The sequence below is a fragment of the Mycoplana sp. BE70 genome (assembly GCF_031455855.1).
Taxonomy (GTDB): Bacteria; Pseudomonadota; Alphaproteobacteria; order Rhizobiales; family Rhizobiaceae; genus Mycoplana.
This window is the reverse complement of record NZ_JAVDTM010000007.1, coordinates 225766-283113: the sequence shown is the minus strand read 5'-3', so window position 1 is coordinate 283113 and position 57348 is coordinate 225766. Positions and strand designations below refer to the sequence as shown.

Genomic DNA, 57348 nt, shown 5'->3' with positions numbered 1-57348 from the left:
GGGTTGCCGGGATCCAGGCTGATATGGCCGATACCCGCGGCATTCGCTTCGAAGGCAGGAAGCAGCGGCGTAGCAGTCGAAAAGCTGGGCGGAGCGCCGAAGGGCGGCTCGCCCGTGAAGGCAAAACCGGCCTTGACCTGCGGCAGGCGGCGGCCGTCGTTAGAGATGGCGAAGCCCAGCACGATTGGGCGCCCCTCGAAGGACTGGGCGAAGGTCGCGTCGTTGTCCGGCAACCGGTTGAGCAGGTCCTCGGAAACGCCGCCCACTTCGGCAACCACAGTGCGGGGCGACAACCGGTCGGGTTCGGAGAAAAGGATATCGAACGCAATCGCCGCGGCCCCCATGGCGGACAGCCGGTCCACCAGCAGAGCCAGGCGATCCCGCGGCCACGGCCATTGGCCAAAGGCCTTCAGCGATGCCTCGTCGATGTCGACGACGCGCACGGGCATGTCTTCGAAGGGTCGCGGTTCAAGGCGCTGATATTCATCGAAGACGGATTCGCGGGCAAGCCGATAGAACGATGGATCGGCGGCGCGCAACAGCGTCAGCGCTGCCACGATCACAAGCCCGACAAGGATGCCGACCTGTTGCGCGCGTGTCATGTGAACCGAACCGGCTCCCTCCCCTTCGCGACCGGAGTATGGCGCAAGCCGCAATCCGAAGCATCACCATTCACTCGGCAAGGCGCGCGAGGCGCCAATGTCTTCCGAACGGCTGGCGCAGGCAGGCGTGGCCACTTCTAGAAATACTACGCTTTCGGTTTCCGTGGCAGCAGTCCAAGAGGTGGTGGCGCCGATGCATTTTGTCGAGCCTGCTGTCGGAAGCGGTAAAGCTGTGCCGTCCTTGAAGGGTTTAAACCGGAAGGGAGACGAAGGATGCCGATGATCACGCCTTTTCTCTGGTTCGATGACCAGCTCGAGGACGCGATGGACTTCTACGCGTCCATTTTTGAAGATGCCGCAATCAATACGGTCAAGCGTGGTCCGGACGGAAAGGTCTTCAGTGCCTCGTTCCGTCTTGCCGGTCAGGATTTCATCGGTCTCAATGGTGGACCGCACTTCACCTTCAACGAAGCCGTATCCTTCCTCGTTCTGTGCGAGGACCAGGCCGAGGTTGATCATCACTGGGACAGGCTTCTGCAGGGCGGGCGGCCGATGCAATGCGGTTGGCTCGCCGATCGCTACGGGCTCGTCTGGCAGGTGGTGCCGAAGGCGCTATTGCGCCTGCTCGACAACCCCGAAAGTGCCGGACGCGTGCATCAGACCATGATGGGCATGGTCAAGCTCGACGTCGCCGAACTGGAGCGGGCAGCTGCCGCCTGACCCGCCATGCCCGCCTACCAGGCGCTGCAGTTGCGCAGTTGCGACGAGTAGCGCGACGCCATCTTCGAGGCGCGGGCGGCACCCGTCTTTGCCGGACCGCTCCAGTTGCCGCGCGCATAACCGGCATGACCGTCATGATAGGCGACATAGAGGCGGTAGGCATCGTTGAGGGCGATCCCGTTCTTCAGATGGCTCTGGTGGTGGTACCAGCCGACAAAGCGGACGGCATCGCCGAAGTCGGAGCGCTTGGCCATCCAGCGACCGGTTGACTTCTTGTAGCGGTCCCAGGTGCCGTCGAGCGCCTGCGAGTATCCGTAGGCCGACGAGGCGCGTTTCCAGGGGATGAAGCCGAAGAGCTTCGTGCGCGGCGGCTTGGCGTTGTGGCGGAAACCGGATTCCGCATACACGGTCGCCATTAGCACGGAGACGGGAACGCCGTACTCGCGCTCGACGCGCCGCGCATCGCGCTCCCAGTTCTCAAACAGCCCGTCGCGCTGCTCGAACACGGCACAGGCATTGTCGGTATTGCGCGGGACAGTCCCGCAGGCAGCAAGCATCATCGTGAGGACGACGACAAAAACGCAACGCATCGATCGATCTCTCATTTCGGAGAGATTGATAAATCGTAAAGCTTAAAGTTTCGTTTTTCGACGAATGCCGAGGAAGTCGACCCTGTTGGATGGGCTCGATATCTCCGTCATGCCGGACTCGATCCGGCATCCAGCGCGCTCAAGTCCTTGCTCATTCGCGTCGAGCGGCGCGGCTGGATCCGGGATCACGTCCGGAAAGACGCCAGAAGGGGGACTTGCCGTCAGGGCGACCTTTCCAGTCGCTCAGTCCTGCGGCCGGTTGGCGCGGAACTTGTCCTTCAGCTTCTCGATCTCTTCCGGCGTCCAGGCGTCCTCCAGCCCCAGCACGGCGATCCAGCCGTCGATGTAGTGCTCGCCCGCATAGACATGGCCGTAGCCCATCGGCGTCGTCGTCGCCATCGCCATGTCGAGGCCGAGTTGCAGAAAGGTGACGACCGGATACCAGCCGAATTCCGGCGAGACGTCCGGCCCGCGCGGACCGACCATCCACGCCGGGGGCCGACGATAGGCGCCTTCATCGAAGAAAGTCACCGGGTCGCTCGCGTATTGCAGGTAGACGATGCGCATCGGCCCCCAGGGCGCGGTCGCTTGCGACAACGCATTCTGCTGGCTGGTGAAGCGGACGTAGGAGCCATCGCCGAAGCGCGGCAACCAGGCGGGGGTTCCTTCATTTCGCCCCGCGGTGAACTTGTTCCAGATGCGGCTTTGGTACGGAGGACCGACCCAGAGCGCACCCTGGTAGGGATCGCCGATCACCTCGAATAATTCGGTCGACTGTTCGGAGCTGAGCGCGCCGAGACTGAGGCCGTAAAGGTAGAGCTTCGGCCGCTCGTTCCGGGGCAACTTTGTCCAGTAGTCGTAGACGGCGCGGAACAGGGCGCGGGCGGCATCCGAGCCGTAGTTCGGTTCGACCAGCAGCGACAGCCAGCTGGAGAGGTAGGAATACTGGATCGCTACGCTGGCGATGTCGCCATCGGTCAGGTATTCGACGGAATTGACGCCCTCCGGATCGACCCAGCCCGTGCCGGTCGGCATGATGACGAGGAGGGTCTTGCGCGTGAAACCGCCGGTGCGGATCAGTTCCTTCAGGGCGAGGTCGGCGCGTTCTGCCGCGGTCTGGCCGGCGCCCAGTCCGACATAGACCCGTACCGGATCCTTCGCTTCCCGGCCGCTGAAGGCCGCGATCGCGTCCCTCTGGGGGCCGCTTGCAACGAACTCCCGGCCGCGCCGACCGAGATTTTCCCAGGAAACGAGTGACGCCGCGCTGCCGGTACGGTTGGGATCGCTCGGCTGGGGCGTGTCCGGCTCGATCAGTTGGTCAAGCGCGCGCAGCGAGGAGTCGGCCGTGTGCAATGCCCATCGGAAAAGGACCCCCTCCACCGCGGACCAGAACAGCACAATCGCCACCACGCCGCCGATCACGTTGGCAATGCGTCGTGTGGCGAAGCGCTGCGACTGCCGGGCGACGAGCCTCCTGGCAAAGCCAAAGAGACGAGCCAGCACAATCACACCGATGAACGTTGGAAGTGCGATCAGGCCGACCTTTGTCGGATGACCGGTCTCCAGCGGTGGCAGCTCCATCAGCGTACGGATAGAGTTCTGCCACTCGGCGGCCCGCCACAAGGCGACGACGACCATGACCGCGCAAACCACGGCTGCGGCGAGCTTCAAGCCGCGCCAGAAACGGCCGGCAGGAGGAGGCAATTCCAGGTAGACCCAGAGGTGCCACAAGAACACGCCGATCCCGTAGCCGACCGCGAAACAGACGCCGGACAGCACACCCTGGGCGATGTAGGTTCGCGGAACCAGGCTCGGTGTCAGCGAAGCGGAGAAAAACACCGCGCCGAGCAACAGTCCGATGGTGGAAAGCGACACCCAGAACTTCAAGAACCGATGCGGCATGACGGGAACCTGTGCTAGCGAATGTCGATATGCGAAACCAAAGACATAACGCGCGTTGAGCGAGTTTCAAAGACTGTGACGCTCTTTGGTGGCAATACCAGCCGCAACATGCATGTCGGTCCGGCGCGAGGCATCGCCGGTTGCATGCCGGAAAGCCACCGACGTGGCACGATGACGCCATTTCGCCGGTCAGGCAACCGCCCCTGGGGTGGCGGCCGGGTGACAATTGACTGCCGTCGGCGTTGGCGACTTTGCCGCGCAGGGCCGTCATCCTGTATGGCGCCGAACTTCACGAGATATTTTGTTGCGGAAGCACGGTAGTTTTCCTAGTTAAAGTGCCCAATTGAGTGCCCTCGCGATCGAAACGGTCGCAAGAGCGCTTGCGGCTTCCGATTTGCACATCTTTGTGCTGTTCGGCGGCTCGTCGTCCGGATCCACCTGGATCCATTGAAGGGAGAGAACCATGATACTGAAGACGCTCACCGGCGCGACCTTTGCAGCCTCGTTGCTGCTCTCGACGGCCGCCTATGCCGACATCACCATCGGCCTGATCGCACCGTTGACCGGCCCAGTCGCGGCCTATGGCGACCAGGTAAGGCAGGGCGCCGAAGCCGCCGTTGCCGAGATCAACAAGAATGGCGGCATTCTCGGCGAGCAGGTGGTCCTGAAGCTGGCGGATGATGCGGGCGAGCCGAAGCAGGGCGTCTCCGCGGCCAACCAGCTCGTCGGCGAAGGCATCCGTTTCGTAGTCGGACCGGTCACCTCCGGCGTCGCGATTCCGGCATCCGACGTGCTGGCCGAGAACGGCGTCCTGATGGTCACCCCGACGGCGACCGCACCGGACCTTACCGCCCGTGGCCTGACGAACGTATTTCGCACCTGCGGCCGCGACGACCAGCAGGCCGGTGTCGCAGCCGACTACGTTCTCAAGACGATGAAGGACAAGAAGATCGCCATCGTCCACGACAAGGGCGCCTACGGCAAGGGCCTGGCGGACGCGTTCAAGGCCGGCATCAACGCCGGTGGCGTGAACGAGATCCTCTACGAAAGCGTGACCCCGGGCGAGAAGGACCTCAGCGCGCTGATCACTCGCCTGAAGTCTGAGGGTGCGGAAGTCGTCTATTTCGGCGGCTATCATCCCGAGGCTGGCCTGCTTGCCCGTCAGTTGCACGACATGTCGGTCAATGCCGTCATCATCGGTGGCGACGGCCTGTCCAACAGCGAGCTCTGGGCGATCGCCAACGACGCGGCCAAGGGTACGACCTTCACCAACGCCATCGACGCGTTGAAGAACCCGGATTCGGCCAAGGCGGTCGAAGTGCTCAAGGCTGCCAGCATTCCGCCGGAAGCCTTTACGCTGAACGCCTATGCTGCGGTCGAAGTTCTCAAGGCCGGCATCGAGAAGGCCGGCAGCGCCGAGGATACGGCCGCTGTCGCAACGGCGCTGAAGTCAGGTGAACCGATCGCAACGGCGATCGGCAAGCTGACCTATGGCGAAACCGGCGACCTGTCCTCGCCGAGCTTCTCGCTGTTCAAGTGGGAAGACGGCAAGATCGTCGCCGCCGAGTAAGCCGGACACTGCTACCAGCACGCGACGCCGGTAACCCGGCGTCGCGCATGGGCGGAGGCAACCGACGCCTGCCGCCCCTTTATTCCTTGGTTAAGCAATCAGCCCTAAATTCAGGATTTTAGACCACCGTCGGAGCATGACGCACCGATCGCCTCCCCCTGACATCCTGACTTCGGCATCGGCCTGTCGGCCAGGCCCTCGTTTTCGGCGACTTGCAATGAAGAATCTTCGCATATCCACCCAGCTCTTCCTGCTGATCGGCGGGCTGCTGGTTGCCTTCTCCATCGCTACTTTCTTCCAGATCTATGCAACGACGCAGATGATCTATCAGCAGCGCTACGAAATGCTGCGCACCGAAGTCCAGACAGCAACCTCCCTGCTCAAGATCTACCATGACAAGGAACTGTCGGGTGAACTGAGCCGCGAGGAGGCGCAGAAGCAGGCGCTGACCCAAATCGGCGCCCTTGCCTTCGAGCCGGACGGATACTTCTTCGCGTATGACCAGGACCTCAACATGCTGGTCCACGCCGATCCAAAACTCGTCGGTGTGTCGGTCAAGGGCAAGTTGGACAGCTATGGTCAGCCCTACCACGACGAACTGGTGAAACTGGCTCGCGCCGGTGGCGGTCAAACCGACTTCTACGGTCCAAGGCCCGGCAAAGAAGGTGATAATTTCCGCAAGACCGCTTACGCGTTAGAATTCAAGCCCTGGGGTCTGGTTGTCGCGACCGGTCTCTACATGGACGATCTTGACACCACCGTAATCCGCACGATCCTCGAAGCGATCGTGGTTGGCGCGATCGGCACGATCGCTGCCCTGGTACTGGCCTACTTCATCGTCCGCGGTATTTCCCGTCCTCTCTCGGCCGTTCACACGACGTTGGAAGCAGTGGCAGACGAAGACGTGGCAATCGCAATCCCCCACACGGACCTCGGCAGCGAAGTCGGGCTGATGGCCAGGGCGACGAAGTCGCTCCAGGAGAAGATCCGTGAGCGTCACGCGTTGGTGGCACGCCAGGCGGAGCAGCAGCGCGAACTCGATGGCGAGCGGCAGCAGAACGCTGCACGCCAGCAAGCCGAGACGGACGAGCAGACATATGTGGTTTCCACCATCGGCACCGCGCTCCAGCGGCTGGCCGAAGGCGACCTCACCGTTCGCTGCGGGGAACTGGGGCCGAAATACGCGGCTCTTCGTGAAAACTTCGACGAGGCCATCGCCCGCCTCGAGCAGGCCGTCGGCCGCGTGAGCCTGAAGAGCAACGACATCGGCGTCAGCAAGGAGGAGATCCATCGGGCCTCCAACGCGTTGGCTCAGCGAACCGAGCGCCAGGCCGCCAGCCTCGAGGAGACATCCGCAGCGCTCGATGAACTGACAGTTGCCGTGCGCCAGACCGCCGAGGGTGCGCGCGAAGCCGCAAGCCAGGTCGGCGCGGTCAGCACCGAGGCGCGCGAGAGCGATGCGGTCGTCACTCGGGCAATCGAGGCAATGAGCAGCATCGAGCAGTCATCGGCGGAAATCTCCAAGATCATTGGGGTGATCGACGAAATCGCCTTCCAGACCAATCTCCTCGCTCTGAACGCAGGCGTCGAGGCCGCACGGGCTGGCGAAAGCGGCAAGGGTTTTGCGGTGGTCGCACAGGAAGTCCGTGAGTTGGCCCAGCGATCGGCCGCCGCCGCAAAGGAGATCAAGGACCAGATCGCCCGTTCGTCCTCCCAGGTCGATCAGGGCGTGCAACTCGTCGGCAAAGCGGGCGATGCGCTCAAGCGCATCTCTCAGCAGATCGCCAGCGCCAACGAGATTGTCTCCAAGATCTCGCACAGCGCCCAGGAGCAGGACACGACACTTCGTTCCATCTCCTCGACGCTGAACCAGCTGGACGACGCGACCCAGCAGAACGCCGCGATGGCCGAGCAGACCACCGCTTCGGCGGAGGTTCTCGCCAACAACACGGCCGACCTGCTGAACCTGATCCGCGGCTTCAGGACCGGGCAAACGGGCGACGGCAGCCAAGCGCAACCTTTGCGGATGGCGAGCTGACCAGCACTTCCAAAGTGGAAAATACGAGACCGCCGGCAACGTCCGGCGGTCTTTTTTTTTATAGGCGGGCAGCCACGCGTCAAAGCCCCCAAATTTCCTTATCCGAGGCTCGCGATGAGTTCGCGATAGGCCTTCTCCGGGAACGCTTTCAGCGTCTTCGTGCGCACGTTGCCGCCTTGGCCCAGCGTCAGGCAGAACCGGGCAGCGATCGCATCGTCCGGCGCCTCACAGACAGCGACCATGTCGTAGTCGCCCATGCAGAGATAGAATTCCTTGAACGAGCCGCCCATGTCGCCGAGCGCCTTCTTGGCGGCATCGAGCCGCTTCGGCGATTCACGCACGTTCTTGATGCCCTGCTCCGTCCAATTGATGAGAACGATGTACATGGTCATGGCACACCTCCCCTTCGCGCCTCCGTGAGGCGCTGCGGCAATGCCTCAGCCCGTCTCGAGAATATACGCCTGTCGAGGATCAACGGCGACAAGGAAGTTGTATTTGCCGTCGAGGCGGACGCTCGGCTGCGCTTGATCTACAGCGACGGAAAGCCCCGCTTTTTCCATTCGCGTTTCGGAATTTCGTCGCCAACGGCGAAGGCGAAGGAGATAACGCGTGTCGCATCCGCATCGACCTCGCAACGAAATCTCAGGTCGAACCAGCGGCTTTTGGCGTAAAAGGCGGCACGACGCACCTCGAGAACGGTCCCCTTCGACAGGCGATAGGATGGAAGCAGCTGTGGTTGATAGGGTGGTGAGGCATGCCTGAGCTGCGCGTAAAGCTCGGTACTGCACAACTGTTCCACGCGCAGGTCCCGCGGCAGATCGCCCATCGCCGTCTGCGCCATCGGATCATCGGTGACGGACGGCGAGAACAACCGCGTCGCCTCGGTCATCTGCTCCGGCGCCTCCGGTTGCCCGGCGGTATCGGCCGTATCGGCCTTCGAAGCGTCTTCTGGCATTGTCGCCTTGACGCCGAGGTCCGGCTCAGCCTCTTCCGGTGCAGCCGGAAAGCCGTCCGCGGCATCACTCTCGGGCAAGTTCAGGTCCTGTGCCGGCGCTGCTGCGGAGATCTCTGGTTCCGGTTCCTGTTCCGCGGGGACAGGCTTTGGCTCCTCGACGGGCTTCTCGACCGGCTTATTGACCGAGGGTGCGTCCGGCTGCACGCCCTTCCTCCTCATCAGATCGGTCATCTCGGCCGGCGACGGCCCCGCGTCTTTTTCACCGAACTCCAGCACAGGCCGCAGGACTGGAATGGGCACCCCGTCAGCCGGCAGCTCGGCGGCCTGTGCTTCTTGCGGCTCGGGCGGCGGCGGCGGCTCCGGAGGCGCTGCCGACTTTTCCTCTTCTATCGGCTTTTCCTCGGGCGGCGGCTCCTCCGCGGCCTTCTCCTCGGGCGGTGGTACGAGTTCGACGCTGACGCTTTCCTCGGCCGGTGGTGTCATGTCCGGCAGGGGAAATCGGACGAAAAGGATCGCGGCGATCAGCAGGTGGAGCGCGATCGAGGCGATCGCGCCCCGGCCGAGGCGCTGCCGTAACCTTTCTGCCATCCACCGCATCATTGAGAGCAATTGCCGTAAGCCGTCTTCATCGTCCGAAATCAAGCGAGCCAGTTTTGGCTGACCGGGCCAGGTTTTCAATAGCGCCCAATGCCGTGGGCTGTCGAGGAAAGCCGTCGGTTGTAAGATGATTTCGATGGTGCACCAGAAACAAGGTAAAGATGCGCCGGCGGGCAGATCGTCCGCCGGCGCAGCCGCAGCGCGGCACCGTTGCGGCAAGCGGCTGGCGAGCCGCCCTGCCGAATCTGTGTCCTGCGGTCAGGCCTTCCGCACCGGCGGTATCGCCCATGAACCATCGAGAATCGAAGGCGGGCTGTCGTCTGGCCAGTAAAGCCGCATCATCAGGAGGAACTTGTCCTTCGGTGCCGGCAGCCAGTTCGATTCCTTGTCCGCTCCCGGCGACTCGTGCTGGATGTAGATGTCGGTAGAGCCATCGGGGTTGGACTTGAGGTCCTGACGCGCGCTGATCGAATAGCGATTGATCGGGTTATCGACGAAGAAGTATTTGTCGTTGTACATCGTGAGCGACCAGAACCCGCGCACCGGCGGCATCTGCCCCTTAGGGAAAGTCAGGACGTATTTGTTCGCGCCATCATAAGCGCGCCCCAAAAGGCCCTCCTTCATCTTAAGCGAGGTTGGATAGACCGCATCCTGAGGTCGGTTGGCGCCGAGGCCGATGGCGGTGATCAAAGCCCGCTGCAGGTAGTCGGTTCCATATACACCTGTCTTGGTCGTGTAGCCCCAGCCATTGATATCCTTGACGTCGCCATCGCTGAACTTGAAATGCAGCATGGTACGGCCAAAGGCAATCTCGGGAATGCGCTTGGCAAAGCGGCTATCAAGCTTGCTCTTGTCGAAATCCTTGCCGGGGACGATGCCGATCTGGGCCAGTTTCTCGACCATTTCGGTATCGGCTGCGGTCGGCGGGTTGGTCTTCAACAACTCGGCAAGCAGCGTAAAATATTCCACCGCATCCATGCGGTTGACCTGCTCCCGAACGGCCGTCTTCATATCAATGCTCGGATCGACCTTGCCGGGCGGCGGTGTCCATTCCTTACCGTAGGCACTAAGCGGCACCAGCTTGCACTCGTCCTGCACCGCATGCACCGCCTTGTAGTCCTCCGGTGTGCCGGTGCAGTAGATGCGGCCGAGGATCCAGACGAGGCTCGTCGGCGACTTGTATTCGGTAACGCCATCCGGAACCTTGCCCTCCCAGCCAGGGCCGGTGATCGCATAGGTCTGCGCCCCTCCCCCGGTCGTCCGTTTCCCCGGCACCTGGAAAACGGTCGTCCATCCGTCGAGCATCGGAAACAGGAAGTAACGATCCTTCATCTCCGGAATCGACAGGATCCACGGCTCCTTGCCGACATCGACGAAGGCCGTCGTATAGAGCGTGTCGGCGTTCGGCGCCGTGACGTCGGTGAAGGAGGCGTTGGGATATTCCCTCAGCTTGATGAGATGTCCCATCGGCGCCTTGGTGCCCTCGGGCTTTTCAACGTTGGTTACGACCCGCCGCGTCATTTCCATTGTGACAAGCGGGTAGCCGTAAATATAGGCCTCGACAGCAGTCCAGAAGTCGCTTGTCCCGTCGAAGGGGTCGGCGATTGGGAGATCCATTGCCCGCGCGGGTGACAATGCGCTTGCCGCAAGCAAACCAAGTCCACCGATCGACAACGCACGACGAGAAACATCCATGGTAACCTCCAGGTTGGCGGCCAACCCCTTCGATCCGGATTGGCTTGAAGAGCTGTTGAATTGAAGGATGCGAGATGCGAGATGCGAAATGCTAGACGCTGTCAGCGCCACTGAGGACGCTTAGTTTTCCTATATCCGGCTGGCGGCATTAAGGCCGGTGAGCAGGTAAAGAGAGTGCTCTCTGTTGCGCCCGCAGATGCTACCACAGGCGGTGCCGCGCGCTAACCATAGCAGAATACGGGTGGCACACAACGCTGCATGCTCTCAAATTCGGCAGGCGCAGAAGTGCGTCTTGGACGCGAGCGCCGGCGGCGTAATGGCAGCGGTGCCAGCTCCAGCGGGGCTGGCAAAAGCAGAAAAGCCGGACGCAAGGTTCCGGCTTTTGCAATGTGCGATATCTGTCGCTGCGCTTCGATCAGCTGTCGAGGAAGCTTCTGAGCTTGCGCGAGCGGCTCGGATGCTTGAGCTTGCGCAGCGCCTTCGCCTCGATCTGGCGAATGCGTTCGCGGGTGACCGAGAACTGCTGGCCAACCTCTTCGAGCGTGTGGTCGGTGTTCATGCCGATGCCGAAGCGCATGCGCAGCACGCGCTCCTCGCGCGGCGTCAGCGAGGCCAACACGCGGGTCGTCGTTTCGCGCAGGTTCGCCTGGATGGCGGCATCGATCGGCAGAAGCGCGTTCTTGTCCTCGATGAAATCGCCGAGGTGTGAATCTTCTTCGTCACCGACCGGCGTTTCCAGCGAGATCGGCTCCTTGGCGATCTTCAGGACCTTGCGGACCTTTTCGAGCGGCATGGCGAGCTTTTCGGCCAGTTCCTCCGGCGTCGGCTCGCGGCCGATCTCGTGCAGCATCTGCCGCGAGGTGCGGACGATCTTGTTGATCGTCTCGATCATGTGCACCGGAATGCGGATTGTGCGGGCCTGGTCGGCGATCGAACGGGTGATCGCCTGCCGGATCCACCAGGTCGCGTAGGTCGAGAACTTGTAGCCGCGGCGGTACTCGAACTTGTCGACGGCCTTCATCAGGCCGATGTTGCCTTCCTGGATCAGGTCGAGGAACTGCAGGCCGCGATTGGTGTACTTCTTGGCGATCGAGATGACGAGACGGAGGTTGGCTTCCACCATCTCCTTCTTGGCGATGCGCGCCTCGCGCTCGCCCTTCTGCACCATCGAAACGATGCGGCGGAATTCGGCGATCGAGATGCCGGTTTCGGTCGCGAGATTCTGGATCTCCTGGCGAATGTCACGGATCGTCGCGTTCTCGGCCTTGGCGAACTCCTTCCAGCCCTTGGCGGCAAGGTTGCCGATCGACTTCATCCAGTTCGGATCGAGTTCGGCGCCGGAATACTGCTCCAGGAACGAGTCGCGCTTGACGCCATAGCTTTCGGCGAGGCGCAACAGGCGGCCCTCGTTCTGCATCAGCCGCTTGGAGATGTCGTAGAGCTGCTCGACGAGGCTGTCGACGCGGTTCTGGTTCAGCGACAGCGACTTCACCGCCGTGATCAGCTCGTCCTTCAGCTCCTTGTAGCGGCGCTCCTGCGCCGGCGACAGCGTGCCGGTGGCGGCAAGGCGGGCTTCCACCTGCTGGTCCTGCAGCTTGCGCAGCTTCTTGTAGGTCTCGGCAATCGTGTCGAGCGTCTCCATCACCTGCGGACGGAGCTCGGCTTCCATGGCGGCGAGCGAGAGGTTCGATTCATCGTCGTCCTCTTCCTCTTCCTCCGGCGCCGGCATGTCACCGCCGACATTGGTGATGTCGTCGTCGCTGGACGCGCGGCTCTTCTTCGCCTTTTCCTTCTCTTCCGCCGCCTTGCGGTCGGCCTCGATCTTTTCCGGGCTCTGGAACTGCGGCGCAGCCTTGGCCTCCGGTCCGGAATAGGTCGTTTCGAGATCGATGATCTCGCGCAGCAGCGTCTGGCCCTCGTTCAGCTCGTCGCGCCAGATGATCAGCGCCTGGAAGGTCAGCGGGCTCTCGCAGAGACCGGCGATCATCGTCTCGCGGCCGGCCTCGATGCGCTTGGCGATGGCGATTTCGCCCTCGCGCGACAGCAACTCCACCGAGCCCATTTCGCGCAGGTACATGCGAACCGGATCGTCCGTGCGGTCGGTCGGCTCCTTCTTCTTGGTGGTCGCAAGCGCGGTGCCGCCCGAAGACGTGATTTCGCCGCCCTCGCTCTCGCTGTCGTCGTCGCTGTCGTCGTCGCCGCCTTGAGCTTCCTCGGCGTCCTCGTCCTCGATGACGTTGATGCCCATTTCGGACAGCATCGCCATGGTGTCCTCGATCTGCTCGGAGGTGACCTCTTCCGACGGCATCACCGAGTTCAGTTCGTCCATGGTGACGTAGCCGCGCTTCTTGGCGGCCTTGATCATCTTCTTGACGGCATCATCGGAAAGATCCAGAAGCGGGCCGTCCGGAGCACCTTCGCGTTCGGTTTCGGCTTCTTCGTTTTCTTTGACCTTGGTTGCCATCTATTCTTCGCTTTCCTGGAGTATCTGGTTCGTACCGTTGGGAACTGCGCAGGCGCCAGCCCACATGCCGGCGCCGTGCCAACCAGTTTCACTGACCTAACGGAATGAAACTTAAATCCTGATTAACCACGCCTTGCCTTCGAAGGTCGCGGACATGCTGCCTCGGCAACACGATTGACATGAACTCCCGATCCGCCGTACCCATCTCACCTGTGCCAGAAATGGTGATTCCCAGAATTTTCGGTTCCGTCAAGCTCTTCCGCCAAAAAACCCTGAAAACCCTTTGATTCGGGTCTTCAAGGCCAAAGGCGTCGGTTGCGATTGCTGCACAACATGTAGGGATGGTCGCGGAAAAGACAAGGGCCCGCGCTCGACCGCTCCCGAGATCAGCGATTCGCACGCCCTCATAACGTCAGAACGACCGCCCGTCGACCTTGGTGATCGATAGTGCATCGAGGTCGATTGCCGGGATGCAGCGCAGGTTGACCGCCGCCATCTCGTTGCCCTTTCCATCCGTTCCCTCGCCATAGGGCGCGATGCCGCACACTGCACAGAAATGGTGACGGATGACATGTCGGTTGAACTGGTAGGTCGACACATTCGCCTCAGGAACAGTCAGCACCAGCTTGTCCCGCGGCACGAAGGCGAGAAGGCCGCCCCGCCGGCGGCACATTGAGCAGTTGCAGTCCATCGCCGTGTCGAATTCGCCTTCGACCTCGAAAGCGACGTTGCCGCAGTGGCAGCTTCCTTCATACTTCATTTGCGTCATCTCCCTTTCTAGTGCCAATCCATCACCACCTTACCGGAGTTTCCGGAGCGCATCGCCTCGAAGCCGTCGCGGAATTCATCGATGCCGATGCGATGGGTGATGATCGGCGAGAGGTCCAGCCCGCCCTGAACGAAGGCAATCATCTTGTACCAGGTCTCGAACATCTCGCGGCCGTAGATGCCCTTCAGCGTCAGCATCTTGAAGATCACCTTGTTCCAGTCGATCCCGAAACCGTCCGGCGCGATGCCGAGGATGGCGATCTTGCCGCCGTTGTTCATCGCATCGATCATCGAGCGGAAGGCGGGCGGCGCGCCCGACATTTCCAGCCCGACGTCAAAACCCTCGGTCATGCCGATCTTGGCCATCACTTCATTCAGGTCTTCCTTCGAGGCATCGACGACATAATCGATGCCGACCTTGCGGGCGAGCTCGAGCCGCACCGGGTTGATGTCGGTGATGACGACCTTGCGCGCTCCGGAGCGCTTGGCGACCATTGCCCCCATGATGCCGATCGGCCCGGCGCCGGTGACGAGCACGTCCTCGCCGACGAGATCAAAGGAGAGTGCGGTGTGGACGGCATTGCCGAACGGATCGAAGATCGCCGCCACCTCGTCCGGAACGTCGTCAGGGATCGGCACGACGTTGTGCTCGGGGATACAGACGAATTCGGCGAAGGAGCCGGGCCGGTTGACGCCGACGCCTTTAGTGTAGTGGCAGAGGTGACCGCGCCCGGCGCGGCAATTGCGACACTTGCCGCAGACGATGTGGCCCTCGCCGGAGACCCGCTCGCCGACCTGATACTTGGTGACAGCCGAACCGATCTCGGCAATCTCGCCGACGAACTCGTGGCCGACGACCATCGGCACCGGAATGGTCTTCTGCGCCCAGTGGTCCCAGTTCCAGATGTGCACGTCGGTGCCGCAGATGGCGGACTTCTTCACGCGGATCAGCACGTCATTCGGGCCGGGTTCCGGCACCGGCACATTCTCCATCCACAGACCGACCTCGGGTTTCGATTTGACCAGCGCACGCATCATGTTCGACATGACGAAATCTCCGCAAAGGATTCAGAAGACTCTTCAAATGACGCCGAGTTCACGTCCGACTTCAGCGAAGACGGATATCGCTTTCCGAACGTCAGCCTCGCTGTGTGCCGCCGACATCTGGGTGCGGATGCGGGCCTGGCCCTTCGGCACGACGGGGAAGGAAAAGCCGATCACGTAGACGCCCTTCTCCAGCATTTTTGCCGCCATCTCCTGCGCCAGCGCCGCATCGCCCAGCATCACCGGAATGATCGGATGCCCCTCGCCGGCCAGCGTGAAGCCGAGCTTCGTCATCTCGGCACGGAAGAGATCGGCGTTCGCATAGAGGCGGGCACGCAGGGCATTGCCGTTTTCGATCAGGTCGAAAACTTTAAGCGAGGCGGCGGCGATGACCGGCGCCAGCGTGTTGGAAAACAGGTAGGGGCGCGAGCGCTGGCGCAGCCACTCGACCACTTCGGCTTTTGCGGACGTGTAGCCGCCAGAGGCGCCGCCGAGCGCCTTACCGAGCGTGCCGGTGATGATGTCGATGCGGCCCTCGACGCCGCAATGCTCGGCCGAGCCGCGGCCGTGTTTGCCGACGAAGCCGACGGCGTGGCTGTCGTCAACCATGACCATGGCGCCGTATTTTTCGGCGAGGTCGCAGACGCCCTGCAGGTTGGCAATGATGCCGTCCATGGAGAAGACGCCGTCGGTGGCGATCAGCTTGAAGCGGCTGCCCTCGGCCTTCTTCAACTCCTCCTCGAGCGCTGCCATGTCGTTGTTGGCGTAGCGAAAGCGCTTGGCCTTGGAGAGGCGCACGCCATCGATGATCGAGGCATGGTTCAGGGCGTCCGAGATGATCGCGTCCTCTTCCGACAGCAGCGTCTCGAACAGCCCACCGTTGGCGTCGAAGCAGGAGGAATAGAGGATCGTGTCCTCCATGCCGAGGAAGGACGAGATCTTCGCCTCAAGTTGCTTGTGCTCCTCCTGCGTGCCGCAGATGAAGCGCACCGAGGCCATGCCGTAGCCATAGCGGTCGAGCGCCTTCTTCGCGGCGTCCGCCAGTTCCTCGCTGTCGGCGAGACCGAGATAGTTGTTGGCGCAGAAGTTCAGCACGCGCGCCCCGGAGGCGACCTCGATCGTTCCCGCCTGCTTGGAGGTAATGACCCGCTCGGACTTGTAGAGGCCGGCGGCCTTCAGCCCTTCGAGTTCAGCGCGCAGGTGAGAGAGGAACGCGGTGGTCATCGGCCAAGTCTCCTAGAGGACGCAGGATCATGGCGTTCTAGCACGCCGGCCATCCGGATACAGCCCGGCAAGCGTGTAGTTTTGCCGCATTTCCCCGGGTCAGGCCCACCACGTTTCTCCCGCGGGGCGCCCGTGCAGGGCGAAGTCCGCTTTGGGCCAAAGCGGTCGCCGCCTTTCATGCAGGTGAGCGGGCAGGCTCGGCCCGAACCGAGCTCCTTCGGTAACGATCGCGCTACCATTCCAAGCGGCAAATTGCATATTGAAGTAGTAAAGCCTAAAGTAAGAAGCGTGGAGGCGGGCTCGAAAATGAACGGCATCGCCAATCCCAAGCTGCAGATGATTCCACGAATGCGAGAACTGCGGCTCGCCAAACGTAGTCAGTCACCGATAGCTGCCTCCCGTCGAGTCAACATCGAGGAGAGACTGACATGTTGCGCAAAGCTCTTTTCGCACTAGTCGCTTCTGTCGCCCTAGGCGCGGGCGTCGCGCCCGGGATGGCGGCAATGCACGGCGGCGGCGGATTCCAAGGCGGAGGCCCTCGCGACTTCCACGGTGGTGGTGGCGAACGGTTCCGAGGCGGGGATTTCGGACGGTTCCACGACAGAGATTTCCATCGTCACTTCCATGATCACGACGACGAAGATTTCTTCGACGACGGCTTCGCCCCTTACGCCTACCTGCCATACGGTTCCTGCTGGCAGCCCCATCAGGTGCTGACGTACTATGGATGGCGTTGGAGAGAAGTCTGGGTCTGCGGCTAGAATGGGCCAAAAGTTGCCGTTGGTTTAGCTACATAATTCCGCAATTGTCCCCAAACATGCGGCGACCCTCGGCCCCCTCAAGGAAGCGGTGAGTCGACATAATCCTCGATCACCCGCAAAAACGCCTTCCCGAAACGTTCGCGCTTGCTCTGGCCGATTCCGGGGATGTCGAGCAGTTCGTCCCAATCGCCTGGCCGCTCCTTGGCGAGCGCGATCAACGTGGCGTCGGGGAAAACGACATAGGGCGGCACGTCGAGCTCCTTGGCGATCGACAGGCGCTCCGCGCGCAGTTTCTCGAACAGTTCAAGGTCGGAGCCGGCGAGGTCGGCGCGTTCGCGGGCGGAGGCCGATTTTTGGCCCCTCGCCGCCTTCGCCGAAACCGGCCCGTCCTTACGGAACCGCACCTCGCGCTCGCGGCGGAAGACGGCGCGGGCCTCGGGCTCCAGCTTCATCGCGCCGAATGCCGTGTGGTCGACGCGGATCAGACCCATGGCGAGCAACTGGCGGAACACCGACTGCCAGGTGCGGGCCGGAAGGTCCTTGCCGGCCCCGAACACGGGCATGTCGACGTGACCGAAGCGTTCAGTCTTCTCGTTGACGGTGCCCATCAGCACGTCGATGACGTGGCCGGTGCCGAACCGCTCGCCGGTGCGGTAGACGGCGGCGAGCGCCGTGATCGCTGCCTCCATGCCGTCCCAGGTCTCGACCGGATTGCGGCAGGTGTCGCAGTTGCCGCAGCCGCCACCATGGGCCTCGCCGAAATGGGCGAGGATCGCCTGTCGTCGGCAGGAGGCGGTCTCGCAGATGGCGAGCAGCGCGTTCAGCTTGGCGCGCTCGACGCGCTTGATCTCCTCAGCAGCGTCCCCTTCATCGATCATCCGACGGCGCTGCATCACGTCGGCCATGCCGTAGGCCATCCAGACCTCGGACGGCTGGCCATCGCGGCCGGCGCGGCCGGTCTCCTGGTAATAGGCCTCGACCGAGCCCGGCAGGTCGAGGTGGGCGACATAGCGCACGTCCGGCTTGTCGATGCCCATGCCGAAGGCGACCGTGGCGACGAGACAGAGGTTTTCCTCCTTCAGGAACGCATCCTGATGCGCATCGCGAATGGTACGGTCGAGACCGGCGTGATAGGGCAGCGCCCGGATCCCCTGCTTATCCAGCCACTCGGCGGTGTCCTCGACCTTCGCCCGCGACAGACAATAGACGATGCCGCTGGCATCCTTGTGGCGGGAAAGGAAGCGCAGCAGTTGCTGGCGCGGCTGGTCGCGCTCGACGATGTCGTAGGAAATGTTCGGCCGGTCGAAGGAGGTGGTGAACACCCGCGCCTTCCCAAGCGACAGCCGTTCGACGATGTCCTCGCGCGTGTGCGGATCGGCGGTGGCTGTCAGCGCGATGCGCGGCACACCGGGGTAGCGCTCGGCGAGGCAGTCGAGTGCACGGTACTCGGGGCGGAAATCGTGACCCCATTGCGAGACGCAATGCGCCTCGTCGATGGCGAAAATCGCGATGCGGGACTGGCTGATCAGATCGGCGAAGCCCTCGGTGAGGATGCGCTCGGGTGTGACGTACAAAAGGTCGATCTCGCCGGCCCGAACCGCCCGCATGACGGCGACCGCCTCCTCACGCGACAGCGACGAATTCAGCGCGGCGGCGCGCACGCCAAGCTGCTTCAGCGCCTCCACCTGGTCGCGCATGAGCGCGATCAGCGGCGAGACGACGATGCCGACACCGTCACGGCAGAGGGCCGGGATCTGGAAGCACAGCGACTTGCCCGCCCCGGTCGGAAAGAGCACGACGGCGTCGCCGCCGGCCGTCACATGCTCGATGACCGCCTGCTGCTTGCCGCGGAAGGCGTCGTAGCCGTAGACGCGCTTAAGCACGTCGAGCGGCGTGCGGGCGGCGGCAAAGAGCCGGTCGGTGGAGAATGGCGGGTCGGGTCTGTCGTGCGGCATCGGTCTCTTTCGGGGAATCGCCCGCGCATCATCGTCAGACTGCGCAGTGGCGCAAGAGGTGATGACCGAACTCGGAAGCGTCATAGACTACCCGATCCGGTTAAAAACCGCTCGGGCAGCAATTTAGGCTCAGGACCTAGATCGCAAGACGCGATGGCGCCTCAACCGCGCCGCGCCGCCTCGATCGCCGCAACGTCGATTTTTCCCATCGTCATCATGGCATCAAAGGCGCGCTTTGCTTCGGCGCCGCCGATCGCCAGCGCGTCAGTCAAGACGCGCGGCGTGATCTGCCAGGAAATCCCCCATTTGTCTTTGCACCAGCCACACGCGCTCTCCTGGCCGCCATTGCCGACGATCGCATTCCAGTAGCGGTCGGTTTCCTCCTGATCGTCGGTGGCGATCTGGAACGAGAAGGCTTCGTTGTGCGTGAATACGGGCCCTCCGTTCAGGCCGAGACAGGGAACGCCCGCAACGGTGAATTCGACCGTCAGAACGTCGCCCTCCTTGCCGGATGGGTAGTCGCTGGGCGCGCGGAACACGGCCCCCATCCTGCTGTCAGGAAAGATCCCGCAGTAGAAGCGAGCGGCGGCCTCGGCGTCCTTTTCGAACCAGAGGCAAATCGTGTTCTTCGCCATTGCCTGTTCCTTTCGGTCAATGTCGTTCTGAAACCGTTCGTCCGATTCCCAGCAGGCGGTAGTATGAAGAGTTGCCATTCACTCAGAAAGAGAAACTCACCTCATACCCGGTCGGAGTCCCCGTGGGCCTTCAAGTCTACACGCAACCAGGCGACGGGTCACTCTGCTCTTCCGCCTCAGGGCGCGTATCCAGCTTGAAGGAGCAGTATCCGTCGCTGAACTCGCGCACGCCCTTTTGCCCGGTTTTGTTGTACAACCTTCTACCATGACGCGCTTACCCTTGTGCGCGGATGAGTTTAGAATTTCGTTCCCCGCGGCTGGTGCGAAGCCGATGGGAAGAGACCTAAAGCGCATCGCGATTCAGAAATTCACTCTTTGCGCTGCAATTCTTCTATTCACGCATGTCTCTCTCCCGAATTTGGTTTCCACTTTCGGGAAACATGCTCTAGCGAGGGAGGAAACCATGACGCAGGTCGATCCCAACACATCGCATGCGTGGCATAAACCAGTTTTCGGCGCGGCCGTGCTCACCATGAGTGTGCTGCTGACGGGAACGAGCGCCGGAGCCGGTTCCGTGGACAAGACCACATTCGGAAACACCCAGGACGGCAAGGCCGTCGAACTCTACACGCTCACCAACGACAAGGGCGCATCCGTCAAGTTCATCACCTATGGCGGCATCATCACGGAAATCAACGTGCCCGACCGGTGGGGAAGGCTTGGCAACGTCGTGCTCGGCTTCAAGGACCTGGCCGACTACGAAGCCAAGAACCCCTATTTCGGCGCCTTGATCGGGCGCTACGGAAACCGCGTCGGCGGCGCGAGATTCACGCTCGACGGCACGGAGCACCAGCTCGCCGCCAACAACGGGCCCAACAGCCTGCATGGCGGCAAGAAAGGCTTCGACAAGGTCGTCTGGACAGTCGAGCCGCAGACCGAAGCGAACGGGGCCGCAGCAAAGCTCAGCTACACGAGCAAGGATGGCGAGGAAGGCTACCCCGGCACGCTCAAGGTCCAGGTCGTCTATACCCTAACCAACGACAACGAGCTGCGGATCGACTACGAGGCGACGACGGACAAGCCGACCGTCGCCAATCTCACCAGCCACTCCTACTTCAATCTCGCCGGAGAAGGCACGGGCGGGATCGGCGACCACATCCTGACGATCAACGCCGATCGCTACACGCCGGTCGATGCGACATTGATCCCGACCGGGGAACTTGCCTCCGTGGCCGGCACGCCGTTCGACTTCCGCCAGGGCGCACCAATCGGCGCACGCATCCGCTCAAGCGCCCCGCAGATGGTCTATGGCCGCGGATATGACCACAACTTCGTGCTGAACCGGTCGGGTGATGGGCTTTCGCTCGCCGCCCGCGTCTACGAGCCGCGCTCGGGCCGCATCATGGAGATCTCGACCACCGAGCCGGGCGTCCAGTTCTACAGCGGCAATTTCCTCGATTCGACGCTTGTCGGCCCGACCGGCCAGCAATACCGCCAGACCGACGGCTTCTGCCTCGAGACCCAGCACTTCCCGGATTCGCCAAACAAGCCCGACTTTCCGACGACCGTGCTGAAACCGGGCGAGACGCTGAAGTCGACGACGGTACACAAGTTCACCACCGACGCGTCCTAGGCGAAGGCGGGTTGCCGGCGGGCTTGATTGGGTCCGGATTGCGGGCGGCGCTGGACGGCGGAGGCCAGTGATGGCGATACCGGTGGAGAACCGGGTAGCGATCAGGTCGTTTCCTAACATCGCCCCCGGAAGGTCATCCGGGGGCGGGTAGCGATGGAGATCGACAATGGCGTTTTCAGCTTTTCATTGTGCGGCTGACATCTCTCGGGAAAGAGAATGAGATCCGGTCATCGCCCGCTTATGCCAAGATAGATTAGCGAAGACGGTGCCTCGCGGCTTGCGTTACCCCTTGGCGATCGCCTCTATCGCGTCTGCCAGCGTGGTACCGGGGTTTTCCTTGCAGTAGGCGACGACCTTCTCTGCGTTGGCATGCGCCTTTTCACCATCAATCATGGGATTGCCCGCTTTGCCGTGAACATAGCCATTCACCCACATGGCAACGCCAAGAGTCCTGGCGGCAGGCATTGCGCCAACCTCCTTGCAGGTGAGCTTGGACATATCCACTTCCGCGGCCAGCAACTGGCCAGAAAGACCGATACCTGCAACTGCGAGTGCTATTGAAAAGAGGCGCTTCATGGTCGTTCTCCATAAAAGAACTCGCCCGGCTTGGGCAAGTGGTTGCGCGTATTGGGATTCGCTTCGGAGAGTGATGCAACATGAGATGACAAGAACAACTCTTGCCACAAGTAACGCAGTTTGGAAGCCGTAATAATAGCACGATACCGTTGCACAAGCTCGCGAAAACACTCGTGTTACGACAGATGTGATGCGTCAGGATTGAACCGTGCCGTAGCTTGCCCATTTTTGCACGCAATGAGCGCTGTTGGACTCGCAGCGGTCGTTTGGATGCTAACAAAAACGCTGGCCTGGCGAGCGAGCAACTGGATATGGCGACAGATGGCTGTTGTGCGCTGGGATCTGGCTTGCGGCAGTGCGGCTTGCTTTCCTTTGGCGCAACGCCACTGCCGTGAGCCCTACCCTTTTGCCGGCCCCTTCACGCGGCCGGACATGACGCCGAAGCCGTCGATGATGGCTTCCTGGTTTTCCAGGCGCTTGGTTTCCATCTGCACCTCCTGCAGCGCGCGCAGGATCTGCGGCACGCGCTCGCCGTCCCCCTCTTCGGTAGCTTCCGCCAGTTCGCGCTCCAGTTCGCGGCGCTGCCAGAGCAGCGCGCGGGTGCGCTTGTGCAATGCCAGCGCCTGAAGGTAGCCCTCGCGGGCGTCGGTGGGTGCTGCCTCCTCCGTGGCGGTCCACAGGCGGGAATTGCGGATCTGCTGGTCGAGCGCCTTCAGCATCGAGCCGAAGTCCGCCGCCTCCAGTTCCTCGACCAGTCGGTCGCGCGTCAGGCGGTAGCCCGCCGAGGCGGCGATGCCAAGCACCTCAGACCAGCACCGCTGCAGATCGCGATTGTCGAATTCGATCGCTGCGACCTCGTCATATTCCTCGAACAGCAGTTGAGGATGGTTGACGATCGTCAGCGCCAGAACGCTTTCCCGCAAGGCAGGAAGCTCCTGGGCGCCGCGCACCAGTGTCGAGCGCGCCAGCCGGTCGGAGATCGTCGCGGGCGTGGAGGATTGCGTTCCGACCGCACCGCGTCCGCCCTCGCGGCGCTGCTGGCGGCCACCAAAGCCGCGCCGCTCGCCGCCCTGGCGCATCGCGGGCTGGAAGAAGGCGTTCAGCCGGTCGCGCATGTCCTGCTGATAGTGGCGGCGCACGTTCTCGTCGGCGATTACCGAGACGAGTTGCTTCAACCTCGCCTCCAGCTCGGCGCGGCTTTCCGGCGTTTCGTAGCTGCCGCCAGCGGCCTCGCGGGTCCAGATCATCTCGGCCAGCGGCCTGGCGGAGGCGAGGACCGTGTCGAAAGGCTCGCGCCCCTCGTGGCGCACGAGGTCGTCGGGATCCTTGCCTTCGGGTAGAAGTGCGAAGCGCACGGTGCGGCCAGGCTTGATGTGGGGCAACGCCAGTTCGGCGGCGCGGTTGGCAGCGCGGACACCTGCCCCGTCGCCGTCGAAGCAGAGCACTGGCTGCGGCGTCATCTTCCAGAGCAATTCCAGCTGGTTCTCGGTCAGCGCGGTGCCGAGTGGCGCCACCGCATTTTCAATGCCGGCCTGATGCAGGGCGATCACGTCCATATAGCCCTCGACGGCGATGATCGTCCCTGTTCCTTGCGCCGCCCTGCGGGCGCGGGCGAAGTTGTAGAGCACGTTGCCCTTGTGGAAGAGCTCGGTCTCGTTCGAGTTCAGGTATTTCGCCGGGGCATCCGGCGACATGGCGCGGCCGCCGAACGCGATCACCTTTTCGCGCGACGACAGGATCGGAAACATGATGCGGTCGCGGAAGCGGTCGTAGGAGACGGGGATCTCCGGGCCGTGAACAACGAGACCGCAGGCCTCGGTCTGTTCCTTCGGCACGCCCCTGCCAGCCAGATGCTCCTTCAGCGCGTTGCGGCCATCGGTCGCGTAACCGAGCCGGAAGGTCTCGATCGTCCGCCCGCTCAAGCCGCGGTCGCGCAGGTAGGCCCGGGCACGCGCGCCGGCGGCCGACTGCAACTGCTCCTGGAAATAGACCGTCGCCATCTCCATGACGTCGAGAAGCGAGGTGCGCTCCCGTTCACGCCGTTCTGACTGCGCATCGGGCTGGGGCATCGACACGCCGGCCAGATCGGCGATCTGCTGCACCGCTTCCGGAAAGCTCAGGCCATCTAGCTCGGAGAGGAAGCGGAAGTGATCGCCGGACACGCCGCAGCCGAAGCAGTGGTAGCGCCCCTTGCGATCCTCGCAGTGAAAGCTCGGCGATTTCTCGCCATGGAACGGGCAGCATGCCCAGTAATCACCGCGCGAGACATTGGTCTTCTTCCGGTCCCAGGTGACGCGCCGACCAACCACGGCCGATATCGGCACGCGATCGCGAAGCTCATCGAGGAAGGAAGGGGAAAAGCGCATGATGAAACGTTGTCTCCGTCGCCGCCGGGTGGGAGCCAGCCTCTACAGTGGGAAGAATGCGGAGGCAACAATAGGACAAGTTCTCGGCGGGAAACAGTGCGCGACAGAAGATGTGCAGAGGCAATCGCCGTCAGCCGAATTGACAGAGGCGCCACAACCGGGCGATGAGGAAGACAGCCTTCCAGTTCAGGACCGCTATGCCGATCCCTCCTCCGGCTCTCGTCGCCGATCCACGTTTTTTCCTTGCCGTCCAGCAAGGGGCGCAGGCACTCCTGCGGCTCCATGACGAGGACCCGCGCGTCGGCGCCTTGTTCTCTTCGCAGCAGCGCTGGCTGATGTGCCACGCGGGCTACGCCCTCGCCTGCACGAGCGACGGGGATCAGCCTGCAAACAGTCTCTATGCGGCACGCTTCATCGATCTGCTGACGGAAAACAACGTGGCAAGCCGCAACACGGCGGCCGATTTTATCAAAGAGATCGTCGACATCGGCTTCGCGCACGCCGTCGAGCAGCATGGCGATCGCCGCAAGCGGTTGCTGCAACTGACCGAGGTCACGCATCGGTCGATGTCGCACTGGCTCGAGTTGCACCTGTCGCTGCTCGACGGGCTCGACGGGGGAAATCGCGCCGAGAGCTTCCGTTCCGATCCAGCTATGATCCGCCGCCTGCAGCCGAGGGTGGCTGGGCAACTGCTGCTAGCACGCGGAGTCCGCAGCCAGGGCCCCGCCTTCGACCTGTTCACCTGGACCAACGCCGGCGGGATGGTGATGGACCAGCTGATCGCATCGATCGAGACCGGCGGCAAAGTCGACGGATCGGCGGGGGAACGCCTCCCCGCCGGCACCGTCTCGCTCAACGATGTTTCGCGCCGTTTCAACATTTCCCGGACCCATGTGAAGCGGCTGTTCGACAAGGCCGCCGAAATGGGCGACTTCGGCTGGAACGCGGGGCGCGGGCAAAGTGCCGTCTGGGTGTCGCGGCGACTGTTGCTGGAGTATCTGCGGTATCAAGCGGAAAAGTACGCAATCGTCGACATGGCTTTCCATGAGGTCATCGACGGGGTCGCGGCCGCACCGATCCAACCGTCGCGGGCGTGACCGGCGCAGCCAAAAAAACCGGCCGCCCCCTGGAGAGCGGCCGGCCGAAGATTAGTTTGTTCTGACAACGCCACGCAAGACTTGGTCCAGGCGGACGGGGAAAACTGCTACTTCAGCAGTTCCTTCACCACACCCGAAGCCTTGGCGAAATCCATCTGCCCGGGATAGCGCTCTTTCAAGACGCCCATGCACTTGCCCATGTCGCGCAAGCCCTGTGCGCCGGTCTCGCTGATGACCTGTGCGCAGAGTTCCTTCACCTTTTCCTCCGAGATCTGCTCGGGCAGGAAACCGTTGATGACGGCGATTTCTTCCCGCTCCTGAGCGGCGAGTTCAGGGCGGCCGTTGTCTTCATAGATCTTCGCAGACTCCTCGCGCTGCTTGATCATCTTCGACAGTATCTGCTTGATCCCGTCGTCGTCGACCGGATCCTTGCCGGCGCCGCGGTTGGCGATGTCCCGGTCCTTGATCGCCGCCTGGATCAGGCGCACCGTCGAAACGCGGCGCGTTTCCTTGGCTTTCAGCGCATCCTTGAGGCATTCTGCGAATTGCTCGCGCATTTTTTTCTCCGCTGCACGTCCGCGCCCGCAGCCGGTCATGGCGGGTCGGATTCCGTCCTGTTGGTCTTGTCATTCGTGCGCTCTCATAGACCAGCAATGCCTAGACAATCAAACCCGTTGCCTAAGGCATTGAATTTGCTGGACTTATATTTCCAACCAATTCACAGGGAGCGGTTGACCCCGCCGCCCGCTTTGTCTATTTTCCGGCACCTGCACGAAATTTGCATGTGGTGGCCCTTCCGCGGAACTTCCGCGCGCCCACGCTTGCGACATTAAATGGCGGCTGACCCAACGCCTTTCAAGGCAGACCGGTCCGCCCGCCCGAAAAGGGATGACCATGACCTCAACCGCCCCCTGGACCACCGAAAAGCCGACAGCCCTGCTCGTTCTCGCCGATGGTACCGTGATCGAAGGCAAGGGCATCGGCGCGACCGGCAAGGTCCAGGCCGAGGTCTGCTTCAACACGGCGCTGACTGGCTACGAGGAGATCCTCACCGATCCCTCCTATCTCGGCCAGATCGTCACCTTCACCTTCCCCCACATCGGCAATGTCGGAACCAACGACGAGGACATCGAAGACCTGACGCCTGCGGCGCGCCACGGCGCGGTCGGCGTGATCTTCAAGGCCGACATCACCGATCCCTCGAACTACCGGGCCGTAAAGCACCTCGACGCCTGGCTGAAGGCGCGCGGCATCATCGGGCTGTGCGGCATCGACACGCGCGCGCTGACCGCCTGGATCCGCGAAAACGGCGCACCGAACGCCGTCATCGCCCACGACCCGGCCGGCGTCTTCGACATCGAGGCGCTGATTGCCGAGGCCAAGGCCTGGAGCGGGCTCGTCGGCCTGGATCTCGCCAAGATTGCCTCCTCCGGCCAGTCGTCGCGCTGGAGTGAAGCGCCCTGGGTCTGGAACGAAGGTTTCGACGAGCTTGCAGAGGGTGATGCCGATTACAATATCGTCGCGCTCGACTTCGGCGTGAAGCGCAATATCCTGCGCCTGTTCGCCGGCCTCGGCTGCAAGGTCACGGTGATGCCGGCCACCTCCTCCAGCGAAGAGGTGCTGGCACAGAAGCCGGACGGCATCTTCCTCTCCAATGGCCCCGGCGATCCGGCCGCGACCGGCGAGTATGCGGTTCCGGTGATCCGGGACCTGATCAAGACTGGCATTCCCATGTTCGGCATCTGCCTCGGTCACCAGATGCTCGGCCTTGCGCTTGGCGCCAAGACCGAGAAGATGCACCAGGGCCACCACGGCGCGAACCACCCGGTCAAGGACCACACCACCGGCAAGGTCGAGATCGTGTCGATGAACCACGGCTTTGCGGTTTCCTCCGACTCGCTGCCTGAGGGCGTCGAGGAAACACACGTTTCCCTCTTCGACGGCACCAACTGCGGCCTGCGGCTGAGCGGAAAGCCGGTCTTCTCGGTGCAGCATCACCCGGAAGCCTCGCCCGGCCCGCAGGACAGCCATTACCTGTTCCGCCGCTTCCTCAACCTGGTGCGCGAGAAGAAGGGTGAAGAGGCGATCCCTGAGCGGGCGTAAGCGCCAGCAACGCAGGAAATTTAAAGGCCCGGAAGCGTTTGCGCTTCCGGGCCTTTCTCGTTCTTGGCAGCAATGCGACGTGGGTAGAAGCTTGCCTTTCGACACGGGCCGTCGCTCAGCGGGCATGCGGGGCCAGCCCCTCAGCCCTGCCGCGCCAGCATGCGGAAGTAGCGCCAGTTGAGCAGGATGGCCGCAGCGGCGAGGCCGCAGAGGAAGCCGAGCCAGACGCCGATGCCGCCGAGACCGAGCGGGAAGGCGAAGGTCCAGGCGCAGGCGAAGCCGATCGGCCAGTAGGCGATCAGCGCCAGAATCATCGGCACCCGCGTGTCCTTCAATCCGCGCAGCAGGCCGGAGGCGATCGCCTGCAGGCCGTCGACGAGCTGGAAGATGCCGGCGATGACGACGAGCGGTCCGGCATAGGCGAGAACCTGCGCGGCCTCGGCCGAGTGGCGATCGAGGAAGATGCCGGCAAGTGCCGTCGGCGCGAGCGCGAAGAGGATCCCGCCCGACAGCGCGATCAGCGAGGCAACGACGATCACCGCCACCGAGGCCCGCTTGACGCTTTGATGGTCGCCCTTGCCGTGCGCCACGCCGACGCGAACCGTCGCCGCCTGCGCGAGGCCATAGGGGAACATGAAGGCGATCGAGGTGAGCTGCATGGCGATGCCGTGGGCGGCCAGTTCGATCGTGCCGATCGATCCCATCAGCAGCGAGGCGACGGTGAACAGGCTCACCTCGGCCAGGATGGTGAGGCCGATCGGCAGGCCGAGATGCAGCACCTCGAAGAAGGCCGGCCAGTCGGGGCGCCAGAAGCGGACAAACAGCTCGTAACGGCGCATCTCCGGGCGGCTCTGGACGTAGACCAGGATCAGCACGAACGATAGCAGGTTCACACCGAAGGAGACGATCGCCGCCCCCTCCATGCCCAGCGCCGGCAGGCCGAAATGGCCGAGCACCAGTGCATAGGCGAAGATGGCGTTGACGACGAGGACAAGGACCGTGATCCATAGGATGATCCCCGCCTTGCCGTGCGCGCTGACCAGCCCGCGCAAGGTCATGAACAGCAACGCCGGCGGCAGCCCCCAATGGACGATCGTGAGGTACCGGTGTGCAAGGGCCGCGACCTCGGGCTTCTGGTCGGCGTAGAGCAGAATCTGTTCGGCATACGAGAAGATCGGCACCGTCACCAGCGAGTAGAGCAGCACGACCCACATGCCCATGCGCACCGATCGGCGCACCGAGACGAGGTCGCCGCGGCCATAGGCCTGCGCAACCATCGGAATCACGGCAGTCGCGAAACCCGAGCCGAAGATGAAGATGGTGAAGTAGAACTGCCCTGCGAGCACGATCGCAGCCAGGTGGGCAGCACCCAACCGCCCGAGAATGACGACGTCGGTCGTGTGGATACCGAGCTGCGCCAGTTGCGCACCGATCAGCGGGATACCGAGGGCGAGCGTCGCGCGAATATGGGCCGCCCAGCCATTGTCTTCGCGTTTTGCGATAGTATGCATGATTCTGCTACCTTTCGGTCGCTTCCGATCACATCGGCGGGGCCCGATCAATCGATTAGCGTTTATTCATCGATCAAAAATGTGAAAGCGGGTGCGAAAGCGCACTCCTTCGAGATCGAATTCAGTAGATTCAAGCGGAACTCACCAAGCCTGCTCCAATGTTCGGAGAAGAACAGGCTGCGCCGGAAACGGCTCAGGTGGTTACTTCAGCGGCTTTCGCCCCTTCGCTCGGCTGCCCCCGGACCTTCAGCACGAACACCGCGACGCCCGAAAGCAGAATGACCGCGGCAAGCGCATAGGGTGCTCCAGCAAAGCTGACCGGAGCGTCAGGTCCCGTGAAATAGCCGAAAGTCTGGGTGAAGATCAACGCCCCTGCGATCGTGGTGATGCTCGAGAGGCTCGAAAGCGCCCCCTGCAGTTCGCCCTGGGCCGACGGTGGAACCTTCGCCGCGGCGATCGAACGCAGTGGCGGGTCGGCCAAGTTCTCGATCGTTGTCAGCAGGATCACCGCATAAACCATCCAGCCCTGCCAGGCGGCGGCGTATCCGGCGAGACCCAGAACCGAGAACGAAAGGCCAAGCACTGCGGTGCGCCACTCGCCGAGCACCGGCACGACGCGCGGTAGCACAAATGCCATGACGAGGGCGGCACCGATGCCGAAAATGCCGAGCGAAAGACCGATCTGCCCCTCCGACCAGCCGTAACGATAGGCACCCACGAAGGCCCATACGGCGGGATAGACGGAATGGGCGAGCCAGTAGAGGAAGAAGACCAGCAGCACCCCGAGGATGCCGGGATAGTTGCGCATCTGCTGCAGGGCGCCGAGCGGATTGGCGCGCGCAAACTCGAAGCGGCGGCGATGCTTCGCTTCCAGGCTTTCCGGCAGCAAGGCCCAGGCGATCGCAAAGTTGAGGAAGGCGAGTGCGGCGGCACCGAAAAAGGGCACCCGCGGGCCGAACTCGCCAAGGAAGCCACCGATGACCGGACCGAGCGCGAAGCCGGTGCCGAAGGCGATGCCGATCAGGCCGAAATTCTTGGCCCGCGTTTCGTCGGTGCTGACGTCGGCGATGTAGGCCGCGCCGGTGCCGAAGCTCGCGCCGCTGATGCCGGCCAGCACGCGGCCGACGAACAACATCCAGAAGCTGGTGGCAAGCGCGCAGATGAGGTTGTCGATGGCGAAGGTGAATACCGAAACGAGCAAGACAGGCCGCCGCCCGAATCGGTCGGAGAGGTTGCCGATCAAAGGCGCGAACAGGAACTGCATGGCCGAATAGACGAGCAGCAACCATCCACCGTCGACCGCCGCCGTGCCGATGTCGTCGCCGGTCAGTTGCTCCAGATAGGTCGGCAGCACCGGCACGATGATGGCAATGCCGATCACATCGAGGAACATGATCATGAAAACGAGGGCGAGGCCTCGTCGGACGGATTTTTCATCTTTCATCGGAGGTATCCCGGCGGAAAAGCGCGCGAAGAAACGGAAGCCTGCGTTCTAAAACAGAAGCCGGCATGAACCAATACGTGAATATTGCGAATTGACGATGACGAAGACGGTACCTCACGTCGCCGCTCGCCCACGCCACAAACCATCAAAGCGTCGGACTAGGGGTTTGCAGCCTGAAATGTGTCGCAGTCCTGCACGCGGCCGGTGTCGAAGCCTCGCTTGAACCAGCGCTGGCGCTGCTCGGAGGTGCCGTGGTTGAAGCTTTCCGGCACCACGTAGCCCTGCGTGCGCCTCTGGATGGTGTCGTCGCCGATCTGGACGGCAGCGTTCAGAGCCTCCGCGAGATCCCCGGTATCGAGCAGCCCCTTCTGTTCGGTGTACTTGCCCCAGATACCGGCATAGCAATCGGCCTGCAGTTCGACCCGGATCGACATCTGGTTGGCGTCGGCCTCGCTCATCTGCTGGCGCGCGCGGTTGAACTTCGGCAGCACGCCGGTGAGGTTCTGGACGTGGTGACCGACCTCGTGGGCGACGACATAGGCCTGGGCGAAGTCGCCGGCGGCATCGAAGCGCTTGGCCAGTTCATCGAAGAAGGCCATATCGAGATAGACCTTGTGATCGCCCGGGCAATAGAACGGTCCGGTCGCAGCCGAGGCAAAGCCACAGGCCGACTGGATCGAATTCGAAAAGAGCACGAGTTTCGGCTCCTCGTACTGTGCGCCGCTCGCCTGGAAGATGCCGTTCCAGACATCCTCCGTCTCGGCGAGCACGGTCGCCATGAACTGCTTCGTTTCCTCCTGCGCGGGCGAATTGGCGCGGCTGGCGCTCTCGGTCTGCTCGAAGCCCGGCAGGTTCACCTGTCCGCCGCCACCCTCGCCCAGCACCTGCAGGAGATCCACTCCCATCATCCGGAGAAGGAAATACAGCGCGACGAGGAAGATGATGGTGCCGAAGCTGAGCCCCCCACCGGTGCGGCCACCCCCGCCCATGGGGATACGGAACCCACCGCCGCGGCCGAACGGACTGCCGCCAGCCCCGTCGCTGTCGCGCTGATCCTCAACGTTGCTGGACTGACGGCGGCCCTTCCACTCCATGATAAGCTCCCTTGCCGCGACGGCATCCGCAGTGTCGGAATGCATATTATAGGGTCTTTGCTGAACGCAAAAGTGCTCCGTTGGTTGCGTGGAGCGCATTGTTCCGATCAGCCAGCGCCTTCGCTAATGACAACAGGAACCGTATCTGTCGCGCTGCCTACCGCGAACAGGTTCCGGTAACGGGGCAGCGAAGATAGAACACCAACGACAGCCAATGCGATCGCCGCACCCGCAAACAGATCGACGAAATAGTGACCGCCAAAAACGGGCGTCGAGGCGATCATAACGACGCTATAAATAGCAACGGGCCAGAGCAGCCACGTCCGCCAGAAACCCGCCATCAGGATAATGCCGGCAGCCGTGTGGAAGGACGGAAACGTCACCAGACCAGGCATGTTCGCGAGATCCAGCGCATGAACGGCATTGCCGCGCAAAACCTCCATATGCGCCAGATGGTACAATCCGGGCGGCTCATTGAAATCCGCAAAGACCGCGTTCTCGCCAAGGTAGGTTGCGACCGCCGCCCTGGCGGGGAAGAGCATTCCGATCACCGTGCATATGACGGCAGTAAAGAAGAAACCTTCGAGAAAGAAGCCTGCTCTCCGCGTGTCGCGATACAACATGAGAGCCAGAAAGGAGACAAAGCTAAGCAAGCTCAGGGACGTGTAGCTGTGGTCCATCATCGTACGAAGAAGCGGGAACCCTCGGACGAACTCGAAATAGGAGGGCCAGTCCAGACCGAGCGTCGTATCCCAGCCCGCGAGCCTAGCATCAGCATATTCGATGCCGGTGCGCATGCTTGCATGGTTGAGAACGCGAACCGCCATCCACCCCAGCAACAGAAAAATCATCCCCTGCATCAGGCAGGACGCGCGGTGGAACAGCCTTTCGGCCCGTTCTGACGACGGCGAAACCCGCCCGATCCAGGCTACGCCTGAAGCGAACAGCAACACCGTCAAGCCGGAGCGGAGAAACTGGTCGGGAGAAAGCCTGAGGCCTGTTACCCAAATGAGGCAGACATCCGCAAGAATGATCAGCAGCATCGTGAAGTATGTGAATTTTCCGGGAAAGATGGACATCAAACGCTCTCGCCTATGGCTTTACACAACCCTAGCGAGCCTCACCCTATGATTTCCTTAACGGAAGCGACTCAATAAAAAGTTGCAAGTGAGTTTGACCGTTCTGGAAACCGACGTTTCGGCTGTAGATTCTCCGCTTTTCACAATTTTCGGGGTTTCGCTCGGGGTCGCATTTGCCTATAAGCCGCTTCTAGCCTTTAAAGACCATGCCTTTCGCGCCCCGGCCGGTGAACCTCCCACCCTGGCCGGTTTTTCGCGCAGGCGAACGAACGGATAGAGCCATGCCCAAGCGCCAAGACATCAAATCGATCCTCATCATCGGCGCGGGACCGATCGTCATCGGGCAGGCCTGCGAGTTCGACTATTCCGGCACCCAGGCCTGCAAGGCGCTGAAGGAGGAAGGCTACCGCGTCATCCTCGTCAATTCCAACCCGGCAACGATCATGACCGATCCCGGCCTGGCGGACGCCACCTACATCGAGCCGATCACCCCGGAAGTCGTCGCCAAGATCATCGCCAAGGAGCGCCCCGACGCGCTGCTGCCGACCATGGGCGGCCAGACGGCGCTGAACACCGCCCTTTCCCTGAAGCGCATGGGCGTACTCGAGCGCTACAATGTCGAGATGATCGGCGCCAAGCCGGAAGCGATCGACAAGGCCGAGGACCGCGCTCTGTTCCGCGAGGCCATGGCGAAGATCGGGCTCGAGACGCCGAGGTCGCTTCTGGCCAACGCCACCGAGATCAAGGACGCCGACCGCAAGAAGCACGAGGCCGAGCGCGCCAAGCTCAAGGCCGAGCTTTCCGGTGATGCGCTCGACAAGGCGCTGGACGAGCTGGAGAACCAGTGGAACCTCGGCGAGACCGACCGCAAGCAGCGCTACATGAGCCATGCCATGGCGATCGGCGCGACCGCGCTCGACGAGATCGGCCTGCCCGCGATCATCCGCCCCTCCTTCACCCTCGGCGGCACCGGCGGCGGCATCGCCTACAACCGCTCGGAATTCTTCGAGATCGTCAACAGCGGCCTCGACGCCTCGCCGACGACGGAAGTGCTGATCGAAGAATCGGTGCTCGGCTGGAAGGAGTATGAGATGGAGGTCGTCCGCGACAAGGCGGACAACTGCATCATCATCTGCTCGATCGAGAACATCGACCCGATGGGCGTGCACACGGGCGATAGTATCACGGTTGCCCCTGCCCTGACGCTGACCGACAAGGAATACCAGATCATGCGCAACGCCTCGATCGCGGTGCTGCGCGAGATCGGGGTTGAGACCGGCGGCTCGAACGTGCAGTTCGCCGTCAATCCCGAAAATGGCCGCCTCGTCGTCATCGAGATGAACCCGCGCGTTTCGCGCTCGTCCGCGCTCGCCTCCAAGGCCACCGGCTTCCCGATCGCCAAGATCGCCGCCAAGCTCGCGATCGGCTACACGCTGGACGAGCTGGAGAACGACATCACCGGCGGCGCGACGCCGGCCTCCTTCGAGCCGTCGATCGACTACGTCGTCACCAAGATCCCACGCTTCGCCTTCGAAAAATTCCCCGGTGCCGAGCCGACGCTGACCACGGCGATGAAGTCGGTCGGCGAGGTCATGGCGATCGGCCGCACCTTCGCGGAATCGCTGCAGAAGGCGCTGCGCGGCCTCGAGACCGGGCTGACCGGCCTCGACGAAATCGAGATCCCCGGCTACGAGGACGGCGACGGCAAGAACGCCGTGCGTGCCGCCATCTCCACCCCGACGCCGGACCGCCTGCGCATGGTCGCCCAGGCACTGCGTATGGGCTTCACGCCGGAAGAGGTGCACGAAAGCTCGAAGATCGACCCATGGTTCATCGCCCAGTTCAAGGCGATCGTCGACATGGAAGCGCGCATCCGCCTGCACGGCCTGCCGGAAGACGCGCAGAACCTGCGCATGCTGAAGGCGATGGGCTTTTCCGACGCCCGCCTTGCCACCCTTTCCGGCAAGCGGCCGAAGGAAGTGGCGGAACTGCGCAACAGCCTCGACGTGCGCCCCGTCTTCAAGCGCATCGACACCTGTGCCGCCGAGTTCGCTTCACCGACCGCCTACATGTACTCGACCTACGAGCAGCCCTTCGCCGGCCAGACCCGCTCGGAAGCCGGCATTTCCGACAACAAGAAGGTCGTCATCCTCGGCGGCGGCCCGAACCGCATCGGCCAGGGCATCGAGTTCGACTACTGCTGCTGCCATGCCGCCTTCGCGCTGAAGGATGCCGGCTATGAAGCGATCATGGTCAACTGCAACCCGGAGACCGTCTCGACCGACTACGACACCTCCGACCGCCTCTATTTCGAGCCGCTGACGGCCGAGGACGTCATCGAGATCCTCAAGGCCGAGCAGACCAACGGCACGCTCGTCGGCGTCATCGTCCAGTTCGGCGGCCAGACACCGCTGAAGCTCGCCGAAGCCCTGGAAAAGAACGGTATTCCGATCCTCGGCACTGCGCCCGACATGATCGACCTTGCCGAGGACCGCGACCGCTTCCAGAAGCTCCTGCAGAAGCTCGACCTGACCCAGCCGAACAACGGCATCGCCTATTCGGTCGAGCAGGCTCGCCTCGTCGCTGCCGAGATTGGCTTCCCGCTGGTCGTGCGCCCGTCCTACGTGCTTGGCGGCCGCGCCATGCAGATCATCCACTCCGAATCGATGCTGCAGACCTACCTGCTCGACACCGTTCCTGGCCTCGTGCCGGAGGACATCAAGCAGCGCTACCCGAACGACAAGACTGGCCAGATCAACACGCTGCTCGGCAAGAACCCGCTGCTGTTTGATAGCTACCTGACCAATGCCGTCGAGGTGGACGTCGATGCGCTCTGCGACGGGGAAAGCGTGTTCGTCTCGGGCATCATGGAGCACATCGAGGAAGCCGGCATCCATTCCGGCGACTCGGCCTGCTCGCTGCCGGTTCGCACCCTGTCCGCCGAGATGGTCGAGGAATTGGAGCGCCAGACGAAGGCGCTGGCCAAGGCGCTGAACGTCGGCGGCCTGATGAACGTGCAGTACGCCATCAAGGACGGCACGATCTACGTGCTCGAAGTCAACCCGCGCGCCTCGCGCACCGTGCCCTTCGTCGCCAAGACCATCGGCGCCCCGATCGCCAAGATCGCCGCCCGCGTCATGGCCGGCGAAAAGCTGGACGCCGCGATCGCCGCCTATGGCGAAAAGCCCGATCCGCGCAAGCTGAAGCACATCGCCGTCAAGGAAGCCGTCTTCCCGTTTGCCCGTTTCCCGGGCGTCGATACGCTGCTCGGCCCGGAGATGCGCTCGACCGGCGAGGTGATGGGGCTCGACACCAGCTTCCCGCTCGCCTTTGCCAAGTCGCAGCTCGGCGCCGGTGTCGACCTGCCGCGTGACGGCGCGGTGTTCGTCTCGGTGCGCGACGAGGACAAGGAGCGGGTGCTGCCGGCGATCCGCATTCTCACCTCGATCGGCTTTAAGGTGCTGGCAACATCAGGCACCGCCCGCTTCCTCGGCGAAAACGGCATCGAGGCGACGAAGGTCAACAAGGTGCAGGAGGGCCGTCCGCATATCGAGGACGCGATCCGCAACCGCCAGGTCCAGCTCGTCATCAACACGACGGACGGCACCAAGGCGATCTCCGATTCGAAGTCTTTGCGCCGCGCCGCCCTGATGCAGAAGGTGCCCTACTACACGACCATGGCCGGCGCCGAAGCCGCCGCCCAGGCGATCAAGGCGCTGAAGGAAGGCCAGCTCGAGGTGCATCCGCTGCAGAGCTATTTCTAAGCCGATGTAACTTTGGCGGCACCGGGCTTTGCATGTAGAAATACCGGCAACGCCTTTCGCCGCCAGGTTCTCCGGCCTTTACTGCAAAGTTTGCGGTCAAAAGCTGCGAAGTCCGGCGGCGGACAGCTACTGAAGCTGCGCGCTGTTCCTTGAGCAGCCCTGCCGGCCGCCGCCGAAATAAACTGGCTTTTGTTCGTCAGTTTCTGCTATAAGCGCCGTTCAAACAGTTCTGCGGGTTCCGGGGCTAACGCCCCGGAAACCGTTTTATTTTGCGTGCGTGCCTGCGATGGACGGGGCGCCGCGATTGGAAGGACAGGATAAAATGGTCGAAAAGGTTCCGATGACGCAGGGCGGGTTCGTCAAGCTGCAGGAAGAACTGCGCTGGCGCCAGCAGGAGGAGCGCCCGAGAATCATCGAGGCAATTTCCGAAGCGCGCGCCCATGGCGACCTTTCCGAAAACGCCGAGTACCATGCCGCCAAGGAAGCGCAGAGCCACAACGAGGGCCGCGTCACGGAACTCGAGGATCTCGTCGCCCGCGCCGAGGTGATCGACCTGTCGAAGATGTCCGGCGACAAGGTCAAGTTCGGCGCCAAGGTGAAGCTCGTCGACGAGGACACCGAGGAAGAGAAGACATACCAGATCGTCGGCGACCAGGAGGCCGACGTGAAGGCCGGCCGCATCTCGATCTCCTCGCCGATCGCGCGCGCGTTGATCGGCAAGGAAGTCGGCGATTCGATCGAGGTGAACGCACCGGGCGGCTCGAAGGCCTACGAAATCCTCGCCGTCACCTGGGGCTGATCCCCTTCTAATGACGGTCTCCCCGGATAAGGACACCACACGCGTCGACATCGCCGATGTCGACGTCGTCGCTCCAAACTTCAAGCGGCGCCTGTCCGGCGTCACCTCGACGATCATCCAGCTGGTGCCGATGCAGCGGGCCCTCGGCCAGCGCGTCGCGACGCTTGGCCCGGGTCTGCCCACCGACCTGCCGCATATCCGCTTTTCCGACCTCTTCTCGCTGTGGCGTCCGCCGGCCGGCCGCAGCAATCGCGTCTGGCACGCCCGTCGCAACACTGAGATGCTGCCGGGGATCATCTTGCGCGACCTGCTCCGCATGCCGCTGAAGCTGCTCTTCACCTCGGCGGCCCAGCGCCGCCACAGCCGCTACACGAAGTTCCTCATCGGCCGCATGGACGCGGTGATCGCGACCAGCGCGCGCTCCGGCTCGTTCCTCGAGGTGCCGCACACGGTCATTCAGCACGGGGTCGATCTCGAGCGTTTCCACCCGCCCACCGGTTCGGACGACACGATCGCAGCCACGGGCCTGCCCGGAAAATACCTCGTCGGCTGCTTCGGCCGGGTGCGCCACCAGAAGGGCACCGACCTCTTCGTCCGGGCAATGATCGAACTCCTACCACGCTTTCCGGACTGGACGGCCGTGATTTCCGGCCGCATCACGCCGGAACACAAAGCCTTCGGCGATGGATTGAAAGCCGAGATCGCCGCCGCGGGCCTGACCGATCGCATCGTCTTCCTCGGCGAAGTGGACGACATCAAGCCGTGGTACCGGCGCCTGACGCTCTATGTCGCCCCCTCCCGCAACGAAGGCTTCGGGCTGACACCGCTGGAGGCGATGGCCTCGCAGACGGCGGTCGTCACCTCCGATGCCGGCGCCTATGGCGAGATGACGATCGAAGGACAAACCGGCTCGATCGCGCCGGCCGGCGACGGCACGGCGCTGACGGCGGCGATTGGGCGCTACCTGGGCGATCCGGAGCGCGCGCTCACTCACGGCGAGGCGGCCTTGCGCCACGTCCGGCAGAATTTCGCACTGGAGAAGGAAGCACGCGCGATCGGACGCGTCTACGAAAAGACTGCTTAACGCCGGCGCGCGATATAGTCGATGATGGCTCGGTCCTCGGTCGTATGGGCCTCGATGTTCGCGACAGCATCCCTTACACGCTGGGCATATCGCGCCCTGCTTTCGGGCGACGCAGGTCCACGGCTGAGTTTCTCGTCTAATTCCTCCTCCGACTTACTGTAATAATGATTTAGCTGCAGGTATTTCGAAGAGTAGAAGGATGGATCTCGACGCTTCTTTCGTGTCGCCTTCAAACCAGCATCGTTTACCGTGACCTCGCCGAACATTCGCGTCTCAAAGTGGTGAACGCTGACCGCGGTCACTTCGCAAGGGTCGACGATGCACTTGAAATTCACGATGTTCTTGTGCCGATTGATCGGCGAGGCAGCTCGCCGGACAAAATTCATCGCGACTGAACCCTGCGGCTTCCGCTTGTGGCCACCCGGCCCGAACATGTGCCATGGCAGCGAAACACACGGAAAGCCCCCTGCCCCCTGCAGGGCGTCGCCGATGGTTTCACCAATTTTTGGAAAGACGTACTCATCCACGTCAATGAACATCATCCAACGAAACCGCGCTCCAAAATTCAGAATTGCATGCGCGAACGCAATGACTTGTCCGTTGAGGGGATTACCGCTGTCTTCATCGAACATCCGGCTCGACCACGGCATGACCGTCAATGCTGCTTCAGGCAGTGTCCGTCGCAATACACCCAACGTATCGTCAATCGATCCGTCGTCGTAGATGACGAAGTGGCCAACCCCGGCACGCCAATGGAAATCAGCCCAATCTGCAATGTACTGTTCTTCGTTGCGGACTGTTGCAACGATGGCGATCTCTCGCCGGTTTGACATGGGAAGAGGTGGTGTGATCGTCAGGCAGCGGGAAAAGATGGGTTTATTCTTCTTCAGGAATTGCATGCCATGTCCTAGAAATCGATGCTGTCAGGTCCGGCAGGGTAATCTCGCGAAAAGCGATCGTCATAAGCGAGACCGAGTTCCTCGAGCGCGGACGTCGGTGAGAAGTTGAGGAGCCGAGTGCCGCGTTGCCTGGCGACATCTACTCCGAGAGCGAAGTGGTCGAGAATCCGTGCTTGCGCACGCGCGACGCCAGAATAAGCAGCTCCACCAGGCTGCTCATAGAACCGCGGGCCAGCGGCATTCGATATGTCGATCCCCATGAAGCCAATGCTTTCCGGTCGACAGCACAACGCAAACTGAAATGCAGACACGGCCACTGATCCAGCCTGAAACACTCCCTGATTTGGGTCGAGAGAAAGGCCGGCCGAGCACGTCGCATTCACCACGACATTCGGCCGCATCAACACGTCCTGGAAGCTCCGCCGGCGCGCGCGATAGGGCTTAAGTATGTTGTCCACGAGGATAAGATGTTTATCCGCCAGCCAAGCCGCGTCCTGCTCGCAAACAGCCCGCAAAACGCTCACGGAAAACAGGCAGATCTGCCCTGCGGCAATCTTTTCCCGCATGAGCGCAAAGTGCCGGAACACAAATCTCTCGTCTTCGATAACGACGGCAAGCGGCTGCGTCACCTCATCTTTGAACAAGCTGATGGCGCCGTTGAGCGCCAGAGCCGAGTGCGGAGCAAGCAGGCCAGGACGGCTGCCGAGCATCGATGGACCGGAGCCAAGGATGCAAAGGCTGCGAGCGGCGTATCTCCGAAGCGTGTCAACGTCATGAAGGACTGCGACCTGACGGCCCCGATACTCAACCTGTCGAGTGCCGGATGGCGCGGCAGCGGCGGAGATCCGAAGCCCTGGAAACGCGTCCTGCGCATGCGCGTATGCTTTCCCAAGCAACACGCGCGCACCCACCTTGATAAGTTTGCGCAACAATGGACGTTCAGAGCGTGTCATAACCAATGTGACACGTTTTGTGCACTGAAAGGATTCGGCCCATGTTATGAAGTACGTGCATATCTAGTATTTCATCGGCCGGTATTTGCTGATTAGCCTGAAAAGGCCCTTGCGCGTTTGCAATTTGTGCCAGTGAAATATGCGCGGCGCAAGAAGCCCCTCATGACCGAATTCCTTTGCACGTCTGGTTAACTTATCACGAATCCGTTGGTTCCGAACATTGAACTCGATCGGCAACGTGTGGATCTTCAGTTCGCTGTTCCACAAAGCAATGCGCAGTGATGCTTGATCCTGACCATTGGTTGCTTCGATGTTGGCGTAGAAATGACTTCTCCAACTTTCGAAGAAAGCATCGACACCGGGGCCCTTGCCATAGAGCAAAACGCCGCCATTGAACTCCGAAAAAGCATAGGGAATGGCGTCATACGAGGGAATTTGCGAAGACCAACGATAATTCTTGCGGCAGTGATCCTGCACTGCTGCGATATCGAACCGGTCAAGCACGCCGAAAATGTCGGATATGTCGCGACGAACCTCCGTGTCGCAATCGAGATAAAGCGTCCTTTCGTAAGGTGAGCGAGAAATATAATCCACTTTTGCGCGCTTGTGCTGCGGCTCTATCTTCACGACGCTGTCGATGTATGGAGATTGAACGTCAACATCAGAAAACAGCGTGACAGGGAGCGATGAAACCGCCTTCAGCGTCTTCGCGGAATAGATAGCCTGGTCTACATAACGTTTTCCAAACGCAATATAAATTACGCCATTCTTCATGCCCTGCTCCCTGCTCACATCCGCCATCGAGTTACAGCTCATTTGATCGAATTCTTCAACGCCACCATCCAGCGTTCGCCTTTACTGGCCGCAGAATCGCTTGTTCCTGAAAAGGAACACCAGCCTTGTCGGGTTCCAGTCCAGGACCTCATATCCAGCAGATGTTGCGATGTTCAAAACCTCCACCACGGTACTACTATTTTCCTTACCGCGCTCGAAGCCGCAATCCACCGTAAGATATCGCGCTATCTCGAGCGAGTGAGCAGCCCCAGCCAGAATCTCTGGCTCCGCCCCCTCGGCCTCAATCTTGAGAACGGCGATGTGCTCTATGCCGTTTCGCTTGACATAGTGGTCGAGCGGCATGGCCGGGACTGCGCGCACTTCAGAGTAAGCTTCAGTCTCGAACACGGAACTGTCCGCCGTATTGGGCTTGGAATAGAAAGACAAAGTCGCTTCTTCGAACCACAACGCAACGCGATTCGTCCGCGGCTCGCCGCGGAAATTGTTTCGGTCACAACAGTCCGCCTCTAGCGGTTCTGGTTCAAAAGCGTGATAATCAAGTCCATGTGCTTTGCAATACGATCCGAGCTCGCCGACATTGGCGCCACAATCGATAAAAGCACCGTCTGAAACTTGAATTTTGTCGAGAAGATAGGCGCGCTCAAGTTGCCGAAGTCGATCTGAAATCGATCTTTTGTAAAGCCACAGGCGGTTGCGTCGACAAATGTAAATTTGCCTGTCGCCATCCGAGACGGACATCAATCCCGACGAAGAATTAATATCGGCCCTGTGAGGATAGCCTTTCAGCTTATTTCTTGTGTTCGCGTAGACTTGATATATCGGATCTGGGATCTTTTCAGCGAGCTGACGCTGAACCCGCTTCAGTTTTGAACTCATTCGCTCCTCATACCTAACCGCTAGACCTAAGGTCCGATCTTTCAATATTTGAAACAACTTCCGAGCGAAGGATCACTGCGGGAACCCACCTTCACACCTCCACCAGCCCGAGCTTCTTCACCTGGCGGATCGTCAGCATCGTGCGAACGGTGTCGACGTGTTCGTTGGCCGTCAGCACCTCGATGACGAAATCCTGGAAGCGGGTGAGGTTCTCGGCGACGCAGTGGAGGAGGAAATCGCTGTCTCCGGACACCATCCAGGCCTGGCGGACGAGCGGCCATTCGGCGGTGGCGCCGGCGAAAGCCTTGAGGTTGGCCTCGGACTGATGCTTCAGGCCGACCATGCAGAAGGCGACGAGGTCGAAGCCGAGCGCCGGTGCATTCAGCATAGCGTGGTATCCCTCGATGACGCCGGCCTCTTCCAGCTTGCGCACGCGGCGCAGGCACGGCGGCGCGGAGATGCCGGCCTTGGCGGCGAGGTCCACATTGGTCATGCGGCCGTCGGCCTGCAGTTCCTTCAGGATCTTGATGTCGATGGCGTCGAGTTCGGCGCGAAACACGTTGTTGCTTCCTTGCTTGTTTGAGGGCGCATTACCAGAAACGTCCGGGGAGCGTAAGATAATTGCATCGACATGAACAAAAATGTCGCGTCCGGTGCCAAGCCTGTTGGCAAGTGCTGTCTTGCCCTTGAATATAAGGAGGCTGCACTCATAAATGAGCGTCACAATCGTCACAGTCCGCGCCGGCCCGCCTGCCGGTAGCCCGCGCTATGCCAAGGAGAGCAGCATGTCTGCCCGTCACGTCAAGGTTCTGATCATCGGCTCCGGTCCCGCCGGCTACACCGCCGCCATCTATACGGCGCGTGCGATGCTGGAACCCGTGCTGATCGCCGGCATGGAACAGGGCGGCCAGTTGATGATCACGACCGACGTCGAGAACTATCCCGGCTATGCCGATCCGGTGCAGGGCCCGTGGATGATGGAGCAGATGCTCAAGCAGGCCCAGCACGTCGGCGCCGAGATCGTCAACGACCTCGTCACCAAGGTCGACCTCGATGTGCGCCCGTTCCGCATCTCGACCGACAGCGGTGCCGAATGGACTGCCGACACGCTGATCATTGCCACCGGGGCCAAGGCCAAGTGGCTCGGCATTGAGACCGAACACAAGTTCCAGGGTTTTGGCGTTTCCGCCTGCGCCACCTGCGACGGCTTCTTCTACCGCAACAAGGACGTGATCGTCGTCGGCGGCGGCAACTCGGCCGTTGAAGAGGCCCTTTATCTCTCCAACCTCGCCAAGACCGTGACGGTCGTGCACCGTCGTGACTCGTTCCGTTCCGAAAAGATCCTGCAGGAGCGCCTGTTCGCCAAGCCGAACGTCAAGGTCATCTGGGATCACGAGGTGATCGAATATCTCGGCGCCGAGGCAAAGCCGCCGATGCCGGCTTCGGTCAACGGCGTCCGGCTCAGGAACACCAAGACCGGCGCGACCTCCGACATGGCGACCGACGGCGTCTTCGTAGCGATCGGCCATGCGCCGGCCGTCGAACTTTTCGTCGGAAAGCTGAAGCAGAAGCCGAACGGCTACCTGTGGACGGCGCCGGATTCGACGGCGACGGACGTGCCCGGCGTGTTCGCCGCTGGCGACGTGACGGACGACATCTATCGCCAGGCAGTGACCGCAGCCGGCATGGGCTGCATGGCCGCACTGGAAGCGGAAAAGTACCTGGCAGGTCATATGCCTGTCGCAATTGCGGCCGAGTAGAAGCCGCCAGTACAACGCGAGGCGGGCTTCCGGCCCGCAATCGCGGGAGTGGGAACAGTAGTTCATCAGCAACCGGGCGGGAAACCATGAGTTCCCCGCCCTACAGACATGTGGGGGAAAGACAGAATGGCGCTCGACTGGGACAAGCTGCGGATATTCCATGCCGCAGCCGAGGCCGGCTCATTCACGCATGCAGCCGACAAGCTGCATCTTTCACAGTCCGCCATCAGCCGCCAGGTCAGCGCGCTGGAGCAGGACGTCGGCATCAAGCTCTTCCATCGCCACGCCCGCGGCCTGATACTGACCGAGCAGGGCGAGATCCTCTATCGCACCGCGCATGAAGTGCTGATGAAGCTCGAAAGCGTGCGTGTGCAGTTGACCGAGACGACCGAGAAGCCGAGCGGCAAGCTCCGGATCACCACCACCGTCGGCCTCGGCCAGGGCTGGCTGACCGACAAGGTGCAGGAGTTCCTCGCGCTCTATCCGGACATGCAGGTCCAACTGCTGCTCGATAACGAGGAGCTGGACGTCAACATGCGCCACGCCGATTGCGCAATCCGCCTGCGCGAGCCGCAGCAGTCCGACCTGATCCAACGCAAACTCTTCACCGTGCATATGCACGTCTATGCCGCGCCCTCCTACATCAACCGCTACGGCGAGCCGCAGTCGATCGATGATCTCGACCATCACAAGATCATCACCTTCGGCGAGCCGGCGCCGAACTACCTGCTCGATGTGAACTGGCTGCAGATTGCCGGGCGCGATTCCGACAATCCCCGCCCCTCCGTGCTGCAGATCAACAGCCTGACCTCGATCAAGCGTGCCTGCCTGCTCGGTATCGGCATCGCCATGCTGCCCGACTACATCGTCGGCCGCGATCCGGGACTGCTGCAGCTTGTCACGAATGCAGACGTTCCATCTTTCGATACCTATTTCTGCTATCCGAGCGAAATGAAGAACGCGGCGAAGCTGAAGGTTTTCCGCGATTTCATCGTCGCGAAGGCGCGCAACTGGAACTTCTAGATCCGCATTGCGCGCGGCTCCGCCGAAAGGCCTGCGCCCCATGCATGGCTGGCATGCACATTAAATGATTGATGTCTGCTCAGAAAACCAGCATATCGCACCCAGCTGATGCACTTTTGGTGGCTTTTCCTCCCAGTGCCACCGCAGCAGCTGTTCCCCTCTGGAGGTTTTTACCTTCATAACTATAAAGGGCCCAAGTTTATCTTGCGGCCCTCTTTTTTTGCCTTGTGAATACTTTTCTCCCACTTTTCTCACTACTTTTCGCGATGCGGCATTTCGTTCCCTTGAAATGTCAGTCCGCCCGCCCCATATCGCTCTCAGTCGACGCGCTTGGCGGTTTTCTCCTCCCAGTACCGCCGCGTCGGCTGTTCCCCTCTGGAGGTTTTTACCTTCACACCTATAGGGCCCAAGCTTCGCTTGTGGCCCTCTTTTTTTGCCCGCTTGCGGACCCATGACGGCGTTCGGCTTTTGCGGCCCGGATTTGCTTTTACGCAAAGAACGGAGGAGCCGGGGGATGCAACATGCCTTCATAAGGAGGAGCACCAATGTCGGACCACTCGCTGCTGCACAACGTTATGGAAATGATGACAACCCGCTGGAAGGACTATCGCGAAGGCGCGCGAATGCATCGCAAGCTTGCACAGCTTGGACCGGGTGAAATGCATACTTTCGCCGCCGACTGTGGGCTGACACCCGATCAGTTGCGCGATGTGGTCAGACGCGGACCCCGCGCCGCCGTTGAGCTGGGAAGTGTGATGATGGCTCTCGGCATCGACACCGAAGCAGTCCGGCACAAGGACAGTACCGCTTTCAACGACATGACGCGCGTCTGCGCGGTGTGCTCCCACAAGTCTTCCTGCCGGCAAAGCATCCGCAAGGGAACGATCGCAATCGACCATGTCGCCTTCTGCAACAATTCTGACGTTCTGGCGGAATTTCAGGGGGAATCCAGCGTGGTTCGAACGCGATTGGGCGCGACAGTGGGCGTAACGCACTGATGTCCAATTCCCGCCGCAGTGCCGGCGGGTAGCACGGTAACTCCGGCATGGTCGAACAAGTGCCCCTGAGGCCCTTGCTCCACCATGCCTTTTTTTCGTTGCTCTGAGGCGTTCACGCGGTTGTGACTTTCTATATCGTCATTAGTCGATATAAATATCGCTGTATCGCGATGCGACGAAGCGAGACGACGATGGACGCCGACGAAATTCTAAAAGCCCTGGCCCACCCGGCACGCACGCAGATTCTCAACTGGCTCCGCGAGCCGGAGCTGCATTTCAGCAGCCAGGAGCAACCCCTCGACATGGGCATCTGCGCCGGCCAGTTCGAACGCTGCGGGCTGTCGCAGTCGACCGTTTCGGCCCACCTCGCCGTCCTGCAGCGAGCCAACCTCGTCACCACCCGGCGCGTCGGCCAGTGGATCTTCTACAGTCGAAACGAGGAAACCATCGGCGCGTTCCTCAAGCATATCAACGCCACCCTCTGAACGCCCCTCCAGGCGTTCCATCCCTCCCCAGCATAAAAGGACTACCCATGACCAGTCTCCACGACCCCATTGCAGTCGGTGACATCCAACTTGCCAACCGCATCGTCATGGCACCGCTAACACGGAACCGTTCGCCCGAGGCGGTGCCCAACACGCTGAACGTCGCCTATTATGAGCAACGGGCCAGTGCCGGGCTCCTTATCACCGAAGGCACGGCGATCACGCATCAGGGCCAGGGCTACGCAGACGTGCCGGGCCTGTACACGTCTGAGGCACTCGCCGGCTGGAAGAACGTGACGGACGCCGTCCATCGCGCCGGCGGCAAGATCGTCGTGCAGATGTGGCATGTCGGCCGTATCTCCCACACCAGCCTGCAGCCAAATGGCGGCCCGCCAGTCGGCCCGTCGGCCATCACGGCGAAATCCAAGACCTACATTCGCAACGAGGATTGCACCGGCGGCTTTGCGCCGACCTCCGAGCCCCGTGCACTCGACGTTTCCGAAATCGCAGAGATCGTCGAGGACTACCGAAAGGCTGCGCGCGCTGCGATCGGCGCCGGCTTCGACGGCGTGGAGATCCACGCCGCCAACGGCTACTTGCTCGACCAGTTCCTGCGGTCCGGCAGCAATCATCGCACCGATGCCTATGGCGGCTCGATCGAGAACCGTGCACGCTTCCTGTTCGAGGTCGTGAACGCGATCACCAGCGAGATCGGCGCCGGTCGCACGGCCATCCGCATCTCGCCCGTAACGCCGGCAAACGACTCCTTCGATCCGGATCCCCAGCCGCTCTTCAACCATGTCGTTGCAGGCCTGCCGAACGACCTCGCCTATATCCACGTGATCGAGGGGGCGACCGGAGGGGCGCGCGACCACCAGCAGGGAACCGCGCCATTCGACTATGCCGCTCTGAAGGCGACCTACCGCGACAAGGGCGGCAAGGCCGCGTGGATGGTCAACAACGGCTACGACCGAGAACTGGCGGTGAAAGCCGTCGAGAGCGGCGATGCCGATCTGGTTGCCTTCGGCAAGCTCTTCATCGCCAACCCGGACCTTGTCGAGCGCTTGCGTGAGAATACACCTCTCAACGCCCCCGACCAGGCGACGTTCTACGGCGGCGGCGCAAAGGGCTACACCGATTATCCGGCACTGGATAACGCCGCTTGAAGCGTACAAGGCGGACGCGGTGACTGCGTCCGCCCAACTCTGACACGAAGGCCGAAGACCGACTTGCACCATTCGGTCTTCCGCCCCCGGCCCAGTCGATGTTATCAAATTGTATAACGTCTGAGCCTCGAGGGTCGAAGCGATGTCTGCGAATGAGCGGCGACGCAGAACTTCGTGCAGGAAAACCTTGCCGCTGCGATATGCGGTCTGGCTGGCGATATTGCTCGCGGTCACTCCGCTTGCTCCGCGGACTGCGGCCGGCCAGTCCGAATGGCGCGCACCACCCCCGTGCCTCTATTCCACGCGGATGGCCAATGGCTCCCGGCTCTGCGTGCGCCAGGAAACCTTCAATCGCGATATCTGCACGGCCATCGAGGGCTTTGCATCGGCCAATGCGCTGCCACCGGAATACTTCGCCCGGCTCATCTGGCGCGAGAGCCTGTTCCGCCCGAACGCCGTCAGTCCGAAGGGAGCGGAAGGGATCGCCCAGTTCATGCCGGGCACGGCCAGGATGCGCGGCCTGAAGGACAGTTTTCATGCGCTGGATGCGCTCGGCAAATCTGCGGAGTACCTGGCAGACCTGCGCGATCGCTTCGGCAATCTCGGCCTGGCGGCCGCCGCCTACAATGCCGGCGAAGGCGGGCTGGCGAACTTTCTCGTCAACGGCAGCCTCCCCTTCGAGACGCGTGCCTATGTGATCGCGATCACGGCCCATACGGCCGAACAGTGGAAGGACAGTCCGCCAGAAAAGCTGGATCTGGCGCTCGACAGCGACAAGCCCTTCCTCGAGGCCTGCATCGCACTCGCCGCGAGCCGGCAGATGAAAGAGATCATTTCAACGGACGATGGCACCTGGGCGCCATGGGGCGTGCAACTCGCCTCGCACTTCAACAAGCCGGCTGCCTACCGTCTTTTCATGATGGCGGTCGAACGACTGCCCTCACCGCTGAACGCGGAAAAGCCGCTCATCCAGCGCGAGCGCATGCCCGGCTTCGGCATCCGGCCTCGTTACACCGCCCGCATCGGCCGGCAGACACGGGAAGAGGCCGACGATCTCTGCGGCCGGATCCGCAAGGCCGGCGGCGCCTGCGTCGTCTTCCGCAATTGAAACCCTCAGACCACGCCGCGACCGTTTCCCGGCCGCCCTCGACCCGGCTCCATCGCGACCGTTGCCAATCGCCATGCCGGCGCTATCTTGGCATGACAGTGGCTTGCCGGCGATAGCCGACGGCTCGAGGTCTCGCATTAGGAGCAGGGTCTCCCTTTGACGAAACTGCGCCGCACCAACCAGGAAAAGTATCTCCTAATCGCCCTGCTCGTGGCGGTCGCCGCCTACGCAACGGAGCACCACATCCTGGCGGCTGGACGCGCCGTCACCCTGATTGCCGCTTTCGCCTTCGTCGCGACGATCATCCTTGCCTCGACGCGGGTCGCCCACCACGCCGAAGTGCTGGCGGTCAAGGTCGGCGATCCCTATGGGACGATGATCCTGACCCTTTCGGCCGTCCTGGTCGAGGTGGTGGTACTCGGGATCATGATGCAGGCCGCGATATCGCCGACGCTGGTGCGCGACACGATCTACGCGGCGGTGATGCTCGACATCAACGGCATCATCGGACTTGCCGCGCTAATGGGCGGCTTGCTCCACGGCGAGCAACCCTACAATGACGACTCCAGCCGCACCTACGGCGTGATGATCCTGACGGCCATGGGCATCTCGATGATCGTACCGGAGTTCGTGCCGCGCGAAAGCTGGAAACTTTACTCCGCCTTCACCATCGGCGCGATGGTGGCGCTCTATACGCTCTTCCTGCGTTTGCAGGTTGGCCGGCACAGCTATTTCTTCAGCTATGCCTATCCGCGCGCGGACCAGCGCGGGCCATTGGAGAAGCATCCCGAGGCTGACGAACCCGCCCTGCCCTCGATCCTCATCATCCTCGCCGGCGTCGTCATCATCGGCGGGCTCGCCGAGGTGATGGCGGCGACTCTCAACACCGGCCTTGAAGGCAGCGGCGCACCGCCCGCACTGATGGCCGTCATCGTCGCGGCGATCTCGGCGGCCCCCGAAATCCTCACCGCAATGCGCGCAGCGCTTGCCAACCGGATGCAGTCGGTCGTCAACATCGCCATGGGCGCCTCGCTCTCGACCGTTATCCTGACCGTGCCGGTAATGGAGGCCATCGCGCTCTACACCGGCCAGCCCTTCGTCATGGCGATGACGCCGGTGCAGAGCGTCATGACCGTCATTACCCTGGTCGTCGCGGCGATCAACCTCAACGACGGCATGACGAACGCAATCGAAGGCATGACCCACTTCATCCTGTTCGCCACCTTCGTGATGCTGACCGTGATCGGGCTTTAGGAAGCTAAATCAGCCATTTACGTCAAGTAGGGGAATCACGGTGCGAGAAGGATGAATCGGATTGCGAACATCGGTCGTAACCTGACGTCAGATTGAGAACCCGCCCAACAAAAAACCCGCCATCGCTGGCGGGTTTTGCAGTCCTTCGCCGAGGCGGTCGCTTACTTGCAGGCGGCGCAGAAGCGCTGGATGCGCTTGCAGGCTTCCTCGAGCAGCGCCTCGGAGGTGGCATAGGAGATGCGGAAGTTGGGGCCGAGGCCGAAGGCCGAGCCGTGGACGACGGCGACGCCCTCGGTTTCCAGAAGCTCGGAGACAAAGTCCTCGTCGGTCTCGATCACCTTGCCCGACGGCGCCGTCTTGCCGATCAGACCCTTGCACGACGGATAGACGTAAAAGGCGCCTTCAGGGGACGGGCAGTCGATGCCCTTGGCCTGGTTGAGCATGGAGACGACGAGGTCACGGCGACCTTCGAAGATCTTCTTGTTTGCCGGGATGAAGTCCTGCGGACCGTTCAGCGCCTCGACGGCGGCCCACTGGGCAATCGAGCAGGCGCCTGAGGTCTGCTGGCCCTGAATCATGTCCATCGCCTTGATGAGGGCGAGCGGGCCGGCCGCGTAGCCGATGCGCCAGCCGGTCATCGCATAGGCCTTGGAGACGCCGTTCATCGTCAGCGTGCGGTCGTAGAGCTTCGGCTCGACCTCGACCGGGGTGGCGAACTTGAAGTCGCCGTAGGTCAGGTGCTCGTACATGTCGTCCGTCAGGACCCAGACATGCGGATGCTTCAGCAGCACGTCGGTCAGCGCCTTCAGCTCGTCATGGGTATAGGCGGCACCCGAGGGGTTGGACGGCGAGTTGAAGATGAACCATTTCGTCTTCGGCGTGATCGCCCGGTCGAGATCTTCGGGCGTCAGCTTGAATTTGTTTTCCTGCGTGGTGGCGACGAACACCGGCGTGCCGCCGCAGAGCGACACCATCTCCGGATAGGAGACCCAGTAAGGGGTTGGGATAACGACTTCATCGCCCGCGTTCATCGTCGCCATGAAGGCGTTGAATAGAATCTGCTTTCCGCCGGTGCCGACGATCGTCTGCGCTGGCGTGTAGTCGAGATTGTTCTCGCGCTTGAACTTCCTGGCGATCGCCTCGCGCAGTTCCGGAATGCCGGAGACCGGCGTGTACTTCGTCTCGCCGCGGTTGATCGCGTCGATTGCCGCCTGCTTGATGTTGTCGGGCGTATCGAAATCCGGCTCGCCGGCTCCAAGGCCGATCACATCGCGGCCCTTGGCTTTCAGTTCGCGCGCTTTCTGCGAGACGGCGATGGTGGCGGAGGGCTTCACACGGGAAAGGGCATCGGCAAGAAAGGCCATGGTCAGTTGTCCGTTTTCGGGTTCAAAGACAGCGTGAGGCCATGGAGCGCCTCTCAAGGGCCCATGACGGTAAGGTCTATGGCCAAACTAGCCGGGCCTTGCAAGGCTCGCGCTGAAAAAACGCGCGGTCCACCGCGGTCTGAGGCGCCAGATGAACAAGTTTCATCGACGTCATCAACGGCAGGAATGGGTTGCGCGCCGGCATTCCCGCCAAAATGCATCGAATGACTGCAAATCCGGTAACAGCACGCATTCGATCGGAAATCTTTAAGACAGATTAACAGGTGTAGCATTATCGTGTGGAAGCGCTCCGGCAGGCCGGGACGCACCGGATGACCGCAGATGATAGAACGCAGCATATTCTCCAATCTCACCAGGGCCACCGACGGAAACGTTTCCGCGCAGCATGGGCCGTATCTCCTCCAGTCGGCACTCCAGCCGATCCTGCGCGAGACAAGCGAGGGCGTCTTCGAGCTCGAGGCAATTGAAGGCTTGGTTCGTGCGAGCCGCGACGGCGTGCACATTCCACCGGCGGAACTTTTCTCCCTGATCGATGAGGAAGACCAGCCGCTGGTGGACAGCCTCTGCCGCAGCCTCCACATCCTCAATGCCGGCCTACTGGGGCGTAACGACGTAACGCTGCTGATCAATTCGCAGCCTGGCCTGTTCACTTCTCCTCATGCGATCCGCCAGGAAATCGACCGGATGCGGCTTGCGGCGCATGAGGCGGGGATGGCGCCGGCGCGGATCGCCTGCGAGATTCGCGAGCGCTCCGGTGATGACCTGGCGGCGTTGGCGCGCTTTGCCGGGCAGTTGCACGAGGCGGGTTTCCTCGTGGCGATCGATGACTATTCGGCAACGGACCACGACCTCGACCGACTTTCGCGACTGCGGCCGGACTTCCTGAAGTTCGATCCAGTCTGGATGCAACGGTTTGCCGGCAACTCGGCCGGGGTCGCGCTGATGCGGGTGATCGTCGCACAACTCGAACGCGAGGGAGTCCACGCGATCGTACCGAGCGTCGAGGCGGCCGCACAAGTCGAACTGTGCCGGGAAATGGGAATGCCGCTGATGCAGGGCTACCTGCTGGGGCGGCCACAGATCGTGCCGACCTCGCTCAATGCCGACTTTCCCGCGATAGCCGGCGGCACCGTCCGCGTCTCGCCCCCTGTTTCTCGTCTCGCAACGCCGGCGAACCGAGCGCCGCGGACCGCACCGAGGTTTGGACGCCGTATCGCCTGAGGAAGGGCGCTACGTCGCAAGCAACCTCCCGCCCGCTGCCGCTACGCGCCTGTGGCGGCCTAAAACGTTCAAACCGGCGTATGATCCGGCATTTTGCAACCGCCATGTTTTCACCACAACAACTGTCGGGAAGTGCCGCATTTCAGTCCCCCTGAGGCCGATTTGCGGGTGCCTTCTGCCCCTCGCAACCGGGCGCCAAGCTCGTCGGACACGAGAGCCAGGGGACAGAAAAATGTTCATCGACGACGAAAAGCCGGCAAGGAATTACAGGAGAAGGGAAGGCCGCGCGGTCTTCTACATCACCGTGACGGCGCTTGCGGCCTGCGTGCTGATGCTGTTCGGCCTGATGAACGTTGCCCAGGCCAACCTCATTGACGACGACGGCCTGGTCATCCAGGGCGAGATCGGCGACACGCACGTGCTGCTCGCCGTCAGTCTGGATGGTTCTGATCAGCCTGCAAAGCCCAATACGGCGCTCAAGGACACGGCCACCCACATCGACCCGACAACAACAGCAAGCACGCCCCCGAATGCGCACGCGGCGTCGACAATCGACCACCGGCTGACGGTTGCCCTCGTGCTCGCGGGATTTATCGTCGTGGCGGGTGTCGGCCAGTTGATGAACCGAGGTACCCGGCACAGACCGCCAGCACCTTGGCGCAGTGAAGCCTAAAGCCGGCCCGCGAAAGCTTGGCCGCACGACGCAGGCATCTTGAAAACGCAAGCCTCCCGCTTCAGTTATTATGAAAAGGGAGATGTCATGCTGGACCTGTTGACCGGCAAGTGGCTGGGCGAAGCTTTAAAATGTGCAGGGCGGCTCGCGGCTACCACGCTCACCCTGCATGCCCTGGCGCTCGCACCCGCCGCTGCCGAGCCACAGGAATTCACCAGCAAGAAGGCGAGCTTGCTGGTCGAGACGCTGGCCACCGGTCTCGACCATCCGTGGTCCGTCGAGGTACTTCCGGATGGCGCCTACATCGTTACCGAGCGGCCCGGCGCCTTGCGCATCATCCGCGACGGGAAGGTGTCCGCGCCGATCCGGGGGATCCCGCCCGTCTTCGCACGTGGCCAGGGCGGGTTGCTCGACCTGGCACTTTCGCCCGACTTCGCCACCAACCGCACCCTGTTGCTGACCTACAGTGCTTCCGGCCCTGGCGGCGGAGGAACGGCCGTCGCACGCGCGCGGTTGTCGCACGACGAGAAGAGCCTTGAAGACGTCACGCGCATCTTCGCCATGAACCGGTTCAGCCGCACGGGGATGCATTTCGGATCCCGCATCGCAATCGCAGGCGACGGCAGCCTGTTCTTCGGCATCGGCGACCGCGGCGAGCGGGATCGCGCCCAGAACCCGCGCGACCACGCCGGATCGATCCTGCACATCAATGCCGATGGCAGCATTCCGGCCAATAACCCCTTTGCCGGCCACAGCGGCGGACTGCCGGAGATCTGGTCGAAAGGGCACCGCAACCCTCAAGGCATCGACATCGACCCGAAGGACGGCCGGCTTGTCACCGTCGAACACGGCGCGCGCGGCGGCGACGAAGTCAATTATCCGTTGCCGGGCAAGAACTATGGCTGGCCGGTCATCACCTACGGCAAGGATTATTCCGGGGCGGAGATCGGCGAAGGAACGGCCAAGGACGGCTACGAGCAGCCCGCCTACTACTGGGATCCCTCCATCGCGCCGGGGGCGATCGCCGTCTATCGGGGTGCGATGTTCCCGGAATGGGACGGCAACCTCCTTGTCGCCGCTCTGAAATACCAGATGCTCGTACGCTTGGAGCGCGACGAGACGGGCGCCATTGTCGGAGAGGAGCGGATGTTCGACGGCAGCTTTGGCAGGCTGCGCGACGTCAAGGTCGCACCCGACGGGGCAGTGTTGATACTGACGGACGAGGACAACGGACAACTGCTTCGCATCTATCGCTCTCCCTCCTCTCAGTAGCCTAACGCGCCTCCCTCCAGCGTAACGGGGCTGCCCCGGCCGGACAGCCGATCACCCCGGCGCACCGGCGCCCCCGCACCGGCATGCCCGGGACTTGCTCGCGCTTTGGCCGTCTGCTAACGGAACGGCCACTCCGTTTCTCGTACACACCAAGTATCGTTCAGCAACAAGTCCCCTCCCTCACCACTCCGTCCGAAACTCAGGATCATCATGTCGCGCGTCCAGGCGAACCTCCTCCTTTTGATTGCCGGTGCCATCTGGGGTGCGGGGTTCATCGCGCAGTCGACGGCGATGGAAACGCTCGGGCCGATATGGTTCATCGGTTTGCGGTTCGCGATTGCAACGCTTGTCGCCGTGCCCTTCGCCCTGGTTGAGAAGAAGCGCGCTGCAACACCGGTGCGGTCGGGGGACCGCATAGGCTTCCTGTTTACCGGGTTTGCGCTTTTCCTGGCCGCCATATCGCAGCAGGTGGGGCTTCTCACCACCTCGGTCACCAATTCCGGCTTTCTCACCGGGCTCTACGTGGTGTTCACCCCGATCCTGACCGTGTTCGTTCTGCGCAAGCGGCCGCATTGGATCATCTGGCCGGCCGCTGCCATGTCGACCGCAGGCATCTTCCTGCTGAGCGGCGGCGCCTTTTCGGCCCTGACGACGGGCGATTTGCTGACGATCCTGTGCGCGCTGCTGTGGTCCGTCCAGATGATCAGCGTCGGTGCATTCGCCGGCCGGTCGGGCCGGCCCATGGCCCTGTCAGTGGTGCAGTTTGCGGTCTGCGCGCTGCTCGGCTGCACCGTGGCGGCCGTACTGGAGCCGGTCAGCCTCGCGGCGGTAAAGGGTGCCCTGCCGGAAATCCTCTATGCCGGCTTCTTCTCGAGCGGGCTTGCCTTCATCTGCCAAAACGTCGCGCAGCGTTACACGACCGCGCCGCAGGCCGCTATCTTCCTGTCAAGCGAAGCGCTGTTTGCCGCTCTCTTCGGCGTGCTCCTGCTGGGCGAGAGCATTAGCCCGGCCGGCTATGCGGGATGCGCCATCATCTTCGTGGCGATGCTCGCGACGGAACTCGTTCCCGAGCTTCTGAAGGACAAGGCACGCGCCGCCGCCGCGGCATAGTCCAGCCATAATTTACTGAACACGCGAACGAAATACGCTGGCGCTATGCTGTTCGGCGCAGCCGGTGGCGTAACCTAATCAATATAGTTCGCAAGAAACGCCGCAGACTATACCGGAATGGCTGCGGCCTTTTTGTGCAACAGCCTGAAAAATGGTCGAATTGAGACCGCATATCAGAAGATTGAAACTTTTGCTTGCCAATTCCGAATAAACACAGCACTCTTTCGCTGTTCGGGCAATTTGCGAACATGGGAAGACCTTGAATAATAGCGCGCCGGAGACGCGACAAAAATTCCGGGCGGCCGTGCTGATGTGTTCCTCCGGAACAGCAGGTGGCTGGCTGCGGTTAAAACAGGACCCTTTCCTCACATCGAAACTGCCTGCCTCACGCCCCTTGGGGCAAACTGGAAATGCTGCCCGCCGCCAAACTTATGGGCAGAGAGAAAAGGACCTGACGCATGGCCGAAACTGGCACTGTAAAATTCTTCAACACCGAAAAGGGCTTTGGTTTCATCAAGCCTGACAATGGTGGCGCCGATATCTTCGTACACATTTCCGCCGTGCAGGCTTCCGGCCTGAACGGCCTCTCCGAAAACCAGAAGGTGAGCTACGAGACGGAACCCGATCGCCGCGGCAAAGGCCCGAAGGCGGTCAACCTGCAGATCGCCGGCTGAGGCGATCTTCATTTTCAATGACGTTCAGGCCCGGCATTCTTGCCGGGCTCTTTTTGTTCAGCAGGCATTCATCCGGTCCCTAATAGACTCCTGATCATTGAACGGTTCGGCCTTGCCGACCAAATCGGGACCACACGATGAACAAATTCTTCAAGACGGCAGTGCTTGCCGCAGCAGTCACCGGAGCCACGCTGACCACCTCCGGACTGGCCGAGGCGCGCGACCGCCATCATCACCACAACAACAACGACGCAGCATGGGCGGCGGGCGCTGCCGGCCTCGTTACCGGCGTCATCGTCGGCGGCGCGATCGCCAATTCCGGGCCCGCCTACTACGACGACGGCTACTACGCGCCTCGTCGGGTTTATGTCGAGCCGGAATACCGTCCGGTGCGCCGCGTCTATCGCGCTCGTCCGGCCTATGTGGGCGCCTACGAGCCCTGGAGCGCGGGCTGGTATCGCTACTGCGGCGACACCTATCGCTCCTTCAACCCGAACACCGGCACCTTCCGCGGCTACGACGGTCTGGAGCACTTCTGCGTCGCTGGCTGAGGCGAAAGCTGACTGCATCGGCATCAAAGGCGGATGGGCACCCATCCGCCTTTTGCATTTTTCCAGATAGAATTGGCTGCCTGCCGATCAAATCCCGCGCAGGAACGGGTTCGTGAGGCGCTCCTCGCCGATCTTGCCGCCCGGGCCGTGACCGCAGATGAAGCCGACGTCGTCGCCCAAGGGCAGAACCTTGTCGCGGATCGAATCGAGCAGCACCCGCTCGTTGCCGCCGGGAAGGTCGGTGCGGCCGACCGATCCGCGAAACAGCACATCGCCGAGATGGGCGAACCTTTGGGCGCGGTTGAAATAGATCACGTGGCCCGGCGCATGACCCGGCGTGTGGTAGACCTCGAACTCGTGCTCGCCGAAGGCGACGCGGTCGCCGTCCTCGAGCCAGCGGTCGGGCACGACGTTCTGCACCTTCGTGGCGATGCCGAATTTCTCCGCCTGGGTCTCAATGCGCTGCAACAGCGGCAGATCGTCCTTATGTGGGCCGATGATCTCGAGTCCGAGCGCTTCCTTCAACTCCTTCGCCCCGCCGGCGTGATCGATGTGGCCATGGGTGAGCCAGATCGCCTTCAGCGTGATGCCGTTCTGCTTGACGACATCGAGGATCGTCTCGACGTCACCGCCCGGATCGACGATCACGCCCTCCTTGGTATCCATGTCGAAAAGGATGGTGCAGTTCTGCTGGAAGGGGGTTACGGGAATGATGCCCGCCTGAAGCATGCCCATGGTGTCCTCGCTGGGAAATGATCTCGCCCCGCATATAGAGGCTCGATGAGCCCGATGCCATGGTTCCTTGCAGGTCCGGCAGAATACTTCAATCCCAACCGAAAAGGCTCTAGCGCTGCGCGACCTCGTGATGGCCGGCTGACCAGCCGGCATGCGCGGAGGGTGTCGGGGTGACGGTCGACAGCAGGAGGGTAGCAACGGCGATGTTGGCTGCGACATAGGCGTAGACCACTGCGCGCAGGTGGGCGGCCACGTGTGCTTCGGCAGGCTTCCGATCGTCCATCGTAACGTCCTTTCGGCTCGTTGGTGTTATCGATTGCAGGCCTGCAACCTATAATGT

General features: G+C 62.1%; 50 protein-coding genes (1 of these 50 only partly in view). 22 read left to right on the top strand and 28 right to left on the bottom strand.

Annotated features, from left to right (window positions below):
- Positions 1-602, bottom strand: the 5' portion of a protein-coding gene (locus J2Y48_RS15255) for an adenylate/guanylate cyclase domain-containing protein (RefSeq protein ID WP_310419648.1). It extends 1570 nt beyond the left edge of the window; only the first 602 of its 2172 coding nucleotides appear in the window; the start codon lies at positions 600-602; its stop codon lies off the left edge, out of view.
- A gap of 273 nt (positions 603-875) precedes the next feature.
- Between J2Y48_RS15255 and J2Y48_RS15250 the strand changes: the two genes are divergently transcribed.
- Entirely contained in the window at positions 876-1322 is a 447-nt protein-coding gene (locus J2Y48_RS15250) for a VOC family protein (RefSeq protein WP_310419646.1), read from the top strand.
- Positions 1323-1336: 14 nt separating this feature from the next.
- Here the strand turns inward: J2Y48_RS15250 and J2Y48_RS15245 are convergent, their stop codons facing one another.
- Positions 1337-1912, bottom strand: a complete 576-nt coding sequence (locus tag J2Y48_RS15245; RefSeq protein WP_310419643.1) for a transglycosylase SLT domain-containing protein — start codon at positions 1910-1912, stop codon at positions 1337-1339.
- 243 nt (positions 1913-2155) lie between these two features.
- A complete protein-coding gene (locus J2Y48_RS15240) occupies positions 2156-3814 on the bottom strand; it encodes an alpha/beta-hydrolase family protein (RefSeq protein WP_310419641.1) in 1659 nt (552 codons plus the stop codon).
- 463 nt (positions 3815-4277) lie between these two features.
- On the opposite strand from J2Y48_RS15240, the gene J2Y48_RS15235 reads away from it, so the two are divergent.
- Both J2Y48_RS15235 and J2Y48_RS15230 read left to right on the top strand, forming a co-directional pair.
- Positions 4278-5384, top strand: coding sequence for a branched-chain amino acid ABC transporter substrate-binding protein (locus tag J2Y48_RS15235; RefSeq protein ID WP_310419638.1), 1107 nt, complete (start codon positions 4278-4280; stop codon positions 5382-5384).
- A gap of 217 nt (positions 5385-5601) precedes the next feature.
- Complete coding sequence (locus J2Y48_RS15230; protein ID WP_310419635.1) at positions 5602-7422, top strand: methyl-accepting chemotaxis protein; 1821 nt, start codon at positions 5602-5604, stop codon at positions 7420-7422.
- A 98-nt stretch (positions 7423-7520) separates the two neighbouring features.
- On the opposite strand, the gene J2Y48_RS15225 is transcribed toward J2Y48_RS15230, so the two are convergent.
- The 10 genes from J2Y48_RS15225 to J2Y48_RS15180 form a co-directional block, all read right to left on the bottom strand.
- Positions 7521-7814 (bottom strand): GYD domain-containing protein, encoded by a 294-nt coding sequence (locus J2Y48_RS15225; protein WP_310419632.1) that lies wholly within the window; start codon positions 7812-7814, stop codon positions 7521-7523.
- A gap of 137 nt (positions 7815-7951) precedes the next feature.
- Complete coding sequence (locus J2Y48_RS15220) at positions 7952-8965, bottom strand: DUF930 domain-containing protein (protein WP_310419629.1); 1014 nt, start codon at positions 8963-8965, stop codon at positions 7952-7954.
- A 267-nt stretch (positions 8966-9232) separates the two neighbouring features.
- Positions 9233-10669: a DUF1254 domain-containing protein gene (locus J2Y48_RS15215; protein WP_310419626.1), complete on the bottom strand. Its 1437-nt coding sequence runs from the start codon at positions 10667-10669 to the stop codon at positions 9233-9235.
- A gap of 415 nt (positions 10670-11084) precedes the next feature.
- On the bottom strand, positions 11085-13133 hold the full coding sequence (gene rpoD, locus J2Y48_RS15210) for an RNA polymerase sigma factor RpoD (RefSeq protein ID WP_310419624.1): 2049 nt from the start codon (positions 13131-13133) through the stop codon (positions 11085-11087).
- Between the two features lie 412 nt (positions 13134-13545).
- Positions 13546-13893, bottom strand: coding sequence for a GFA family protein (locus J2Y48_RS15205; protein WP_310419621.1), 348 nt, complete (start codon positions 13891-13893; stop codon positions 13546-13548).
- A 17-nt stretch (positions 13894-13910) separates the two neighbouring features.
- Complete coding sequence (tdh, locus tag J2Y48_RS15200) at positions 13911-14948, bottom strand: L-threonine 3-dehydrogenase (RefSeq protein ID WP_310419618.1); 1038 nt, start codon at positions 14946-14948, stop codon at positions 13911-13913.
- 33 nt (positions 14949-14981) lie between these two features.
- On the bottom strand, positions 14982-16169 hold the full coding sequence (locus J2Y48_RS15195) for a glycine C-acetyltransferase (RefSeq protein WP_310419617.1): 1188 nt from the start codon (positions 16167-16169) through the stop codon (positions 14982-14984).
- A 470-nt stretch (positions 16170-16639) separates the two neighbouring features.
- Entirely contained in the window at positions 16640-16876 is a 237-nt protein-coding gene (locus tag J2Y48_RS15190; RefSeq protein ID WP_310419614.1) for a hypothetical protein, read from the bottom strand.
- A gap of 131 nt (positions 16877-17007) precedes the next feature.
- Positions 17008-18885, bottom strand: coding sequence for a DNA helicase RecQ (recQ, locus tag J2Y48_RS15185; RefSeq protein WP_310419611.1), 1878 nt, complete (start codon positions 18883-18885; stop codon positions 17008-17010).
- A 161-nt stretch (positions 18886-19046) separates the two neighbouring features.
- Complete coding sequence (locus J2Y48_RS15180; RefSeq protein ID WP_310419608.1) at positions 19047-19520, bottom strand: VOC family protein; 474 nt, start codon at positions 19518-19520, stop codon at positions 19047-19049.
- Positions 19521-19983: 463 nt separating this feature from the next.
- Here J2Y48_RS15180 and J2Y48_RS15175 point away from each other — a divergent pair, with 463 nt between their 5' ends.
- Positions 19984-21153, top strand: coding sequence for an aldose epimerase family protein (locus tag J2Y48_RS15175; RefSeq protein WP_310419604.1), 1170 nt, complete (start codon positions 19984-19986; stop codon positions 21151-21153).
- 282 nt (positions 21154-21435) lie between these two features.
- Here J2Y48_RS15175 and J2Y48_RS15170 read toward each other — a convergent pair whose 3' ends face one another.
- Both J2Y48_RS15170 and dnaG read right to left on the bottom strand, forming a co-directional pair.
- A complete protein-coding gene (locus tag J2Y48_RS15170; protein ID WP_310419601.1) occupies positions 21436-21729 on the bottom strand; it encodes an HdeA/HdeB family chaperone in 294 nt (97 codons plus the stop codon).
- A gap of 398 nt (positions 21730-22127) precedes the next feature.
- Complete coding sequence (gene dnaG / locus J2Y48_RS15165) at positions 22128-24095, bottom strand: DNA primase (RefSeq protein ID WP_310419598.1); 1968 nt, start codon at positions 24093-24095, stop codon at positions 22128-22130.
- Between the two features lie 197 nt (positions 24096-24292).
- Here dnaG and J2Y48_RS15160 point away from each other — a divergent pair, with 197 nt between their 5' ends.
- Positions 24293-25192, top strand: coding sequence for a hypothetical protein (locus tag J2Y48_RS15160; RefSeq protein WP_310419595.1), 900 nt, complete (start codon positions 24293-24295; stop codon positions 25190-25192).
- Between the two features lie 107 nt (positions 25193-25299).
- Here the strand turns inward: J2Y48_RS15160 and J2Y48_RS15155 are convergent, their stop codons facing one another.
- Entirely contained in the window at positions 25300-25749 is a 450-nt protein-coding gene (locus J2Y48_RS15155) for a GatB/YqeY domain-containing protein (protein WP_310419593.1), read from the bottom strand.
- A 337-nt stretch (positions 25750-26086) separates the two neighbouring features.
- Here J2Y48_RS15155 and carA point away from each other — a divergent pair, with 337 nt between their 5' ends.
- Positions 26087-27295, top strand: a complete 1209-nt coding sequence (gene carA, locus J2Y48_RS15150) for a glutamine-hydrolyzing carbamoyl-phosphate synthase small subunit (protein ID WP_310419829.1) — start codon at positions 26087-26089, stop codon at positions 27293-27295.
- A 140-nt stretch (positions 27296-27435) separates the two neighbouring features.
- On the opposite strand, the gene J2Y48_RS15145 is transcribed toward carA, so the two are convergent.
- The 4 genes from J2Y48_RS15145 to J2Y48_RS15130 all read right to left on the bottom strand — a co-directional run bounded on the left by J2Y48_RS15145 (position 27436) and on the right by J2Y48_RS15130 (position 32423).
- Positions 27436-28806, bottom strand: a complete 1371-nt coding sequence (locus J2Y48_RS15145) for an MATE family efflux transporter (protein ID WP_310419590.1) — start codon at positions 28804-28806, stop codon at positions 27436-27438.
- 193 nt (positions 28807-28999) lie between these two features.
- Positions 29000-30250 (bottom strand): TCR/Tet family MFS transporter, encoded by a 1251-nt coding sequence (locus J2Y48_RS15140; RefSeq protein ID WP_310419587.1) that lies wholly within the window; start codon positions 30248-30250, stop codon positions 29000-29002.
- Positions 30251-30408: 158 nt separating this feature from the next.
- Positions 30409-31344 carry a neutral zinc metallopeptidase gene (locus J2Y48_RS15135; RefSeq protein ID WP_310419585.1) on the bottom strand — a complete coding sequence of 312 codons (936 nt, stop codon included), beginning with the start codon at positions 31342-31344 and terminating at the stop codon, positions 30409-30411.
- 107 nt (positions 31345-31451) lie between these two features.
- A complete protein-coding gene (locus tag J2Y48_RS15130) occupies positions 31452-32423 on the bottom strand; it encodes a phosphatase PAP2 family protein (protein ID WP_310419580.1) in 972 nt (323 codons plus the stop codon).
- A gap of 281 nt (positions 32424-32704) precedes the next feature.
- Here J2Y48_RS15130 and carB point away from each other — a divergent pair, with 281 nt between their 5' ends.
- The 3 genes from carB (at position 32705) to J2Y48_RS15115 (ending at position 38070) form a co-directional block, all read left to right on the top strand.
- Positions 32705-36187, top strand: a complete 3483-nt coding sequence (carB, locus tag J2Y48_RS15125) for a carbamoyl-phosphate synthase large subunit (RefSeq protein ID WP_310419576.1) — start codon at positions 32705-32707, stop codon at positions 36185-36187.
- Between the two features lie 322 nt (positions 36188-36509).
- A complete protein-coding gene (gene greA, locus J2Y48_RS15120; RefSeq protein WP_310419573.1) occupies positions 36510-36986 on the top strand; it encodes a transcription elongation factor GreA in 477 nt (158 codons plus the stop codon).
- A 10-nt stretch (positions 36987-36996) separates the two neighbouring features.
- Positions 36997-38070 carry a glycosyltransferase family 4 protein gene (locus J2Y48_RS15115; protein WP_310419570.1) on the top strand — a complete coding sequence of 358 codons (1074 nt, stop codon included), beginning with the start codon at positions 36997-36999 and terminating at the stop codon, positions 38068-38070.
- Here J2Y48_RS15115 and J2Y48_RS15110 read toward each other — a convergent pair.
- From J2Y48_RS15110 to J2Y48_RS15090, 5 genes are all read right to left on the bottom strand, one after another.
- Positions 38067-38969: a glycosyltransferase family 92 protein gene (locus J2Y48_RS15110; RefSeq protein WP_310419567.1), complete on the bottom strand. Its 903-nt coding sequence runs from the start codon at positions 38967-38969 to the stop codon at positions 38067-38069. The two genes, J2Y48_RS15115 and J2Y48_RS15110, sit on opposite strands and share 4 nt — an antisense overlap.
- Before the next feature lie 8 nt (positions 38970-38977).
- Positions 38978-39898, bottom strand: coding sequence for a glycosyl transferase (locus J2Y48_RS15105; RefSeq protein ID WP_310419563.1), 921 nt, complete (start codon positions 39896-39898; stop codon positions 38978-38980).
- Between the two features lie 87 nt (positions 39899-39985).
- On the bottom strand, positions 39986-40696 hold the full coding sequence (locus J2Y48_RS15100) for a hypothetical protein (protein WP_310419559.1): 711 nt from the start codon (positions 40694-40696) through the stop codon (positions 39986-39988).
- A gap of 81 nt (positions 40697-40777) precedes the next feature.
- Positions 40778-41593, bottom strand: a complete 816-nt coding sequence (locus J2Y48_RS15095) for an FkbM family methyltransferase (RefSeq protein WP_310419556.1) — start codon at positions 41591-41593, stop codon at positions 40778-40780.
- Between the two features lie 91 nt (positions 41594-41684).
- Positions 41685-42152 (bottom strand): Lrp/AsnC family transcriptional regulator, encoded by a 468-nt coding sequence (locus J2Y48_RS15090; protein WP_310419553.1) that lies wholly within the window; start codon positions 42150-42152, stop codon positions 41685-41687.
- Positions 42153-42378: 226 nt separating this feature from the next.
- On the opposite strand from J2Y48_RS15090, the gene trxB reads away from it, so the two are divergent.
- The 7 genes from trxB (at position 42379) to J2Y48_RS15055 (ending at position 49387) form a co-directional block, all read left to right on the top strand.
- Complete coding sequence (gene trxB / locus J2Y48_RS15085) at positions 42379-43353, top strand: thioredoxin-disulfide reductase (protein ID WP_310419827.1); 975 nt, start codon at positions 42379-42381, stop codon at positions 43351-43353.
- A 126-nt stretch (positions 43354-43479) separates the two neighbouring features.
- Positions 43480-44376: a LysR family transcriptional regulator VtlR gene (locus tag J2Y48_RS15080; protein ID WP_310419550.1), complete on the top strand. Its 897-nt coding sequence runs from the start codon at positions 43480-43482 to the stop codon at positions 44374-44376.
- A 545-nt stretch (positions 44377-44921) separates the two neighbouring features.
- A complete protein-coding gene (locus J2Y48_RS15075; protein ID WP_310419547.1) occupies positions 44922-45374 on the top strand; it encodes a DUF6455 family protein in 453 nt (150 codons plus the stop codon).
- 191 nt (positions 45375-45565) lie between these two features.
- Positions 45566-45859: a metalloregulator ArsR/SmtB family transcription factor gene (locus tag J2Y48_RS15070; RefSeq protein WP_310419543.1), complete on the top strand. Its 294-nt coding sequence runs from the start codon at positions 45566-45568 to the stop codon at positions 45857-45859.
- A 47-nt stretch (positions 45860-45906) separates the two neighbouring features.
- A complete protein-coding gene (locus J2Y48_RS15065; protein ID WP_310419540.1) occupies positions 45907-47025 on the top strand; it encodes an alkene reductase in 1119 nt (372 codons plus the stop codon).
- A 142-nt stretch (positions 47026-47167) separates the two neighbouring features.
- On the top strand, positions 47168-48133 hold the full coding sequence (locus tag J2Y48_RS15060; RefSeq protein ID WP_405030232.1) for a lytic transglycosylase domain-containing protein: 966 nt from the start codon (positions 47168-47170) through the stop codon (positions 48131-48133).
- Positions 48134-48298: 165 nt separating this feature from the next.
- Positions 48299-49387, top strand: coding sequence for a calcium:proton antiporter (locus J2Y48_RS15055; RefSeq protein ID WP_310419825.1), 1089 nt, complete (start codon positions 48299-48301; stop codon positions 49385-49387).
- A gap of 161 nt (positions 49388-49548) precedes the next feature.
- Here the strand turns inward: J2Y48_RS15055 and J2Y48_RS15050 are convergent, their stop codons facing one another.
- Positions 49549-50751: a pyridoxal phosphate-dependent aminotransferase gene (locus tag J2Y48_RS15050; protein WP_310419534.1), complete on the bottom strand. Its 1203-nt coding sequence runs from the start codon at positions 50749-50751 to the stop codon at positions 49549-49551.
- A gap of 342 nt (positions 50752-51093) precedes the next feature.
- Between J2Y48_RS15050 and J2Y48_RS15045 the strand changes: the two genes are divergently transcribed.
- From J2Y48_RS15045 to J2Y48_RS15020, 6 genes are all read left to right on the top strand, one after another.
- Positions 51094-51993: an EAL domain-containing protein gene (locus tag J2Y48_RS15045; RefSeq protein WP_310419531.1), complete on the top strand. Its 900-nt coding sequence runs from the start codon at positions 51094-51096 to the stop codon at positions 51991-51993.
- Between the two features lie 232 nt (positions 51994-52225).
- Complete coding sequence (locus J2Y48_RS15040; protein ID WP_310419528.1) at positions 52226-52666, top strand: hypothetical protein; 441 nt, start codon at positions 52226-52228, stop codon at positions 52664-52666.
- 87 nt (positions 52667-52753) lie between these two features.
- Positions 52754-53938, top strand: a complete 1185-nt coding sequence (locus tag J2Y48_RS15035; RefSeq protein WP_310419525.1) for a PQQ-dependent sugar dehydrogenase — start codon at positions 52754-52756, stop codon at positions 53936-53938.
- Between the two features lie 210 nt (positions 53939-54148).
- On the top strand, positions 54149-55048 hold the full coding sequence (locus tag J2Y48_RS15030; protein ID WP_310419522.1) for a DMT family transporter: 900 nt from the start codon (positions 54149-54151) through the stop codon (positions 55046-55048).
- Positions 55049-55506: 458 nt separating this feature from the next.
- A complete protein-coding gene (locus J2Y48_RS15025) occupies positions 55507-55722 on the top strand; it encodes a cold-shock protein (RefSeq protein ID WP_310419519.1) in 216 nt (71 codons plus the stop codon).
- A 137-nt stretch (positions 55723-55859) separates the two neighbouring features.
- Positions 55860-56273 (top strand): BA14K family protein, encoded by a 414-nt coding sequence (locus J2Y48_RS15020; protein WP_310419516.1) that lies wholly within the window; start codon positions 55860-55862, stop codon positions 56271-56273.
- An 87-nt stretch (positions 56274-56360) separates the two neighbouring features.
- Here the strand turns inward: J2Y48_RS15020 and J2Y48_RS15015 are convergent, their stop codons facing one another.
- On the bottom strand, positions 56361-57002 hold the full coding sequence (locus tag J2Y48_RS15015) for an MBL fold metallo-hydrolase (protein WP_310419823.1): 642 nt from the start codon (positions 57000-57002) through the stop codon (positions 56361-56363).
- A gap of 115 nt (positions 57003-57117) precedes the next feature.
- The gene (locus J2Y48_RS15010; RefSeq protein ID WP_310419513.1) at positions 57118-57291 is read right to left on the bottom strand and encodes a hypothetical protein; all 174 of its coding nucleotides are present in this window, start codon (positions 57289-57291) and stop codon (positions 57118-57120) included.
- Positions 57292-57348: the final 57 nt, after the last annotated feature.

Coding starts and splice junctions, on each gene's coding strand:
- J2Y48_RS15250 (WP_310419646.1), top strand. CDS start 876: ATGCCGATGATCACGCCTTTTCTCTGGTTCGATGACCAGCTCGAGGAC.
- J2Y48_RS15245 (WP_310419643.1), bottom strand. CDS start 1,912: ATGCGTTGCGTTTTTGTCGTCGTCCTCACGATGATGCTTGCTGCCTGC.
- J2Y48_RS15240 (WP_310419641.1), bottom strand. CDS start 3,814: ATGCCGCATCGGTTCTTGAAGTTCTGGGTGTCGCTTTCCACCATCGGA.
- J2Y48_RS15235 (WP_310419638.1), top strand. CDS start 4,278: ATGATACTGAAGACGCTCACCGGCGCGACCTTTGCAGCCTCGTTGCTG.
- J2Y48_RS15230 (WP_310419635.1), top strand. CDS start 5,602: ATGAAGAATCTTCGCATATCCACCCAGCTCTTCCTGCTGATCGGCGGG.
- J2Y48_RS15225 (WP_310419632.1), bottom strand. CDS start 7,814: ATGACCATGTACATCGTTCTCATCAATTGGACGGAGCAGGGCATCAAG.
- J2Y48_RS15220 (WP_310419629.1), bottom strand. CDS start 8,965: ATGGCAGAAAGGTTACGGCAGCGCCTCGGCCGGGGCGCGATCGCCTCG.
- J2Y48_RS15215 (WP_310419626.1), bottom strand. CDS start 10,669: ATGGATGTTTCTCGTCGTGCGTTGTCGATCGGTGGACTTGGTTTGCTT.
- rpoD (WP_310419624.1), bottom strand. CDS start 13,133: ATGGCAACCAAGGTCAAAGAAAACGAAGAAGCCGAAACCGAACGCGAA.
- J2Y48_RS15205 (WP_310419621.1), bottom strand. CDS start 13,893: ATGAAGTATGAAGGAAGCTGCCACTGCGGCAACGTCGCTTTCGAGGTC.
- tdh (WP_310419618.1), bottom strand. CDS start 14,948: ATGTCGAACATGATGCGTGCGCTGGTCAAATCGAAACCCGAGGTCGGT.
- J2Y48_RS15195 (WP_310419617.1), bottom strand. CDS start 16,169: ATGACCACCGCGTTCCTCTCTCACCTGCGCGCTGAACTCGAAGGGCTG.
- J2Y48_RS15190 (WP_310419614.1), bottom strand. CDS start 16,876: ATGGGGCTGCCAGCAGGAACCGTATGGCAGGTAGGCGTAAGGGGCGAA.
- recQ (WP_310419611.1), bottom strand. CDS start 18,885: ATGCCGCACGACAGACCCGACCCGCCATTCTCCACCGACCGGCTCTTT.
- J2Y48_RS15180 (WP_310419608.1), bottom strand. CDS start 19,520: ATGGCGAAGAACACGATTTGCCTCTGGTTCGAAAAGGACGCCGAGGCC.
- J2Y48_RS15175 (WP_310419604.1), top strand. CDS start 19,984: ATGACGCAGGTCGATCCCAACACATCGCATGCGTGGCATAAACCAGTT.
- J2Y48_RS15170 (WP_310419601.1), bottom strand. CDS start 21,729: ATGAAGCGCCTCTTTTCAATAGCACTCGCAGTTGCAGGTATCGGTCTT.
- dnaG (WP_310419598.1), bottom strand. CDS start 24,095: ATGCGCTTTTCCCCTTCCTTCCTCGATGAGCTTCGCGATCGCGTGCCG.
- J2Y48_RS15160 (WP_310419595.1), top strand. CDS start 24,293: ATGCCGATCCCTCCTCCGGCTCTCGTCGCCGATCCACGTTTTTTCCTT.
- J2Y48_RS15155 (WP_310419593.1), bottom strand. CDS start 25,749: ATGCGCGAGCAATTCGCAGAATGCCTCAAGGATGCGCTGAAAGCCAAG.
- carA (WP_310419829.1), top strand. CDS start 26,087: ATGACCTCAACCGCCCCCTGGACCACCGAAAAGCCGACAGCCCTGCTC.
- J2Y48_RS15145 (WP_310419590.1), bottom strand. CDS start 28,806: ATGCATACTATCGCAAAACGCGAAGACAATGGCTGGGCGGCCCATATT.
- J2Y48_RS15140 (WP_310419587.1), bottom strand. CDS start 30,250: ATGAAAGATGAAAAATCCGTCCGACGAGGCCTCGCCCTCGTTTTCATG.
- J2Y48_RS15135 (WP_310419585.1), bottom strand. CDS start 31,344: ATGGAGTGGAAGGGCCGCCGTCAGTCCAGCAACGTTGAGGATCAGCGC.
- J2Y48_RS15130 (WP_310419580.1), bottom strand. CDS start 32,423: ATGTCCATCTTTCCCGGAAAATTCACATACTTCACGATGCTGCTGATC.
- carB (WP_310419576.1), top strand. CDS start 32,705: ATGCCCAAGCGCCAAGACATCAAATCGATCCTCATCATCGGCGCGGGA.
- greA (WP_310419573.1), top strand. CDS start 36,510: ATGGTCGAAAAGGTTCCGATGACGCAGGGCGGGTTCGTCAAGCTGCAG.
- J2Y48_RS15115 (WP_310419570.1), top strand. CDS start 36,997: ATGACGGTCTCCCCGGATAAGGACACCACACGCGTCGACATCGCCGAT.
- J2Y48_RS15110 (WP_310419567.1), bottom strand. CDS start 38,969: ATGCAATTCCTGAAGAAGAATAAACCCATCTTTTCCCGCTGCCTGACG.
- J2Y48_RS15100 (WP_310419559.1), bottom strand. CDS start 40,696: ATGAAGAATGGCGTAATTTATATTGCGTTTGGAAAACGTTATGTAGAC.
- J2Y48_RS15095 (WP_310419556.1), bottom strand. CDS start 41,593: ATGAGTTCAAAACTGAAGCGGGTTCAGCGTCAGCTCGCTGAAAAGATC.
- trxB (WP_310419827.1), top strand. CDS start 42,379: ATGTCTGCCCGTCACGTCAAGGTTCTGATCATCGGCTCCGGTCCCGCC.
- J2Y48_RS15080 (WP_310419550.1), top strand. CDS start 43,480: ATGGCGCTCGACTGGGACAAGCTGCGGATATTCCATGCCGCAGCCGAG.
- J2Y48_RS15075 (WP_310419547.1), top strand. CDS start 44,922: ATGTCGGACCACTCGCTGCTGCACAACGTTATGGAAATGATGACAACC.
- J2Y48_RS15070 (WP_310419543.1), top strand. CDS start 45,566: ATGGACGCCGACGAAATTCTAAAAGCCCTGGCCCACCCGGCACGCACG.
- J2Y48_RS15065 (WP_310419540.1), top strand. CDS start 45,907: ATGACCAGTCTCCACGACCCCATTGCAGTCGGTGACATCCAACTTGCC.
- J2Y48_RS15060 (WP_405030232.1), top strand. CDS start 47,168: ATGTCTGCGAATGAGCGGCGACGCAGAACTTCGTGCAGGAAAACCTTG.
- J2Y48_RS15050 (WP_310419534.1), bottom strand. CDS start 50,751: ATGGCCTTTCTTGCCGATGCCCTTTCCCGTGTGAAGCCCTCCGCCACC.
- J2Y48_RS15045 (WP_310419531.1), top strand. CDS start 51,094: ATGATAGAACGCAGCATATTCTCCAATCTCACCAGGGCCACCGACGGA.
- J2Y48_RS15040 (WP_310419528.1), top strand. CDS start 52,226: ATGTTCATCGACGACGAAAAGCCGGCAAGGAATTACAGGAGAAGGGAA.
- J2Y48_RS15035 (WP_310419525.1), top strand. CDS start 52,754: ATGCTGGACCTGTTGACCGGCAAGTGGCTGGGCGAAGCTTTAAAATGT.
- J2Y48_RS15030 (WP_310419522.1), top strand. CDS start 54,149: ATGTCGCGCGTCCAGGCGAACCTCCTCCTTTTGATTGCCGGTGCCATC.
- J2Y48_RS15025 (WP_310419519.1), top strand. CDS start 55,507: ATGGCCGAAACTGGCACTGTAAAATTCTTCAACACCGAAAAGGGCTTT.
- J2Y48_RS15020 (WP_310419516.1), top strand. CDS start 55,860: ATGAACAAATTCTTCAAGACGGCAGTGCTTGCCGCAGCAGTCACCGGA.
- J2Y48_RS15015 (WP_310419823.1), bottom strand. CDS start 57,002: ATGCTTCAGGCGGGCATCATTCCCGTAACCCCCTTCCAGCAGAACTGC.
- J2Y48_RS15010 (WP_310419513.1), bottom strand. CDS start 57,291: ATGGACGATCGGAAGCCTGCCGAAGCACACGTGGCCGCCCACCTGCGC.